Annotated in this window: 58 protein-coding genes, 4 tRNA genes and 1 pseudogene (2 of these 63 cut by a window edge); 24 read left to right on the top strand and 39 right to left on the bottom strand. The window is 60.1% G+C overall.

The genetic code is table 11. The features are described from left to right. On the top strand, positions 1-1093 hold the 3' portion of the coding sequence (locus PSH69_RS11275) for a VOC family protein (protein WP_305412030.1). Its footprint begins 299 nt before the window's first position; only the last 1093 of its 1392 coding nucleotides appear in the window; the start codon falls outside the window, past its left edge; the stop codon is at positions 1091-1093. Between the two features lie 121 nt (positions 1094-1214). On the opposite strand, the gene PSH69_RS11270 is transcribed toward PSH69_RS11275, so the two are convergent. After that, complete coding sequence (locus PSH69_RS11270; RefSeq protein ID WP_305412029.1) at positions 1215-1997, bottom strand: tellurite resistance TerB family protein; 783 nt, start codon at positions 1995-1997, stop codon at positions 1215-1217. Positions 1998-2104: 107 nt separating this feature from the next. Between PSH69_RS11270 and PSH69_RS11265 the strand changes: the two genes are divergently transcribed. From PSH69_RS11265 to PSH69_RS11255, 3 genes are all read left to right on the top strand, one after another. Next, positions 2105-2470: a VOC family protein gene (locus tag PSH69_RS11265; protein WP_305412028.1), complete on the top strand. Its 366-nt coding sequence runs from the start codon at positions 2105-2107 to the stop codon at positions 2468-2470. A gap of 197 nt (positions 2471-2667) precedes the next feature. After that, complete coding sequence (pcsA, locus tag PSH69_RS11260) at positions 2668-3390, top strand: phosphatidylcholine synthase (RefSeq protein WP_305412027.1); 723 nt, start codon at positions 2668-2670, stop codon at positions 3388-3390. Between the two features lie 11 nt (positions 3391-3401). Beyond that, entirely contained in the window at positions 3402-3788 is a 387-nt protein-coding gene (locus PSH69_RS11255; RefSeq protein WP_305412026.1) for a DUF488 domain-containing protein, read from the top strand. Here PSH69_RS11255 and PSH69_RS11250 read toward each other — a convergent pair. Continuing rightward, positions 3785-5284, bottom strand: coding sequence for an amino acid racemase (locus PSH69_RS11250; RefSeq protein ID WP_305412025.1), 1500 nt, complete (start codon positions 5282-5284; stop codon positions 3785-3787). The two genes, PSH69_RS11255 and PSH69_RS11250, sit on opposite strands and share 4 nt — an antisense overlap. Before the next feature lie 11 nt (positions 5285-5295). Beyond that, complete coding sequence (locus PSH69_RS11245; RefSeq protein ID WP_305412024.1) at positions 5296-6588, bottom strand: dicarboxylate/amino acid:cation symporter; 1293 nt, start codon at positions 6586-6588, stop codon at positions 5296-5298. A 234-nt stretch (positions 6589-6822) separates the two neighbouring features. On the opposite strand from PSH69_RS11245, the gene PSH69_RS11240 reads away from it, so the two are divergent. Continuing rightward, complete coding sequence (locus tag PSH69_RS11240; RefSeq protein WP_305412022.1) at positions 6823-7746, top strand: LysR substrate-binding domain-containing protein; 924 nt, start codon at positions 6823-6825, stop codon at positions 7744-7746. A 92-nt stretch (positions 7747-7838) separates the two neighbouring features. Further along, a complete protein-coding gene (locus PSH69_RS11235; RefSeq protein ID WP_018928050.1) occupies positions 7839-8765 on the top strand; it encodes a universal stress protein in 927 nt (308 codons plus the stop codon). A gap of 196 nt (positions 8766-8961) precedes the next feature. Here the strand turns inward: PSH69_RS11235 and PSH69_RS11230 are convergent, their stop codons facing one another. Further along, positions 8962-9774, bottom strand: a complete 813-nt coding sequence (locus tag PSH69_RS11230) for a class I SAM-dependent methyltransferase (protein ID WP_305412020.1) — start codon at positions 9772-9774, stop codon at positions 8962-8964. A 37-nt stretch (positions 9775-9811) separates the two neighbouring features. After that, complete coding sequence (locus tag PSH69_RS11225) at positions 9812-10084, bottom strand: DUF4242 domain-containing protein (protein WP_253425282.1); 273 nt, start codon at positions 10082-10084, stop codon at positions 9812-9814. A 232-nt stretch (positions 10085-10316) separates the two neighbouring features. Here PSH69_RS11225 and PSH69_RS11220 point away from each other — a divergent pair, with 232 nt between their 5' ends. After that, a complete protein-coding gene (locus PSH69_RS11220; RefSeq protein ID WP_305412019.1) occupies positions 10317-10775 on the top strand; it encodes a GNAT family N-acetyltransferase in 459 nt (152 codons plus the stop codon). A 17-nt stretch (positions 10776-10792) separates the two neighbouring features. Here the strand turns inward: PSH69_RS11220 and PSH69_RS11215 are convergent, their stop codons facing one another. The 3 genes from PSH69_RS11215 to PSH69_RS11205 all read right to left on the bottom strand — a co-directional run bounded on the left by PSH69_RS11215 (position 10793) and on the right by PSH69_RS11205 (position 12634). After that, on the bottom strand, positions 10793-12001 hold the full coding sequence (locus PSH69_RS11215; RefSeq protein WP_019649303.1) for a cytochrome c biogenesis protein DipZ: 1209 nt from the start codon (positions 11999-12001) through the stop codon (positions 10793-10795). An 88-nt stretch (positions 12002-12089) separates the two neighbouring features. Beyond that, positions 12090-12320 carry a hypothetical protein gene (locus tag PSH69_RS11210; RefSeq protein WP_258613658.1) on the bottom strand — a complete coding sequence of 77 codons (231 nt, stop codon included), beginning with the start codon at positions 12318-12320 and terminating at the stop codon, positions 12090-12092. Between the two features lie 50 nt (positions 12321-12370). Beyond that, positions 12371-12634, bottom strand: a complete 264-nt coding sequence (locus PSH69_RS11205; RefSeq protein ID WP_019649304.1) for a DUF2790 domain-containing protein — start codon at positions 12632-12634, stop codon at positions 12371-12373. 317 nt (positions 12635-12951) lie between these two features. On the opposite strand from PSH69_RS11205, the gene PSH69_RS11200 reads away from it, so the two are divergent. Both PSH69_RS11200 and PSH69_RS11195 read left to right on the top strand, forming a co-directional pair. Then, a complete protein-coding gene (locus PSH69_RS11200) occupies positions 12952-13692 on the top strand; it encodes a response regulator (protein WP_026286577.1) in 741 nt (246 codons plus the stop codon). After that, positions 13689-14999, top strand: a complete 1311-nt coding sequence (locus PSH69_RS11195) for an ATP-binding protein (RefSeq protein ID WP_138867212.1) — start codon at positions 13689-13691, stop codon at positions 14997-14999. The genes PSH69_RS11200 and PSH69_RS11195 overlap by 4 nt, the downstream gene beginning before the upstream one ends. 139 nt (positions 15000-15138) lie before the next feature. On the opposite strand, the gene PSH69_RS11190 is transcribed toward PSH69_RS11195, so the two are convergent. From PSH69_RS11190 to PSH69_RS11175, 4 genes are all read right to left on the bottom strand, one after another. Next, positions 15139-15462 carry a hypothetical protein gene (locus PSH69_RS11190; protein WP_305412017.1) on the bottom strand — a complete coding sequence of 108 codons (324 nt, stop codon included), beginning with the start codon at positions 15460-15462 and terminating at the stop codon, positions 15139-15141. Positions 15463-15810: 348 nt separating this feature from the next. Next, positions 15811-16062: a hypothetical protein gene (locus tag PSH69_RS11185; RefSeq protein ID WP_305412016.1), complete on the bottom strand. Its 252-nt coding sequence runs from the start codon at positions 16060-16062 to the stop codon at positions 15811-15813. Positions 16063-16214: 152 nt separating this feature from the next. Continuing rightward, positions 16215-16982 (bottom strand): DUF2063 domain-containing protein, encoded by a 768-nt coding sequence (locus PSH69_RS11180; RefSeq protein ID WP_305412015.1) that lies wholly within the window; start codon positions 16980-16982, stop codon positions 16215-16217. Beyond that, complete coding sequence (locus PSH69_RS11175; protein WP_305412813.1) at positions 16975-17811, bottom strand: DUF692 domain-containing protein; 837 nt, start codon at positions 17809-17811, stop codon at positions 16975-16977. The genes PSH69_RS11180 and PSH69_RS11175 overlap by 8 nt, the downstream gene beginning before the upstream one ends. A 300-nt stretch (positions 17812-18111) precedes the next feature. Between PSH69_RS11175 and PSH69_RS11170 the strand changes: the two genes are divergently transcribed. After that, on the top strand, positions 18112-19158 hold the full coding sequence (locus PSH69_RS11170; protein ID WP_305412014.1) for a class I SAM-dependent methyltransferase: 1047 nt from the start codon (positions 18112-18114) through the stop codon (positions 19156-19158). Positions 19159-19266: 108 nt separating this feature from the next. Here PSH69_RS11170 and PSH69_RS11165 read toward each other — a convergent pair whose 3' ends face one another. Further along, positions 19267-20160, bottom strand: coding sequence for a LysR family transcriptional regulator (locus PSH69_RS11165; RefSeq protein ID WP_019649313.1), 894 nt, complete (start codon positions 20158-20160; stop codon positions 19267-19269). A 148-nt stretch (positions 20161-20308) separates the two neighbouring features. On the opposite strand from PSH69_RS11165, the gene PSH69_RS11160 reads away from it, so the two are divergent. From PSH69_RS11160 to PSH69_RS11150, 3 genes are read left to right on the top strand one after another with little or no spacing between them, the layout of a single operon-like run. Beyond that, positions 20309-21007, top strand: a complete 699-nt coding sequence (locus PSH69_RS11160) for a CoA transferase subunit A (protein ID WP_018928063.1) — start codon at positions 20309-20311, stop codon at positions 21005-21007. A gap of 36 nt (positions 21008-21043) precedes the next feature. Continuing rightward, entirely contained in the window at positions 21044-21709 is a 666-nt protein-coding gene (locus PSH69_RS11155; protein ID WP_018928064.1) for a CoA transferase subunit B, read from the top strand. Between the two features lie 11 nt (positions 21710-21720). Beyond that, complete coding sequence (locus PSH69_RS11150) at positions 21721-22899, top strand: acetyl-CoA C-acetyltransferase (RefSeq protein ID WP_018928065.1); 1179 nt, start codon at positions 21721-21723, stop codon at positions 22897-22899. A gap of 192 nt (positions 22900-23091) precedes the next feature. Here PSH69_RS11150 and PSH69_RS11145 read toward each other — a convergent pair whose 3' ends face one another. Beyond that, positions 23092-23694, bottom strand: a complete 603-nt coding sequence (locus tag PSH69_RS11145) for an NADPH-dependent F420 reductase (protein ID WP_018928066.1) — start codon at positions 23692-23694, stop codon at positions 23092-23094. Between the two features lie 110 nt (positions 23695-23804). Between PSH69_RS11145 and PSH69_RS11140 the strand changes: the two genes are divergently transcribed. Then, on the top strand, positions 23805-24701 hold the full coding sequence (locus tag PSH69_RS11140) for a LysR family transcriptional regulator (protein ID WP_305412013.1): 897 nt from the start codon (positions 23805-23807) through the stop codon (positions 24699-24701). 16 nt (positions 24702-24717) lie between these two features. On the opposite strand, the gene PSH69_RS11135 is transcribed toward PSH69_RS11140, so the two are convergent. Then, entirely contained in the window at positions 24718-26037 is a 1320-nt protein-coding gene (locus tag PSH69_RS11135; RefSeq protein ID WP_019582143.1) for an Nramp family divalent metal transporter, read from the bottom strand. A 147-nt stretch (positions 26038-26184) separates the two neighbouring features. On the opposite strand from PSH69_RS11135, the gene PSH69_RS11130 reads away from it, so the two are divergent. Next, positions 26185-26967, top strand: coding sequence for a hypothetical protein (locus PSH69_RS11130; RefSeq protein WP_305412011.1), 783 nt, complete (start codon positions 26185-26187; stop codon positions 26965-26967). A gap of 71 nt (positions 26968-27038) precedes the next feature. Further along, on the top strand, positions 27039-27626 hold the full coding sequence (locus tag PSH69_RS11125; RefSeq protein WP_305412009.1) for a hypothetical protein: 588 nt from the start codon (positions 27039-27041) through the stop codon (positions 27624-27626). An 11-nt stretch (positions 27627-27637) separates the two neighbouring features. Here PSH69_RS11125 and PSH69_RS11120 read toward each other — a convergent pair whose 3' ends face one another. Both PSH69_RS11120 and PSH69_RS11115 read right to left on the bottom strand, forming a co-directional pair. After that, a complete protein-coding gene (locus PSH69_RS11120; protein WP_305412008.1) occupies positions 27638-28354 on the bottom strand; it encodes an alpha/beta hydrolase in 717 nt (238 codons plus the stop codon). Positions 28355-28510: 156 nt separating this feature from the next. Further along, positions 28511-29290, bottom strand: coding sequence for an ABC transporter substrate-binding protein (locus PSH69_RS11115; protein WP_305412007.1), 780 nt, complete (start codon positions 29288-29290; stop codon positions 28511-28513). Between the two features lie 320 nt (positions 29291-29610). Between PSH69_RS11115 and PSH69_RS11110 the strand changes: the two are divergent. Further along, positions 29611-30240: pseudogene (locus tag PSH69_RS11110) on the top strand (type 1 glutamine amidotransferase); the annotation flags it as partial. A 152-nt stretch (positions 30241-30392) separates the two neighbouring features. Here PSH69_RS11110 and PSH69_RS11105 read toward each other — a convergent pair. Then, positions 30393-30827: a rhodanese-like domain-containing protein gene (locus tag PSH69_RS11105; RefSeq protein ID WP_305412006.1), complete on the bottom strand. Its 435-nt coding sequence runs from the start codon at positions 30825-30827 to the stop codon at positions 30393-30395. 101 nt (positions 30828-30928) lie between these two features. On the opposite strand from PSH69_RS11105, the gene ftrA reads away from it, so the two are divergent. The 5 genes from ftrA to PSH69_RS11080 all read left to right on the top strand — a co-directional run bounded on the left by ftrA (position 30929) and on the right by PSH69_RS11080 (position 35294). Beyond that, complete coding sequence (ftrA, locus tag PSH69_RS11100) at positions 30929-31900, top strand: transcriptional regulator FtrA (protein WP_111453797.1); 972 nt, start codon at positions 30929-30931, stop codon at positions 31898-31900. A 258-nt stretch (positions 31901-32158) separates the two neighbouring features. After that, positions 32159-32347, top strand: coding sequence for a DUF1843 domain-containing protein (locus tag PSH69_RS11095; protein ID WP_018928077.1), 189 nt, complete (start codon positions 32159-32161; stop codon positions 32345-32347). 41 nt (positions 32348-32388) lie between these two features. Next, positions 32389-33024, top strand: coding sequence for a DUF1842 domain-containing protein (locus tag PSH69_RS11090; protein ID WP_018928078.1), 636 nt, complete (start codon positions 32389-32391; stop codon positions 33022-33024). A 54-nt stretch (positions 33025-33078) separates the two neighbouring features. After that, the gene (locus PSH69_RS11085; protein WP_018928079.1) at positions 33079-33660 is read left to right on the top strand and encodes a DUF1842 domain-containing protein; all 582 of its coding nucleotides are present in this window, start codon (positions 33079-33081) and stop codon (positions 33658-33660) included. Positions 33661-33830: 170 nt separating this feature from the next. Then, on the top strand, positions 33831-35294 hold the full coding sequence (locus PSH69_RS11080) for a GDL motif peptide-associated radical SAM/SPASM maturase (RefSeq protein WP_305412005.1): 1464 nt from the start codon (positions 33831-33833) through the stop codon (positions 35292-35294). Positions 35295-35389: 95 nt separating this feature from the next. On the opposite strand, the gene PSH69_RS11075 is transcribed toward PSH69_RS11080, so the two are convergent. After that, the gene (locus PSH69_RS11075; protein WP_007938113.1) at positions 35390-35755 is read right to left on the bottom strand and encodes an SPOR domain-containing protein; all 366 of its coding nucleotides are present in this window, start codon (positions 35753-35755) and stop codon (positions 35390-35392) included. Between the two features lie 249 nt (positions 35756-36004). On the opposite strand from PSH69_RS11075, the gene csrA reads away from it, so the two are divergent. Beyond that, a complete protein-coding gene (gene csrA, locus PSH69_RS11070) occupies positions 36005-36199 on the top strand; it encodes a carbon storage regulator CsrA (protein WP_007938114.1) in 195 nt (64 codons plus the stop codon). Between the two features lie 193 nt (positions 36200-36392). Here csrA and PSH69_RS11065 read toward each other — a convergent pair whose 3' ends face one another. The 4 genes from PSH69_RS11065 to PSH69_RS11050 all read right to left on the bottom strand — a co-directional run bounded on the left by PSH69_RS11065 (position 36393) and on the right by PSH69_RS11050 (position 38553). After that, a complete protein-coding gene (locus PSH69_RS11065) occupies positions 36393-36848 on the bottom strand; it encodes a DUF2214 family protein (RefSeq protein WP_305412004.1) in 456 nt (151 codons plus the stop codon). A 171-nt stretch (positions 36849-37019) separates the two neighbouring features. Continuing rightward, the gene (locus PSH69_RS11060) at positions 37020-37628 is read right to left on the bottom strand and encodes a hypothetical protein (protein ID WP_305412003.1); all 609 of its coding nucleotides are present in this window, start codon (positions 37626-37628) and stop codon (positions 37020-37022) included. Between the two features lie 178 nt (positions 37629-37806). After that, entirely contained in the window at positions 37807-38274 is a 468-nt protein-coding gene (locus tag PSH69_RS11055) for an anti-virulence regulator CigR family protein (RefSeq protein ID WP_305412001.1), read from the bottom strand. Between the two features lie 202 nt (positions 38275-38476). Continuing rightward, a tRNA-Val gene (locus PSH69_RS11050) sits at positions 38477-38553 on the bottom strand. A 183-nt stretch (positions 38554-38736) separates the two neighbouring features. On the opposite strand from PSH69_RS11050, the gene PSH69_RS11045 reads away from it, so the two are divergent. Continuing rightward, complete coding sequence (locus tag PSH69_RS11045) at positions 38737-40020, top strand: FAD-binding oxidoreductase (RefSeq protein ID WP_305412000.1); 1284 nt, start codon at positions 38737-38739, stop codon at positions 40018-40020. Positions 40021-40093: 73 nt separating this feature from the next. On the opposite strand, the gene PSH69_RS11040 is transcribed toward PSH69_RS11045, so the two are convergent. The 16 genes from PSH69_RS11040 to PSH69_RS10965 form a co-directional block, all read right to left on the bottom strand. Next, positions 40094-42517, bottom strand: a complete 2424-nt coding sequence (locus tag PSH69_RS11040; protein ID WP_305411999.1) for a TonB-dependent receptor — start codon at positions 42515-42517, stop codon at positions 40094-40096. A gap of 67 nt (positions 42518-42584) precedes the next feature. Next, positions 42585-43535 (bottom strand): FecR domain-containing protein, encoded by a 951-nt coding sequence (locus PSH69_RS11035; RefSeq protein WP_026331918.1) that lies wholly within the window; start codon positions 43533-43535, stop codon positions 42585-42587. Then, a complete protein-coding gene (locus PSH69_RS11030; protein ID WP_105349080.1) occupies positions 43532-44041 on the bottom strand; it encodes a sigma-70 family RNA polymerase sigma factor in 510 nt (169 codons plus the stop codon). The genes PSH69_RS11035 and PSH69_RS11030 overlap by 4 nt, the downstream gene beginning before the upstream one ends. A gap of 249 nt (positions 44042-44290) precedes the next feature. Continuing rightward, positions 44291-44367 (bottom strand) — tRNA-Asp (locus PSH69_RS11025). Between the two features lie 105 nt (positions 44368-44472). Beyond that, positions 44473-44549 (bottom strand) — tRNA-Asp (locus tag PSH69_RS11020). Positions 44550-44603: 54 nt separating this feature from the next. Next, positions 44604-44679, bottom strand: a tRNA-Val gene (locus PSH69_RS11015). 268 nt (positions 44680-44947) lie between these two features. Further along, positions 44948-45724, bottom strand: coding sequence for an SDR family oxidoreductase (locus PSH69_RS11010; protein WP_008007225.1), 777 nt, complete (start codon positions 45722-45724; stop codon positions 44948-44950). Further along, entirely contained in the window at positions 45721-46932 is a 1212-nt protein-coding gene (locus PSH69_RS11005; RefSeq protein WP_018928087.1) for an O-succinylhomoserine sulfhydrylase, read from the bottom strand. Before PSH69_RS11005 ends, PSH69_RS11010 begins: the two co-directional genes overlap by 4 nt. Positions 46933-46999: 67 nt before the next feature. After that, a complete protein-coding gene (purF, locus tag PSH69_RS11000) occupies positions 47000-48505 on the bottom strand; it encodes an amidophosphoribosyltransferase (RefSeq protein ID WP_018928088.1) in 1506 nt (501 codons plus the stop codon). 41 nt (positions 48506-48546) lie between these two features. Continuing rightward, a complete protein-coding gene (locus tag PSH69_RS10995) occupies positions 48547-49107 on the bottom strand; it encodes a CvpA family protein (RefSeq protein WP_018928089.1) in 561 nt (186 codons plus the stop codon). 98 nt (positions 49108-49205) lie between these two features. After that, positions 49206-49868 (bottom strand): SPOR domain-containing protein, encoded by a 663-nt coding sequence (locus PSH69_RS10990; RefSeq protein ID WP_305411998.1) that lies wholly within the window; start codon positions 49866-49868, stop codon positions 49206-49208. Then, positions 49852-51159: a bifunctional tetrahydrofolate synthase/dihydrofolate synthase gene (folC, locus tag PSH69_RS10985; RefSeq protein ID WP_305411997.1), complete on the bottom strand. Its 1308-nt coding sequence runs from the start codon at positions 51157-51159 to the stop codon at positions 49852-49854. Before folC ends, PSH69_RS10990 begins: the two co-directional genes overlap by 17 nt. Further along, positions 51156-52076 carry an acetyl-CoA carboxylase, carboxyltransferase subunit beta gene (gene accD, locus PSH69_RS10980; RefSeq protein ID WP_007935172.1) on the bottom strand — a complete coding sequence of 307 codons (921 nt, stop codon included), beginning with the start codon at positions 52074-52076 and terminating at the stop codon, positions 51156-51158. Before accD ends, folC begins: the two co-directional genes overlap by 4 nt. 212 nt (positions 52077-52288) lie before the next feature. Further along, positions 52289-52921, bottom strand: coding sequence for a phosphoribosylanthranilate isomerase (locus PSH69_RS10975; RefSeq protein ID WP_018928092.1), 633 nt, complete (start codon positions 52919-52921; stop codon positions 52289-52291). A 62-nt stretch (positions 52922-52983) separates the two neighbouring features. Continuing rightward, a complete protein-coding gene (gene truA / locus PSH69_RS10970; protein ID WP_018928093.1) occupies positions 52984-53808 on the bottom strand; it encodes a tRNA pseudouridine(38-40) synthase TruA in 825 nt (274 codons plus the stop codon). 195 nt (positions 53809-54003) lie between these two features. Beyond that, a protein-coding gene (locus PSH69_RS10965) for a FimV/HubP family polar landmark protein (protein ID WP_305411996.1) crosses the window boundary here: on the bottom strand, positions 54004-55779 show its 3' portion. It continues 882 nt past the right edge of the window; only the last 1776 of its 2658 coding nucleotides appear in the window; the start codon falls outside the window, past its right edge; the stop codon is at positions 54004-54006.

Here is a 55779-nt window from a genome sequence, read left to right as displayed (position 1 = left end):
CCTGACCCCGGCCGGCGTGCCGGTGCATTCCACTGCATTCCGCGCCGTGCATGAGGCGGCATTGCAGGTCAGCCCGTTCCGGGTGTTCACCTCGCTACTGCGCCTGGAACTGATCGAAGACGCCGAACTGCGGGCCTTTGCCCAGTCGGTACTCGACCAGCGCTCAATCTTCACCCCGGCCGCGCTGACGCTCATCGAGCGCGCCGAAATCCAGGGAGGGCTGACCGAATACGAGGCGCAAGACTTCGTCGCACAAGCCCTGGAAACCTTCCGCTGGCACCATAGCGCCACCGTCACCGCCGAGCAGTACCAGCAACTCAGCGCCCAGCATCGACTGATCGCCGACGTGGTGGCGTTCAAAGGCCCGCACATTAACCACTTGACGCCGCGCACCCTGGACATCGACATCGTCCAGGCACAAATGCCCGCCCATGGCATTACCCCCAAAGCGGTGATCGAAGGCCCGCCCCGCCGCCAATGCCCGATTCTGCTGCGTCAAACCAGCTTCAAGGCGCTGGACGAGCCGATTGCTTTTACCGATCAAGCCGAGATGCGTGGCAGCCACAGCGCCCGCTTCGGTGAAATCGAACAGCGCGGCGCAGCGCTCACACCTAAGGGCCGGGCGCTTTACGACCGCTTGCTCAACGCTGCCCGGGATGAGCTCAAGGAGTTCCCCAACGAAGCCAATGCCGCACGCTACAACGCGCTAATGACGCAGCATTTTGGCGAATTCCCTGACACCGTAGAAGAAATGCGCCAACAGGAACTGGCGTACTTTCGCTACTTCGTGACGGAAAAAGACCTGTCTGCGGATGGGCTGAAAGACGCGTCGCTGGAGGATTTGCTCCGTGACGGGTATGTGCGGGTAGAACCGCTGGTGTACGAAGATTTCCTGCCGGTCAGCGCGGCGGGGATTTTTCAGTCGAACCTGGGGGACGCGGCGCAAACCCACTATGGTGTGCACTCGAACCAACAGGCGTTCGAAAAGGCGCTGGGGCGGTCGACGATTGATGAGTTGGGCTTGTATGCCGAGACGCAGCGGCGATCGATCGAAGAGTGTTTCGCAGCAATGGGCTTGAAGGTTACCGATTAGGCGTTATGGCCGCGAAAAGATCGCAGCCCTGCGGCAGCTCCTGCAGGAATACGAATTTCATGCAGGAGGGGCCGCCCCGTCGTTCGTCGCGTCGTTGCAGGCACGGCACGTTTTCGACCTTTTAAGCCGCACCGCCCTTGGCCTGTTGCTCCAGGTGCAGTTGCAGCTCTGGATCGATCTTCAGCGCAGCGGCCAGTTCGTCCAGATAATTGCGCTCGGCGTCCTGCTGATCGTCCACCAGCATCACGCTGGCCAGGTACATCTCGGCGGCCATGCCCGGGTCCTGGGCGGACTGCGCCACATCGGCGGCATCCAGCGGCCGGGCGACTTCGTCATCGAGCCATTGTTGCAGTTGCGGGTCGTCGGTATGGCGGCCGATTTCAGTGCTGATCATTTGTTTCTCGGCGTCGTCGATACGGCCGTCGGCCTTGGCGGCGGCGATCAAGGCGCGAAGGATGGCGTGGCTGTGGTCTTCGATTTCCGGACCGGACAACAGATCAACGGTACGCGGCGCCTGTTGGGGTGCCGAGGCCTGGCTGCGTTGCCATGCCTGATAGGCCTGGAACGCCATCATCCCCAAAGAGGCCAACGCCGCATAGTTGGTGCCGCCCGAGCGCGTTTGGCTTGAACCACCCGAAGGGGAACCGCCGCCCAACAGACCACCGAGCAAACCTCCCAGACCTCCGCCGCCAGCACCTCCACTCGCGCTGCCACCCAACAGGCCACCGAGCAAGCCACCCAAATCGCCCAAGCCGCCTTGAGTCGACGCCGCACCACCACCTTGTTGCGACAACGAGCCTTGGCCGGCCCGCAGTAATTGCTCAAGCAAATCGCTGGTGTTCATGACGACGTCCTCATTGATGGGCGGAAACCAAGTCAGGCAACGATAGTCCTCGCCGGACATTCCGCCAACTCCGTCTGGCTGACATCAAAAGGTGCCCCTTCACACTCCTGACAGAAACTGACAGCGCCTCCTTTTATGCTGCGTCCACCTTCTAATGGAGCAACCCCATGATCACTCCCCGTTTCATTTTGCTTTTCGTGGACAACCCCGCCGTCAGTGCACGGTTTTATGAGTTTCTGCTGGAGCGCAAGCCCGTGGAAGAGTCGCCGACCTTCGCCCTGTTTGTCCTGGACGACGGCTATAAACTGGGGCTCTGGTCGCGGCATGCCGCCGAACCTGCAACGGCTGTAACGGGCGGCGGGACCGAGCTGGCGTTCCCGGTGGAGTCTGCCGAACAGGTCGATGCACTGTTTACCAAGTGGAGCGCTCTCGGGCTGACCATGCTGCAAACACCGACCGAACTAGATTTCGGTCGCACCTTCGTCGCCCTTGACCCGGATAGCCATCGGCTGCGTGTGTTCTTTCCTCATTAAGCTGACAACACTGGCATACAACGCTCATGACGTACCCCGGATATTTCCGGGGTATTTTTTTGCGCGGCGTCTAAGATTCAAAGGTGGTGAACCTTATCCCCGAAAATCCGGTCGATACCTGCAACCCGATCCGGTTTGCCGACGCCCTCAATAGCAGGGTGATAACTGGCTTGCTTCATTTTCTGGAGAACGCCCCCGTGATATCCACCGTACACATCGCCAGGCTCAAAGCATGGGGCGCCCATGGTTTTACCGCCACCGGCGTGGTCACTGCTTTCCTCGCGACCCTCGCCCTGCTGGAGAACCAGCCCACCCATTGCCTGCTGTGGCTGGGCGTGGCGCTGATTGTCGACGGGCTGGACGGTGCGCTGGCGCGCAAGGTCAATGTACAGTCGGTGCTGCCGAGTTTCGATGGTTCGATCCTTGACCTGGTGATCGATTACCTGACGTATGTGTTCATTCCGGCGCTGTTCATCTATCGCTACATTCCGTTGCCGGACTACACCCTGCTGCTGACCGTGTCGCTGATTCTGGTGTCGTCGCTGTTTTGCTTCTGCAACGTCAATATGAAAAGCACAGACAATTATTTTCAGGGCTTCCCCGCCGCGTGGAACGTAGTCGCGCTGTGCCTGTACATCATCGATCCGTCGCCGTGGATCACCTTGCTCACCGTCATCGGCCTGGCGCTGTTGACCGTGACCCGGATGAAATTCCTGCACCCGTTCCGCGTGCGGCGGTTCATGCCGATCAACATTGCCGTGACGGCCATCTGGTTGCTGTGCAGCTTGTCGCTGGTGCTCAACCATCCGGTCATCAATCCACTGGTGATGGGCCTGTGGCTGCTGATGTCGGCGTACTTCCTGGGGATCTGCATCTGGCGCACGGCGCTGGAGTGGTTCGACGGCTCGCGGCTCAAATAGGCACTGCATTCATGCCCATCCATATCGTGCAACTCGGTTCACCCCGCACTGCAAATGAAGGCCTGCGCCTGGGCACGGTACGCCGCCCGCCCCGTGGCGTACCGAAGGCCGAATTCGCCAGCCGTGATTTCTATGATGTGTGGCAACCGCTGCTGTCCCCCAGCCCCGAACTGGTGGCCGAAGCCAAAGCGGCAGAAGATGCCAAAGCCTGGGAGAACTTCAAGCGCAAGTTCAAGGCCGAGATGAACCATCCCGCGCCCAGTCAGCTGCTGGACCTGCTGGCTGCCCTCTCCCATCAAACCTCGCTGGCCGTGGGGTGTTATTGCGAAGACGAAGAGCATTGCCACCGTTCTGTATTACGGGAGCTACTGGAGGCTCGTGGCGCAAAAATTGTTTAGCCAAGATGCAAATTTGATCGCTCGCCCGAGTGTTCACGGGCAAGCTGAATACACTTCATAGCCAAAATGGTCGTCGGGTCGATCAACGCCACTTGATGCCCCTTGATCATGAAGGCCTCGCCGTGCTGCAACACCAGCGGCAACTCCGTACATCCCAGGATAAGCACATCGGCGCCCAGTTCACACAAGTGCTCGGCGGCGATCAGGAGTTGGTCCCTGCAAAGGCCCTCGGTGAACCCGGCCTTGATCCCGAGCGACCCATAAATCGCATCCATGACCAACGCCTGGTAATCCACACCGGGGGCGACTATGTGCAACCCGACTCGCCGGGCCGCCTCGTGGTAGACCTGACTCTTGATCGTGCCCGACGTCGCCAGCAGCCCCACTGTTTTCCCGGCGCCATACCGCTGAACGATGGCCTCTACCGTCTCGGCAAGCATGTTCACAATAGGTACGCGCAAGTGTGCCTGGATGCGCTCGACAAACGCGTGAGCGGTGTTGCATGGGATCGCAATGGCATTGGCTCCAGCGCTTTCAAGCCGCTTGCAGGTGGCATACATCGCCATCGTCGGATCAGTTTCGTCATTCAACAAATTGGCGGTGCGATCAGGAATCTGGGGGTTTTGTTCGACCACCATCTTGATGTGCTCCTGGTCACGGCCGGCCGGTGTATGCGCAACCACCTTGCCCATGAAATCGACCGTTGCCGCAGGCCCCACCCCGCCTACGATCCCAAGCTTGAAGGGTGGGCGATTCGACTGACCTTTCTGCTGGGTCGCGAAGCCGGCATAAATCTCATTGATATCCAGCACCGTGATGCCCCGACGCTGCAGGTCGCCGCAGACCAACGAGAGCTCGGTCATGCCCGGCAAGACCATCGTGGCCCCCTGCTCCTGAAGCGACAGACAGGCCTGATACACACATTCCAGCGGCACACCGTCAAGGTAGCCATCCTTGATGCCGTCGACGCCATACATCGCTTCCATCAACCCCGATTGTTCGTCAGCACCTGGATAAACGAGTTTGAAGTCGGAGCCGAAGTAGCGTTCGAACAAACCGGCGTGGCGAACATAGTCTGAGGCGAGAATGCCCAAAGCCGTGCCGGGTTCAACAACATGGTCGATGTGCCTGCGCAACGCGGCCATCATGTCCAGAACCGGTATGCCTATCTCCTCCTGGATCTCTCCGCGGAAAGTGTGACTGGCAAAACAAGGCAGTACGATCGCGCTGACCCCGCTGGCCTCGAAAGTCTGACAGACCTGGAAAACATAGAACTTTCTGGAGGTCATGCTCGCGCCTCGATCCAACGGCATCAGCACATCTTTGAACGGGTGTTGCTCGAACAGGAAGTGATAGCGGCCTTGATCCTCCAGCACCGCCCTGGACTTCACCAACTTATAGAAAAGATCGCCGCCGGCCAGTGAGCCAAGCCCGCCGACGATGCCCAGTTTGTGTACCAATGAAGACTCACGGGATGGCTTCGATTTCGTTTTCATGGTGATAGCGCTCAGACGGTGGCTACAGAGCGAACAGGCAGTGGGGACACCTCGGTTTGCGGCACGTCGTCCGGCTCTTCGAGAGGCTCGGATTTAGCGATCACGGCCGTAGCGATGCTATTGCCCACCACATTGGTGGCCGTCCTGGCCATATCGAGGAACTGATCAATACCGATAATCAGCAAAATGCCAGCCTCTGGCAGATTGAACATGGGCAACGTCGCCGCCACGACCACCACCGAAGCCCGGGCAACACCCGCCATGCCCTTGCTGGTAATCATCAGTGTCAGCAAGATCAGCAACTGCTGCGTAAAGCTCAAATCAATGTTGTAGGCCTGGGCGATGAACATAATGGCGAAGGCTTGATACATCATCGAACCGTCGAGGTTGAATGAGTACCCCAGTGGCAGTACGAAGCTGGATACCCGCTTGGGTGCGCCGAACTTCTCCAGCGCTTCCATGGTTTTTGGATACGCGGACTCACTACTGGCTGTCGAGAATGCCAGCAGAATGGGTTCGCGGATCAACTTGCCCAGGGTAAAGACTGAACGCCCCAGAAACAGGTAGCCGGCAGCGAACAGCACGCCCCATAGAATCACAATGCCCAGGTAGAACTCGGCAATCAGTTTTCCATAATCGACCAGCAAGCCGAGACCTTGGGTGGTGATGGCCGAAGCGATGGCGGCAAAGACACCGACCGGCGCAAAGGCCATGACATAGTCGGTGATCTTGAACATCACCTTGCCCAACTCTTCAATGCTGTCGGTAATCTTCGTGTAACCAGCGCGCTTGATGCCTGCCAGCGCAAAGCCGAAGAACAACGAGAACACTACAATTTGCAGAATCTCATTGTTGGCCATGGCTTCAGCGATGCTTCGAGGGAACACGTGACTGATGAACACCTTGAGGCTGAAGTCACCCGTGCTGACAACGGCCGGCGCCGCTGCGCTTTGAGTCAGGTGCAGATCCAGGCCCGCGCCCGGCTGGAATACGTTCACCAGCAACATGCCAATGAATAGCGAAATGATTGAGGCCGACACGAACCAGATCATGGCCCTGGCGCCGATCCGTCCTACGGATCGGGAATTACCCATGCTGGCAATACCACCGACCAGTGTGGCGAACACCAAAGGCGCGATGATCATCTTGATCAACCGCAGGAAAATGTCCGTCACCATCGAGAAGTAGGAGGCGATCTCCCGGGCGGCTTTCTCATCCGCTGCGAAATGATGGCAGGCCCAACCTGCAAGAACGCCCAAGGCGATCGCTATCGCAATCTGGCGGGGTAGTCTGTTTCTTTTCACGGTGCATTTCCTCAAGTGGTTTTGTAGGTCTTTTTACTTGGCAGGAGACAAGATTGAAGTGCCCCGATGTTCTGCGGCAGCGGGGTTGTGGCACCGATTCTAAGGAGGCCACTCACGCCGGATGATGAGTAATCACCATAGGCTGATGCGTTTTTGGAATAGTTTGCGAAATTCCCTCAATGGCGCCATTGCACCGCAGTAAACTCTTCGCCAGAGACGCAATGAGGTGCCAGCATGCAAACCAAATGGTTGGACGATCTTCTGGCGATTGCCGAATGGAAGAACTTTTCCCGAGCGGCGGAAGTGCGTTGCGTCACGCAGTCCGCGTTGTCTCGGCGGATTCGTTCACTTGAAGAATGGGTAGGCGCCGAACTGGTGGATCGCGGCACTTATCCTGTCCAGCTGACTCAAGCGGGCCGCAGCTTCTGTGAAGAGGGGCGCGAGGCACTGTCGGCGTTGTTGCAATTGCGCCTGGCCCTTCGCGAAGGCGAACGAATGCCGGGGCGCTCGATTCAGGTCACCGCCGGGCACAGTCTTTCAATGACCTTCCTGCCTAAATGGCTCACCCAGTTTCAACAGCAGAATGAGCCCTTCAATGCTCGCGTGGTGGCCGCGAACATCCACGATGCGGTCATTGCGCTGGAGGAAGGTAGCTGCGATTTGATGATCGTCTACCACCATCCCCTCGCCCCGATCCAGCTCGACCCCGAGAAGTTCGGCAGCTTGACCCTGGGGCATGATTCGTTCGTTCCACTGTGCGCGCCGGACAATAACGGCAAACCGTTGCATCGGCTGCCGGGGACGGCCGCCAAACCAGTGCCGCACCTGGCCTATACCGCGACCACTTTTTTGGGCCGCGTGGCCGATATCGTCATCAAGAATGCACCGACTGCTTGCGTGCTTGATCGTTGCTTTGAGGCGGACATGGCCATGTTGCTGATGAGAATGGCGATCGAGGGCTACGGCGTTGCCTGGCTGCCCCTGAGCGCCGTGACCGATGAGCTGGCGCGAGGGCAATTGGTGCTGGCCGGCGGCGATGAGTGGAAGACCCGGCTGGAGATACGTTCGTATTGTTCGATCGCCAATCAGAACCCGACGATGCGCGAGCTTTGGAAGACGCTTGAGACTGCATCGCGAGCAGGCTCGCTCCCACATTAGAAGCGGACGAGGGGTTGATCATGGTCAATAATGTAAAGATCGAGATGTATTGAACGACCACCGTCTGCTCGTTTACCCACGGGAGGTTTGTCATGTCTGGTGAATCACGCTTCATGCTGGTCGCCTCACCGCTGATGGAACACAGCCCCGCCTTCGACCGGGCCGCGATGCTGGCCAAGGCCGAGGGGGCGGCCCTGCACATCGTGGCCTTCGACTATCTGGAAGGTCTGGCGACCGCCAGCCTGGTCAACGAAAAAGCCCTGGAACAGATGCGCCTGGGCTACATCGAGCGTCATCGCCAGTGGCTTGAGGAACAGGCCCATCCCTTGCGCAAGATCGGTGTGCACGTCACCACCGAGGTGGCCTGGGTCGAGCATCCGCTGGAGGAAATCCTGATTCACCTCAAAGAGCAGCCGATGGACGTGCTGATCAAGGCGCTGGAGCATCAATCGCGGCTGTCGCGACTGGTATTTACGCCCCTCGACGTGCATTTGCTGCGCGAATGCCCGGTGCCGCTGCATTTCGTCAGCCATGCCACTCGCGCGTTGCCGCGCAAGATCGTCGCCGCGGTCGACCCGCTTCATCGCGATGATCACTACAAAAGTTTCAACGACCGAATCCTTCACGAAGCATCGAAACTGGCGAGCGCCTGCAATGCCGAGCTCGACGTGGTCTACGCCTGTGACCTTTCAGCCATCAGCGCGGATGAGTTCAACTTCTATAACGGTTCGGCGCTTTTCTCTTCAGGCCAGATCAAGACCCTGTTCGACCTCCAGGAGGATGCGTTCAACGAACTGGCCGCGCGCAACGGCATCGCGCCGGAGCAGCGGCACATGATCATGGGCAACCCCACCAAGGTACTGACCCACTACACCGAGACCCATGATGTGGATGTGATCGTCATGGGCCGGATCGGCCATCGCGGCATGGGCCGGTTGATCGGCAGCACGGTAGAGCACGTGCTGTACAAAATGCCATGCAGCGTGTGGGTGGTATACACCGAATCACTGGATGAGTGACTGCAACGGCTGAATACCAAATTGTGCACATACCTTTGTGGACGCGACCCCTGTGGCGAGGGGGCTTGTCGGAACGCCGCACCGCCCCGTTCGGCTGCGAAGCAGTCGCAAAGCTTTTGGGGCCGCTTCGCGACCCAACGGGGGCAAGCCCCCTCGCCACAGGAGGTAGCGCCCACAGGGATTTTGCGTTCTCGGTTCAACGTCGGGTGATCACCACCTCCAGGTATTCACCGGGCACCACCAGCGACCGCTCCCCCGCTCGGTTCAGGCGCTTGAGCAGTTCCGTCAGGTCGTTTTCCAGGGCGGCGGCCCCTTCAGGTGGCAGGGTCGCAAAGGCCTTGTGAACCGGGCCGTACCAGGTGCGGAAGGTGTCGATGAAATGGGCGGCCGAACGATAGCGGAAGTTGAATAAGCGTCGTGTCACCTGAAGCACGAAGTCGCGCTGATCGAAATGCGAGTGCAACCACGCTTCGGAGCCCCAGTTTGAAGGTGGTTGAGCCCCTACGGGTGGCGGCATGTGGCGCCCCAGGACCTTGAACATCTGGCCGACAAAGCCCTCGGGCGTCCAGTTGGCAAGGCCAATCCGGCCTCCCGGACGACACACCCGCGCCAGTTCCGCAGCCGCCTTGGGTTGATCCGGAGTAAACATCACCCCAAAGGTCGAGAGCACGGCATCGAAACTGGCATCCTCGAAAGGCAGCGCCTCGGCATCGGCCACCTGAAAGGTCACGTTCAGGTGTTCCGCCCGTGCCCGGTCTTCGCCACGCTCAAGCAACTTGGCCACATAGTCGGTGGACGTGACCTTACAACCCCGACGCGCAGCGGCAAGCGTTGCATTACCGTTGCCCGCGGCGACGTCCAGCACCCGCTCATCACAGAGCAAGTCACAGGCTTCGGCCAATAGCTCGCCGACGATCTGTAGGGTGGTGCCGATCACGGCGTAGTCGCCGCTGGCCCACGCAGTCATCTGACGGTTTTTCAGGGCGGTGAGATCAATGGGTGTGCTCATGACGTCTGCTCCGCTGCGGGTTGGAACGCGTCCCGGCTTACTCCGCCGTGGTGGGATCGATGATGTTCACAACTCGGGAAACGCTGTTGATCGGAAAACCACCTTGTTTGGCATGCTCCCTGATGAGTTCCTCACTCGGCGCGATATACACGCAGTAAATCTTGTCGCCCGTGACGTAACTCTGCTGCCATTGCACTTGCGGCCCCAATCCGCGCAACACATCGCAGGATTTTTGCGAGATCGCTTTGAGTTCCTGTTGCGCCAGTGCGCCGGCTCCCGGAAGCTCGCGTTCAATAATGAACTTAGGCATAACCCTCTCCCTTTCATGATGGTGATGGCAGGGTCGCAAGTGACCCCGTCCACAAACTAAAGCTCCCGGACAGGTATCCGTCCTGCCCGGTCGTCCGGCAGACTCACGAAATACACCGATCTCCGATACATGGTCATGCGTTTGTAACGCAGGATTAACACCCGGCCCCCGGGATTGCCGATGCGCCCTGATTCAGCTCTTATGGGCCACCGTTTTTTGAAAGGATTCCCCCATGCCTCGCCTGGACTGGCTCGCTCAGCACATGCACCACAGCGACATCTTTGCTTCATGGATTCACCAACAATTCCACTATGAATACGCCGACCAGCCCTTGCCTCAGTGGCAACGGGAATTCGCTGACGGCCAATTCGACGGCACATGGCAATGTTTGATCGCCCTGGATGAAAACCGCCTGCTGGGCGGTGCAGCGCTGGCTGCCGCCGATCTGACTCAACGGCCTGACCTCGGTCCTTGGCTGGCCTGCGTGTTCGTCACCCCCCAAGCGAGAGGAAAAGGATTGGCGGAGCGTTTGATTGAAGGGATATGCGCGCAGGCCAGGGAACGTGGCGTGGCGAAGATCTATTTGCACACCCGGGACCAAAGCGATTACTACGCCAGACGCGGATGGACAGTGCTGGAGCGTTTTCAGGCCTGGGAAAACGACCAATGGCTCATGGTGCGCAACCTGTGAGCCATTGATTGGAAAGGTTACGCAGCAGGCGCCTTGGCCTCTTCCAACAGCTGCCGGATCATCTGCTCCTGAGTCTCGTAGCGACCCTCGCCAAAGTGGCTGTAACGCACCTGCCCCTTGGCATCGATCAGGTAGTGAGCCGGCCAGTATTGGTTGTCGAAGGCGCGCCAGATCGCGTAGTTATTGTCGATCGCCACCGGGTAGGTGATACCGAGTTTTTTCACCTGATCGCGAACGTTGTCGAGGATGCGTTCGTAACCGTATTCCGGGGTGTGCACGCCGATCACCACCAGGCCGTCCTTTTCATATTTTTTCGCCCAGTCCTTCACGTAGGGCAAGGTGTGCTGGCAGTTGATGCAGTCATAGGTCCAGAAATCCACCAGCACCACCTTGCCGCGCAGGGAGTCGTTGCTCAGCGCTGGCGAGTTGAGCCATTCGACCGCGCCGGAGAGTGACGGCATCGCACCTTTGGCCGCATCCATCGGGTCGGCCTTGACCTTGCTGACCAGGTAATCGACCACTTTCGGCACGGTTTCCAGCACCTGCTGTTCCACCGAGGTAACACCTTCGGAGGAGGTGCCGGCGAGCAGTCTGTTATCGGTGCCGGTGGCGATGACCGCCGCCGCGACCAACACCCCGGCACCCGCGCCGCGACGCAGCCAACCGGTGACCGGAATCGACGGTTTCAAGCGATTGACCAGGCCGCGACCGGCGAAGATCAAGGTGCCCAGTGACAACGCGCTGCCCAGGCCATACGCCACCAGCAGCAGACTGGTCTGCGCGTTGGCGCCTTGCAGCATGGCGCCGGTGAGGATCACCCCGAGGATCGGCCCGGCACACGGTGCCCAGAGCAGGCCGGTGGCGACGCCGATCATCACCGAGCCCAGCGGGCCGGACATTTTGCGAGTGTTGGGGTCGAGGCGATTGCCCAGCAACACGAACGGCCGCGCCAGCCAGCCGCCGATGCGGGCGGAGATCAGCGACAGCGCAAACAGCACCATCACGATCAGCGCCACATGGCGGCCGGTGTTGTTGGCTTGTATCACCCAATCGCTGCTGACCACGGCCAGGCTGGAGATCAGGGCGAAGGTCAGGGCCATGCCACCGAGGGTGAGCAGGATCGAGGTGCGTGTGCGTTTAACACCGGCAAACAGAAACGGCACGACCGGGAGGATGCAGGGGCTGAGGACGGTCAAAATGCCGCCCAGGAATGCGATGAGAAACATGGGGATCACCTTGAAAATACAAGTCCGATGTGGGAGCGAGCCTGCTCCCACACTGGGAATATTGAGTTCATCAGAACAGTGCCTGGCTTCAAGCCATCTGGTTTTCCAACTGCTGGCCCTGTGGCGTCCGGCTGTAACCGTTCTCTGCAACCAATTGCCCCTGCGGTGTGCGGCTGGAACCATCCTCAGCCACCAGCGGCGTCAGTTGGAAGCAGGTGCTGCTGCCACAGCTGCTCTGTTCAACAGCCGCGTTGGCATGGGCGGCGACGCCGGCTACGGAAAAGACGATGGCGGTCAAAAAGCGGGTGACGTTGTTCATGGAGTTCTTCCTGTTTCAAAAAAGGGATTGATAACGGGTGAGCAAAAGACTCAGTTGTCTTCGTTGCAGTTGTCAGCGAATTTGCGGTAATCAAGGGCCTGGGTTTTGCCTTGGGAATCCAGGTAGGTCATCCGCGCATTCACAATCCCGCAGGAAGGCGTGGCGTCCTCTTTCATCGACAGCACCTTCTGGATGTCCAGGTGCGTGCCATAGGTGTAGGTTTGCGGGGTGACATTGGCTTCGGCCCGGGCCGACAAGGTGCAGATGTTCAGAGCGGCAAACAGGCAGGCGGCGTAGACGGCTTTGGTATTCATGGTGGTTTCCTCGGGGCTTCAATGGGTCAATCGTTGCCAAATCGTTGATGGGGCCGAGGCGGTTTGGGTTTGCCTCGATGGAAGCCATTAGAAGCCCGCGAGGTATCCCGTCTGTGTCCGGAACAGGCGCGAGTAAATTGCTATGTATCAACACCGGCCGGCGATACACAGCGATACAAAACCCCTGAAACCGGCTGTTTTTGCGTCCCCGTGTATCCGCCGACAGGCCAGATACACTGCAATACAAACCGCTGCGGGCGAGCGAGCCTTGACTCGGTAGACTGCGCGAAAACTCCTACTCAAGAGGCATGGCGACCATGGAACACGTCGATCACATTCTCATCGTGGACGATGACCGCGAGATCCGGGAACTGGTAGGCAATTACCTGAAGAAGAACGGCCTGCGCACCACCGTGGTAGCGGATGGACGGCAGATGCGTGCGTTTCTGGAGACCACGCCGGTGGACCTGATCGTGCTCGACATCATGATGCCGGGCGACGATGGCCTGCTGCTCTGCCGTGAGCTGCGCGCCGGCAAACACAAGGCCACGCCGGTGCTGATGCTCACCGCGCGCAACGATGAAACCGACCGCATCATCGGCCTGGAAATGGGCGCCGACGACTACCTGGTCAAACCGTTCGCCGCCCGTGAACTGCTCGCCCGTATAAACGCCGTGCTGCGCCGTACGCGGATGCTGCCGCCGAATCTGGTGATCACTGAAAGCGGTCGCCTGCTGGCGTTCGGTCGCTGGCGCCTGGACACCTCGGCACGGCATCTGCTGGATCAGGACGGCACCATGGTCGCCCTCAGCGGCGCGGAATATCGTTTGCTGCGGGTGTTCCTCGATCATCCTCAGCGGGTGCTCAATCGCGACCAGTTGCTCAACCTGACTCAAGGTCGCGACGCCGACCTGTTTGACCGCTCCATCGATTTGCTGGTCAGCCGCTTGCGTCAGCGCCTGCTCGACGATGCCCGGGAGCCGGCCTACATCAAGACCGTACGCAGCGAAGGCTATGTGTTTTCCCTGCCGGTGGAAGTGCTCGGTGCGCCGTCATGAACCTTGCGCTGCACTGGCCCCGCACGCTGGCCTCGCGGCTGTCGCTGATTTTCCTGATCGGCCTGATCCTCGCCCAGGCGCTGTCCTTTGGCGCGCAGTACTACGAGCGTTATGAAAGTGCGAAAAATACGATGTTGGGCAATCTGGAAACCGACGTTTCGACCTCCCTCGCCATCCTCGACCGCTTGCCTGCCAACGAACGAGCGAGCTGGCTGCAGCGCCTGGAACGCACCAACTATGGTTATCTGCTGAATGAAGGTTCGCCCGGCACACCGATGGCGCCCAGCGATGTGCCGATTGCCGTCCCCTCGATTCAGGACGCCATCGGCCATGAATATCCGCTGACTTTTACCGACATCCCCGGCCCGAAGAAACACTTCCAGGCCCATCTGAAACTGAAGGACGGCAGCCCCGTCACCATCGACGTGCGACCCGCGATGGTGCCTTTGTCCCCGTGGTTACCGGCGGTATTACTGGGGCAACTGGCGCTGCTGATCGCCTGCACCTGGCTGGCCGTGAGAATCGCCATCCGCCCGCTCACCCGCCTCGCCCAAGCCGTGGAAACCCTCGACCCCAACACCCACGCCGTGCACCTGGATGAAAAAGGCCCGACTGAAGTCGCCTACGCCGCCAGGGCATTCAATGCCATGCAGGCGCGCATCGCGGCGTATCTCAAGGAGCGCATGCAACTGTTGGCGGCGATTTCCCACGACCTGCAAACCCCGATCACTCGCATGAAACTGCGTGCCGAATTCATGGACGACTCCAGCGAAAAGGACAAACTGTGGAATGACCTCGGCGAGATGGAACACCTGGTGCGCGAAGGCGTGGCCTATGCCCGCAGCATCCATGGCGCCACCGAGGAAAGTCGCCGCACCGATCTGGATTCGTTCCTCGACAGCCTGGTGTTCGACTATCAGGACATGGGCAAAGACGTGCAGCTGGGCGGCAAAAGCGCCGCAGTCATCGACACCCGGCCCCATGCCTTGCGGCGGGTGCTGGTGAACCTGGTGGACAACGCGCTGAAATTCGCCGGCGCGGCTGAGTTGTGGGTGGAAACGAAGGCCGACGGCAGCTTGTCGGTGAAGGTCATGGACCGAGGGCCGGGGATTGCCGAAGAGCAATTGGCCCAGGTGATGCAGCCGTTCTACCGCGTGGAGAATTCGCGTAATCGCAGCACCGGCGGGACCGGCTTGGGGTTGGCGATTGCCCAGCAATTGGCGCTGGCGATTGGCGGGTCACTGACCTTGAGCAATCGCGTGGACGGTGGGTTGTGTGCGGAGCTCAGGTTACCGAAGCCCCAATAAACACCGCCCATCCCAGTGGGAGCAGGCGATTGATCGTTCCCACGCTCCGCGTGGGAATGCCTCAAGGGACGCTCCGCGTTCCAACTCCACCGCCGCTGTCGAGCCCCACGCAGAGCGTGGGAACGATCATTCAGCAACGTTATTCCGCAGGCCGAGCCCGCAACCGCCGTCCAATTACATCCAGCACATCGCACCCATCCCGTAACGGAATAGCGCAGAGCAAGGCAAAGTCACTGAGAATGAAGGATTCGCACTCGACCGAACCGCGCATCGACATGTTCTCCAGCACCTGAGTAACTGCGCGAATTCGATAGCTGGCAGTGTCATACAAAACATCGATCGGCGCGTGGGTATCGACGAACAGGGTGGGCATGTCGGTGCAGTTGCCGGTGAGGGCCATGAAGCGGTTTTCGGGGTGGGGGATTGGTTTTTCGTAGGGTGGATCGGGTGTAAGCGTCTTCATCGATTTAAGTCCTAACGTATGGATTGAAGCCGCCAGAAATCACTTCCACGCGAATAGGTGGCGGCTGTACGCAGGTGTGGAAGACCGGGACGTTAGGCACCCGGCGCACTCGAAAGCGCCCCGCGCACAGCCACCATGAAACACAGACGATAAAAAACGCCGAACTGGTGGCGCTTGATGCGCCTAACGATAGAAGGGCTTCCACGCCCTGTCACTGAATTTGCAGTGACCTCCCAAAGACTATCGATGAGGCGCGCTGCGCACCAGTTCATGGAAACCGCTACAACCTGAAGAAAACTTCCGATGACTTTGCCCAGAAATTTCGCACCTCCGTAAAAAATGATCTATTTAGACACCGGTGGGAAATAAGGTAATTTTCTTAAATTCCAGATCTAGAAAGTCATCGTCGCTGCTGCCGACAACGGTGCTGGCATTGCCGAACCTGATGATTCGTTCCATGTCCATCAGCGAAGGCAAATCAGTAGCGCGGCTGGCCGTGTCCGCCGCCTGGTTGAACCAACGCTTGAGTTGTTTGCGATAGAGCCTCAGGGTCTCCGTAAAACCGTCGAGCTCCTGCTCAATGCGGGCGATATGCTCCATCAACGCACCGAACGGTATGGAGTGGAATGAAAAATCGGGTCAAACATGTGCAATCCCTCGCGCAGGAAATTCGGCGCGCGAGACTTTGCGGGGAATCGATCAGGAAAGAAGTCGGGAAAGGTGGAAATGGATGTAGGGTGATTCGCTGATTGTCAGCGACTAAAGGCCGCTATACCGATTACCCCTTCCCTGTGCATCTGCCGCAACAACGCCATTCCACTGTCGATAAAGGCCTGCGACCCCGCCATCCCTGCCTCCACCGCCAGCCCTTCCAGTTGCGACCGGCCATCGAGCTGAGGAAATCCCCCAATCCGCTGCAACAACCGCCACGCCAACGGGCTCAGCTCGGAGAAGCGCACACTCCAGTCTTCAGCCCGACGCACCAACAGCAACGTCGGCTGAGTCGGTGGCACTTGCGGCCGATAATCCGGCCCCACTTTTTGCACCGGCCAGCCATAGGCCAACGGCCAGGCCAGCGGCGAAACCTGCAACGGTTGATCCAGCAGCAGCCCTGCATCGCTGGCGGGTAGCGGCTCGGCGTCGGATTGTTGCAAGGCCATTTCGACCCATTCGTAATGCGCCAGCTCGACCATGAACGGTGGCCACGGCCCATCGTTCAGCGCCAGCGGCATCGATGCGAGGAACTCGACAAACTCCCGGGCGATCTCGCCGAATTTTGGCGTGTGAGCGCGGTAGTCCCGCAGGAAGATTCGCACCAGAGAACGCCAGTCACTGTCCCCCAGTATTCTCACCAACACCGGAAAGGTGCCGCTGAGCAACGACGACAGGTTCGAGAACACCAGGTCGCGATAAACCTGCGCCCGTGCCACGTCCATCCCGGCGGGCGGTGCACAGTGGTCGGGGTCGCGCAGGTAGCGAGTCAAGGTGTCTTGCTGCTGATACAGCGTCGGTTTATCCACGGTCCGCCTCCTCCTGCAGTCGGCGAATGGTCTGCAACTCGCTCACCAGTTCAGAGAACGCCGGGTAATTGAAGTCCCGTTCAAGCAGCGTCGGCTGTACGCCGAACCGCGCATACGCTTCGGCCAGCAAAGCCCAGACCACCGGTTTGACCGAGGCGCCGTGGGTGTCGATTTTCAGCGTGTCGGATTCGTCGAAATGCCCCGCCACGTGCATTGCGACTACCCGCCCCGTGTCGATGCCCGCCAGAAACGTCTGCGGATCGAAACCGTGATTGATCGAGTTGACGTAGACATTGTTGACGTCCAGCAGCAGGTCGCAATCGGCTTCGCGCAGCACTGCGTTGGTGAACGTCAATTCGTCCATGTCCTGCTGCGGCGCGGCGTAGTAGGAGACGTTTTCCACCGCCAGGCGCCGACCGAGAATGTCCTGTGCCTGACGAATTCGGGCAGCAACGTGATGCACCGCTTCCTCGGTAAACGGCAACGGCAGCAGATCGTAAAGATGCCCGTCATCGCTGCAGTAGCTCAGGTGTTCGCTGTACAGCGGCACCTTGTAATGATCGAGAAAAACCCGCATTTCCCGCAGAAACCCGATGTCCAGCGGCGCCGACCCGCCCAGCGACAAGGACAAGCCGTGACAGGACAACGGATAACGCTCGGCCAGGGCACGAAACGCCGCGCCATGCGCGCCGCCGATGCCGATCCAGTTTTCCGGCGCGACTTCCAGAAAGTCGAAAGCGCCCTTCGGGGCCGCTTGCAGGTCGTTCATCAAACCACGGCGCAAGCCTAGCCCGACGGTCGCCTGCGCTGATGTGAGGGGAATTTGCATGGTGTCGATCTCATCCTGGGATCCGGTCTCCAGCGCCTGAACACTCAGTGCCGGCCGGCAGGCCCAGTCAAACGCCTCGGTGTGTCGGGTCTGTGTGCGCAAACACCCCTCTTCTCAGCGCACTGTATCGGACAGGCAGCCAGATACAGAGGGATACACGAACTAGACTTGTTGATTACCCCCGCAGGGGGGAGCCAGGACGCGGTTATCGTCCTGTTCATTCCCACGATCACCGCCCACAGGCGCATGCCTCGACAAACAATGCCTGCGGGCTGTGATCCTGCTGAAGGAGCACACAAGATGGACGAGGCCAGACTCAATGATTTCATGGGCAAACTGGTGAGCGACATGGGTGGCGCGGCGATGCTCGCCAACGTCATCCTCGGCGAAGAACTCGGCCTGTACCGGGCCATGGCCGACAGTCAGCCCGTCACCCCCGAAGCACTCGCCGAGAAGACCGGCTGCAACACCCGCCTGCTGCGTGAATGGCTCAGCGCCCACGCCGCCTCCGGTTACATGGAACACCGCGACGGCCAGTTCCGCCTGCCCGAAGAGCAAGCCCTGGCGCTGGCAATCGAAGACTCACCGGTCTATGTAGCCGGCGGTATGGCGGTGGTTGCGTCGTTTTTCCATGACAAGGACAAACTGGTCAACGCCATGCGCGGCAACGGCGCCCTGCCCTGGGGCGACCACCATCCGTGCATGTTCAGCGGCACCGAGCGGTTCTTCCGCCCAGGCTACAAGGCGCATCTGGTCAGCGAGTGGCTGCCGGCGCTCGACGGGGTGGTCGCCAAACTGGAAGCCGGCGCGAAAGTGGCGGACATCGGCTGCGGCCACGGCGCCTCGACCGTGATCATGGCCCAGGCTTTCCCCGAGTCGCGGTTCGTCGGTTTCGATTACCACGCGCCCTCGATCACCGTCGCCACCCAGCGCGCCGAAGAAGGTGGCGTGTCCGGTCGGGCGCGGTTCTTCCAGGGCAACGCCAAGAGCTATCCGGGCGACGACTATGACCTGATCTGCTATTTCGACTGCCTGCACGACATGGGTGACCCGGTGGGCGCCGCACGGCATGCCTATGAATCGCTCAAACCCGACGGCACTGTGCTGTTGGTTGAGCCCTTCGCCAACGACACGCTAGACGAGAACGCCAACCCGGTGGGACGGCTGTTCTACGCCGCCTCGACCTTTATCTGCACACCCAACTCGCTGTCCCAGGAGGTCGGCCTCGGGCTCGGTGCTCAAGCGGGCGAGGCTCGGTTGCGCAAGGTCTTCACCGAAGCGGGGTTCACCCAGTTCCGGCGAGCCACGGAAACGCCGTTCAACCTGATTCTGGAGGCGCGTAAATAAGGGCAGGCGCATCACCCAGGCAGGCTAAACCCAATCCCTGTCGGGGTGGGCTTGTGTGGCAAGGGGGCTTGCCCCCTCGCCGCAGTCCATTTCCACAGGCGACCGTGATCAGCTCAGACGCTCACCCAAGTTTTCAGCCTTGAGAATATCGAACAACGCCTGCGCCGCCGCCGACAGTTCTTGCCCCGTCGTCAGCACCCCGATCGCCCGTTCCACCACCGGGTCGCGCAGGGTGATGCAACGCGCGCCCAGCTCGCGCATCTGCCCGGCGCACAACGCTGGCACCGCGCTCACGCCCAGTCCGCTGGCCACCATCCGCCCGACCGTTGCCAACTGATGACTTTCAAACTCCACCGGCAATTTCATGCCCCGCGCTTGCAAGTGCTCTTCGAGCATTACCCGCACCGTGGACGGTCGCTGCAAGGTAATGAACGGTTCCTTGAGCAGGGTCTGCCAATCGATATCGCCCAGGTCCGCCAGCGGTGAATCAAGCGGCACCACCGCCACAAACCGGTCGATGTACAACGGGGTAAACTGCAGCGACGAACTCTGGGTCGGCTCAAACGCCACGCCCAGCTCCACCTGGCGGTCGCGGACCATTTCCAATACCTGCTCGTTGATCACGTCGTTCACCGTGACGTTGACCTTGGGATAACGCGCGCGAAAGGTCTTGAGGATCGGCGGCAGCAGGTTGCCGGCAAACGACGGCATCGCCGCCAGCGTCACGCGGCCGCGCTGAAGGGTGAAACGTTGGCGCAGTTCATCCTCGGCGTTGTCCCAATCCGCAATCAACCGACGGGCCAGTGGCAGCAGTGATTCACCCTCGGCGGTCAGAGCGACGTTGCGGGTATTGCGGGTGAACAGGCGCCCACCCAGGCCCTCCTCCAGCGCCTTGATGGTCAGGCTCAACGCCGACTGGGACAGGTGCAGCCGTTCGCAAGCCACGGCAAAGCTCAAACTCTGGGCCACGGCCAGGAAGGCGCGGATCTGTTTAACGGTCATGGCCACTGTCTCCAACGTAGCGCGCACTCATTGGTGAGTTTTATCTATCAATCAACCTTAAAAATCAACTTAACAAATAAATCCTGCGGCGAGACACTCCCTCCCCATCCGGCTAGCCAGCCGCCCACAAAGAATAAAAGAGGTGCATATGGCAGGGTTCGACAAGCGCGTGTATTCCTATGAGGAAGCGATGGCCGGTCTTGAAGACGGCATGACCGTGATCTCCGGCGGCTTTGGCCTGTGCGGGATTCCGGAAAACCTCATCGCCGAGATCCAGCACCGGGGCACCCGTGATCTCACCGTGGTCTCCAACAACTGCGGCGTCGATGGGTTCGGTCTCGGCGTGCTGCTGGTGGACCGGCAGATCCGCAAAGTGGTGGCCTCCTACGTCGGCGAGAACAAACTGTTCGAAGACCAACTACTTAAAGGCGAAATAGAAGTCGTCCTGACCCCCCAAGGCACCCTCGCCGAGAAAATGCGCGCAGGCGGTGCCGGCATCCCGGCGTTCTTCACCGCCACCGGCGTCGGCACTCCAGTCGCTGAAGGCAAGGAAGTGCGCGAATTCAAGGGCCGCCAGTACCTGATGGAAGAATCCATCACCGGTGACTTCGCCATCGTCAAAGGTTGGAAAGCCGACCATTTCGGTAACGTGGTCTATCGCCACACCGCCCAGAACTTCAACCCGCTGGCCGCCACCGCAGGCAAGATCACCGTGGTCGAAGTCGAAGAAATCGTCGAACCCGGCGAGCTGGACCCGTCGCAGATCCACACCCCTGGCATCTACGTCGACCGGGTCATTTGCGGCACGTTCGAAAAGCGCATCGAACAGCGCACCGTGCGTAAGTGATCCCCTGCCCCCGGACCGAATGAAGGAATAACAACAATGGCACTTTCCCGCGAACAAATGGCTCAGCGCGTCGCCCGCGAAATGCAGGACGGCTACTACGTGAACCTCGGCATCGGCATTCCGACCCTGGTCGCCAACTACATCCCCGAAGGCATGGAAGTCATGCTGCAATCGGAAAACGGCCTGCTCGGCATGGGCGCCTTTCCGACCGACGCCGAAGTCGACGCCGACATGATCAACGCCGGCAAGCAAACCGTGACTGCGCGTATCGGCGCGTCGATTTTCTCCTCCGCCGAATCGTTCGCGATGATCCGTGGTGGCCACATCGACTTGACCGTACTCGGCGCGTTCGAAGTGGACGTCGAAGGCAACATCGCCTCCTGGATGATCCCCGGCAAACTGGTCAAGGGCATGGGCGGCGCGATGGACCTGGTGGCCGGTGCGGACAACATCATCGTCACCATGACCCACGCCTCCAAGGACGGTGAGTCGAAACTGCTGCCCCGCTGCAGCCTGCCGCTGACCGGCGCCGGTTGCATCAAACGCGTACTGACTGACCTGGCCTACTTGGAAATCCACAACGGCGCGTTCATTCTCAAGGAACGCGCACCAGGCGTGAGCGTTGAAGAAATCGTCGCCAAGACCGCCGGCAAACTGATCGTGCCTGACCACGTCCCGGAAATGCAGTTCGCTGCCCAGTGAGGAATCCGTCCATGCAAGACGTTGTGATTGTTGCTGCCACTCGCACTGCCATCGGCAGTTTCCAGGGCGCGTTGGCCAATGTGTCCGCGGTGGACCTCGGTGCTGCGGTGATCCGCCAGTTGCTGGCGCAAACCGATCTGGACCCGGCGCAGGTCGATGAAGTGATCATGGGCCAGGTATTGACCGCCGGCGCCGGGCAAAACCCTGCGCGTCAGGCTGCGATCAAGGCCGGCCTGCCCCACGCCGTACCGGCCATGACCCTGAACAAGGTCTGCGGCTCGGGCCTCAAAGCGCTGCACCTGGCGGCGCAGGCGATTCGCTGCGGCGATGCCGAGGTGATCATCGCCGGTGGCCAGGAAAACATGAGCCTGGCCAATTACGTGCTGCCGGGCGCCCGCACCGGTCTGCGCATGGGCCACAGCCAGATCGTCGACACGATGATCAGCGACGGTTTGTGGGATGCGTTCAACGATTACCACATGGGCATCACCGCCGAGAACCTGGTGGACAAGTACGGCATCAGCCGTGAAGCCCAGGACGCCTTCGCTGCCGCCTCGCAACAAAAAGCCGTGGCCGCCATCGAAGCCGGGCGTTTCGTCGATGAAATCACCCCGATCCTGATCCCCCAGCGCAAGGGCGATCCACTGGCCTTCGCCACCGATGAACAACCGCGTGCCGGCACCACCGCCGAGTCCCTGGGCAAGCTGAAACCGGCCTTCAAGAAGGACGGCTCGGTGACCGCCGGCAACGCCTCTTCGCTGAACGACGGCGCCGCCGCGGTGATCCTGATGAGTGCCGAGAAAGCCAAGGCCCTCGGCCTGCCGGTGCTGGCGAAAATCGCCGCCTACGCCAACGCGGGCGTCGACCCGGCGATCATGGGCATCGGCCCGGTCAGCGCCACCCGTCGTTGCCTGGACAAGGCCGGCTGGTCCATCGATCAACTGGAGCTGATCGAGGCCAACGAAGCCTTCGCCGCGCAATCCCTGGCGGTGGCCAAGGACCTGGAATGGGACCTGAGCAAGGTCAACGTCAACGGTGGCGCGATTGCCCTGGGCCATCCGATTGGAGCCTCGGGTTGCCGGGTGCTGGTGACCTTGCTGCACGAGATGATCAAGCGTGACGCCAAAAAAGGCCTGGCCACCCTGTGCATTGGTGGTGGTCAGGGCGTGGCATTGGCGATCGAGCGCTAGCCCGAGACCGCGTTGTCGTTCATCGCGAGCAGGCTCGCTCCCACAGGTGACCGCATTCTCCCGAGAGCACTCGGTTACCTGTGGGAGCGTGGCTTGCCCGCGACGACGGCGGCACAGTCAACATTGATGTCGCCTGACACACCGCTTTCGCGGGCAAGTCCCCTCACCACAACGGCTGGAAACCTCTGGCCCTCAGGCAAATTTCACCAGGTTCAAGACCGGCAACGGACCGCCCGGGAACTGCACCAGCCGCGCCCCGACACTCAGTTCGCCCAGATCGATTCCAAAGAAGCCCAATCGCTCGATCAGCGCTGCCACTTGAGCCTTGGCCTCGGCATCGTCACCAGAAAGAAACAACACTCGCCGCCCACCCTCCGCCGCCGGATCACTCTCAAGCAGATGCGCTTGAAGGTGATTGAAGGCCTTGACCACCCGCGCGCCAGGTACCCATTCGGCAAACACTTCACTGGACGGACGGCCCTGCAAATCCACCGCTTTGAACGATGGCGCCTCGATCGAATTGTTCGCGTCGATGACAATCCGCCCGCCGAAATCCGGCAATCCGGCCAGTGCCGTTGGCAATTTCGACCAGTTCACCGCGACCAGAACGATCGGCTGCGCGGCCGCTTCTTCACGGGTGCCGGCCCGCGCCGTCGGCCCGAGTTCTTCCACCAGTGAGGCCAGGGTTTCCGGGCCGCGGCTGTTGGCGATGACGACTTCAATGCCCTGACGGGACAATGCTTTGGCGAAGGCTGTGCCGATGGCGCCGGCGCCGATGATTCCGATAGTGCTCATGGTGTTCACTCCGTAGTGGGTTGGTGGAGTGAATACTGCGCTTGCCATTACTACTTTATTAGACGGTAATGAGTTGAATGATCTTCAAGTATTAATATCAGGTGTCTGAGATGGAAACACTCGCCAACCTCGAATCTTTCGTGCGCAGCGCTGAAACCGGCAGCTTCTCCGCCGCCGCACGGTTGCTCGCACTGACGCCCGCCGCCGTCAGCCGCAACGTGGCGATGCTTGAACGCAATATCGGTGTGCGGCTGTTCCAGCGCTCGACCCGCAAGCTGTCACTGACCGAAGCCGGCGAACGCTTTCTGGCCAGCATCGGCGGCAATCTGCAGGCGCTGCAGACGGCGATCAGTGCGGTGTCCAGTGATCGCGGGGAGCCGGCGGGGGTGCTCAAGGTCAGCTTGGCGCCGACGTTCGGCATTGACCACGTGTTGCCGCTGTTACCGGAATTTCTGGCGCGCTACCCGCTGATTCGCTTGGAATGGCACTTTGAAAACCGCCAGGTCGATCTGATCGCCGAAGGGTATGACGCCGCCATCGGCGGCGGTTTCGAGCTGACACCCGGGGTCGTCTCGCGGACGTTGGCAGCGGCGGATGTGGTGGCGGTGGCCTCACCGGCGTACCTGGCCGGACGCACCCTGCCCAGCAGCCCGGCGGACCTGGCTCAGTACAACGGCATTGTGATGCGCGGCATTCGCACCGGGCGGGTGCGCCAATGGGTGATGCGGGATAGCGTGGGCAATGAAGCCAGCGCCGAGCTGAGTGAAAACATCGTGCTCAATGACCCTGCCGCCATGCGTGAAGCGGCCCTGCTCGGCCTTGGTGTGACGCTGCTGGTATCGCCCGATGTCATCGCCCATATCCAGCACGGCGAACTGCTGCGCTTGTTGCCGGACTGGCATGCCGACGCGGGATCGATCTCGCTGTATTACCCGAGCCGCACGTTGATGCCGGCCAAGACCCGGGTGTTTATCGATTATCTGGTTGAGGCGTTTGAGCGGGGGTGAAGATCAAAAGAATGACTCAGCCCACAAACTGCAAAATCAACCAGCTGTTGGCCGCACTGATTACCGTAAACAATCCCCACGCCAACACCCGAGTTGGCAGCCGATTCACAAACGGCCCCATGAGCGTCTGATCGTTGGTCATGCGAATCAACGGGTACAACGCGAACGGCAGTTGCAGGCTGAGTACCACCTGACTCAACACCAGCAGCTTGCCGATTGCCCCGTCGCCCATCAGCCACACGCCGATAAACGCCGGGATCAGCGCCAGCCCGCGAGTGATCAAGCGCCGTTGCCAGCAGGGCAAGCGCAGGTTCAGGTAGCCCTCCATGATCACCTGGCCCGCGATGGTGCCGGTGAAGGTCGAGCTCTGCCCCGACGCCAGCAACGCCACACCAAACAACACGCTGGCCAACGCCCCGCCCACCAATGGATCGAGCAAGTGATAGGCATCCTGGATGTCCACCACGTCGGTGTGCCCGGTCTTGTGGAAGGCCGCGGAAGCAAGAATCAGGATCGCCGCGTTGACCAGCAGTGCCAGCGCCAGGGAGCCGATGGTGTCGATGCGCGCCAGTTTGACCGCGTCCTGCTTGCTGGCCAGGTCTTTGCCGATCATCCGCGTCTGCACGATCGAGGTATGCAGGAACAAGTTATGCGGCATCACCGTGGCCCCGAGAATGCCGATGGACAGGTACAACGGCGCCGCATCGCCGATCACCGAAAGTGACGGTGTGAAACCCCGAGCGACATCCGGCCAATAGGGTTTGATCAGCAGCAGTTCGACGAAGAAACACACGCCGATCGTGCCCACCAGCACCAGCATGATCGCCTCCAGCCGACGAAAGCCGCGATTTTGCAGGGCCAATACCAGCAACGTGTCGAACGCGGTGAGCGCGATGCCAAACGTCAGCGAACAACCCAGCAGCAAGTGGAACGCCAAGGCGCAGCCAAGCACTTCAGCAAGGTCGGTGGCGATGATCGAAATTTCCGCCAGCAGCCACTGGGTCCGTGCGGTCCGCGTGCTGTAGCGCTCCCGACACAACTGCGCCAGGTCGCGCCCGGTGGCGATGCCCAGACGCGAGCACAAACACTGCACCACCATCCCCGCCAGGCTCGCCAGCAACACCACGAACAACAGGCTGTAGCCAAACCGCGAACCGGCCTCGATGGCCGTAGCCCAGTTGCCCGGGTCCATGTAGCCGATGGACACCAGCAAACCGGGGCCGGCAAAACGCAGAACGCGCTTGTAGAACGAAGCACCAGGGTCAACGGCAACCGTGCCGGCCACTTCCGGTGGGCAAAACGGCGCGGTGCCGACTTTGGGCAAACTGAATTTCACGCAAGCATCCGTCAACAGGTGGGAGCGCGCAGCTTAGACGTTTCGCGTACGCGGGTGTAGGCGCTCAACGCTTGCGCAGAGACCGCCTTAAGCAATCCATCGCCCGCAATGCTAACGTGACCGGCTCACACAGATGGAGATGCGTGCGTGCTGATGCTCAAGCTGCTGGTGATTCCGGGGTTTCTGTTGCTGATTTCCCTGGCCGGAAAGCGCTGGGGGCCGAGCGTGGCCGGTTGGTTGTCGGGGTTGCCGGTGGTGGTCGGGCCAATTCTGTTGTTCCTCGCCATCGAGCAAGGCCAGGTGTTCGCCGCTCAGGCAGCAACGGCGGCGCTGTCAGCCATGTTCGCGATGATTGCCTTCTGCGTGACGTATGCCCAGGTCGCACAACGCTTGAGCTGGCCGTGGGCGCTAACGATGGCGGTGCTGGTCTGGGCGTCGGTAGCTGTTGTGCTGTCGCTGATCCCGCCATCGCTGGCGCTCTCAATGATCGCCGCCGCCACCGCGTTGCTGGCCGCGCCGTACCTGTTTCCCTCGGTACAACCCGTCATTTCAGGCCCGGCGCCCAAATCCGACAAACTGCTGCTGCGCATGATGGCTGGCGCCCTGCTTACGTTGGCCGTGACGGTGCTGGCCAGCACCGTCGGCGAGCGCTGGAGCGGATTGCTCGCAGTGTTCCCGGTGCTGGGCAGTGTGATGGCTGTGTTTTCCCAGCAGACTCGCGGTCCGTCGTTTACGGCGGCGTTGCTGCGGGCTACAGCTACCGGGATGTATTCGTTCGCGGCGTTTTGTCTAGTGCTGGCGTTGGCGTTGCCGAGGTTCGGCTGGACGGGATTTGCATTGGGGATAGGCGCCTCGCTCGGGATGCTGTTGGTGACTAAACAACGGGCATTGCGCCCAGCGCCTTATCGTTTCAACGAACGGCAACGATGATCACCCTGCACCCTGTTCGAGATCCATGGGATGATCGCCGTCAAAGCGCGACCACCCTACGGAGAGTTTGAATGTCATTGTTGAGTAAAAAAGCCGTTGTTCTAGTACTGACAGCGGCTGCCAGCCTGGGGGCCTTGAATGCGCAGGCGGCCAAGGCCACTTCCAGCGACAAAGCGCCGACCCAGAGGGTCTCGATGCTTGGCGGCAAGTTCACCTTCACCCTGCCCAAGGGTTTCATCGCCAACCCGCTGCCGGCCGGCGACGCGGCCACCGGCACCGCCGGGGCGACAGGCACGATGTACACCAACCAGACCAGCAAAACCGTGGTGATCGCCGCCGAAAACACCATTCCCGGCGGCGCCAACGTCAAGGACAACGACGGTGAGTTCCTCGACGCCACTGTGTCCGCTTTCGCCACCGAGCAACGCAACGCCTTGCCGGACTTCAACAAGCTGAGCGAAAAAAGCCTGACCCAGAAAGGCACGGGGCTGGGCCTGCGACAGATCGACAGCACCGCCACCCAGGGCGGCGGCATGACCCTCGACACCTCGCTGATGGCCGCTTCCGGCACTCGCATTGCCATCATTCAGGTCATCTCCCGCCCCAACGACAAAACCGGCCACGAAACGCTGGTGAACCAGATCATTTCCGGCAAATAAACCCGACCGGCTCAGGGATTGAGGCGCTGCAACCAGGCGCTCAAATCCTCCATCTCGGCCGCACTGATGCTGTGGCCGACACCTTCGTAGGCATGAAACTCAGGCTTGAGTGACAGGCGTTGCAACAGGCTGTCGGCCTCGGTGCCGTCGTTGTAGGGCAGGCGTTTGTCGGCGGTGCCATGACCGATGAAAATCGCCAGCGGCTGGCGTTTTTCATCCGGTTTGAGTTCGGACTTGAGCACCGGCAGAATGCGCCCGCTCAACGCCGCAATGCCGCCCACCGCCTCGGGATGACGCAACGCGACTTCATAGGACATGATCGCGCCCTGGCTGAAGCCCACCAGGAAAACCTTGTCCGCTTCGGTGTGATATTTTTTTGCCGCTTGTGCGACGAAATCCAGCAGCACCTGGCCGCTGGCCTTCAGGTCGTCCGTCTCGCCGTTATAGGCACCCTCGCCCTTTTTGCGAAACCACTGATAACTGCCCTCTTCCAACGTCATCGGCGCCCGCACCGACAGGTAGGTGTACTGCGGCGGCAATTCATCCTTGATGCCGAACAGGTCCTGCTCGTTGCTGCCATAACCGTGCAGGAAAATCACCAAGGGCTGGTTACGGGATTCAACGTTGGCCTGTTCCAGGTACTTGAGCGGCAGATCGGTGTGTAGCGGAATTTCAGCGTGGACGGCGGTGGACGCCAGGAGCGTGAGCAGAGCGAGAAACTTCAACATAAACCTTCCTTCACAGCGCGCAGGATTCGGGACAGAGCCTAACATCTCTTCCCGCCGATGCACCGTCTCCCACCGAGGCTCCTATGGGGGATGTGTTTCACAAGCTAAAAAAATGGCCACCGCGTCAACGGGTGGCCATTTTTGTAAACGACGTGATTAATGGCCGTAAACGTCAAAGTTGAAGTACTTGTCTTGCACTTGCTTGTACTTGCCGTTGGCGCGGATTTCCGTGATGGCAGTGTTGAATTTGTCTGCCAGCTCTTTATCGCCCTTGCGCACGGCAATACCGGCACCACCGCCGAAGTACTTGGCGTCTTCGTAGGTCGGGCCGACAAACGCGAAGCCTTTACCGGCATCGGTTTTCAGGAAACCGTCGTCCAGGTTGACCGAGTCGGCCAGCATCGCGTCAAGGCGACCGGCAACGATGTCCAGGTTGGCCTCCTGCTGGGAACCGTAACGCACCAGGTCGATGCCGGCCGGCACCAGCACTTCGGTGGCGAAGCGGTCGTGGGTACTGGCGCGCAGTACACCCACTTTCTTGCCCTTGAGCTCGGTCAGCGGATCCTTGACGTCGGTGCCTTCCTTCATCACGAAACGCGCCGGGGTGTGGTAGTACTTGATGGTGAAATCGACGTTCTTCTTGCGGTCGTCGGTGATGGTCATGGACGACAGGATCGCGTCGATTTTCTTGACCTTCAGGGCGGGGATCAGGCCATCGAACTCTTGCTCGACCCAAGTGCACTTCACTTTCATCTGTTCACACAGCGCGTCACCGATGTCCACGTCGAAACCGGTGAGTTTGCCGTCAGGGGTTTTCATCGAGAATGGTGGGTAACCGGCTTCGATCCCGAGGCGAATCGGTTTGGCGTCTTCGGCCACGGCGGTCAGGGACAACATCGACAGTGCCAGGGCACCGAACATTACTCGCTTCTTCATTTATAACTCCTGTGTGCGGAGGCTTTTATTGGCAGCTTTCGATTGGCAACTTTCGGTTGGTGAAGACCGAAGTGGCCGGCAGTCTAGAGCGGCTACAGGAGGGCAAATTGTGTTTAGGCGACAAATACTTATAAAAAAGAAGCCGAGGGATTCGAGGCACTTGAAGTGTGCTCCGAGGTGGTGCAAGGACTGTAGGACAATCCTTTGCTTCAGACAAAACCTACAAGATTTCGGGTGCTGATCCGACTGAAGAATCGCACTGGCGATGAACATTTTTTTGCGTCACATTGACCCGTCAACCGCCCCACAAGAGAAACGTGATGCCCGCGCTGAACCTGATCCAGCACCATCCTGCCGAAGGCCCCGGCGTCATTGCCGAATGGGCCCGGTCCCGAGGCATTACGCTCAACGTATTTCGCGCCGACCTCGGACAGCTGCCGCCGATGAGTGCGGAACCGGTGATTCTGTTGGGCGGGCCTTATGAATCCGGTGCCGGGCCCGCGTGGCTGGAAACAGAGCGTCAGTGGCTGGCGGGCAGTCTGGATCAGGGCGCGGCGGTGTTCGCGATTTGCCTGGGGGCGCAGTTGCTGGCGCTGAGCCTGGGCGGCAATGTGCGGCGGATGGCTCACACCGAAACCGGCTGGACTACCGTGACCTTTGCCGATGGCCAGACGCTGAAGGTGCTGGAGTGGCATGAAGACGCGATCGATCTGCCGCCCGCTGCGCAGTTGCTGGCCAGCAGTGACGTTTGTGAGCAGCAAATGTATCGCGTCGGGGCGACGCGGGTGGGGTTGCAGTTCCACCCGGAATGGAATGCTGAATCGGTGGCGATCCTCAATGAGCACTTTGGCGAGGAATCACCGCTGCCCCGGGAGCCGCAAGACAGCGCCGCTTATGCAACGGTGTTTGACTGGTTGCGGGTGACGCTGGATGGATGGTGGACAGTATCCTGTGGCGAGGGGGCTTGTCGGAACGCCGCACCGCCCCGTTGGGTCGCGAAGCGGCCCCAAACCAGTCACTGCGATCCCCAAGGATTTACGACTGCTTCGCAGCCGAACGGGGGCAAGCCCCCTCGCCACATTTGATCACCTGTATCTGAACGTCAGCATTCGCAACCGATGACCGTCTTGGCGGTGCGAGCAACCACGACACTCAGCTCAAAGCCTTCATCCAGCCACCCGATCACCCCGCCGATCATCTCCTTGACCGGATAACCCAGCGCCGCCAGTTTCACCGCAGCCTTATTGGCGCCGTTGCAGTGAGGGCCGGCGCAATAGACCACAAACAGCGTGGACTTCGGATAGGCCGCCAGGCTATCAGCTGTGATCAATCGACTCGGGATGTTGATCGCGCCTGGCACATGTCCGCGTTCGAACGCCAACGGTCCGCGCACGTCCACCAGAACAAAATCCACCTCGCCGGCCTCTTGGCTGCTGTAGACATCGGAACAATCGGTTTCGAAGGTCAGACGATTGCTGAAGTGCATCAGGGCGATGGCGGACGGGGCTGCGGGAATCTCGCGAACCAGGCTAGGCATGGGCTGTACTCCAAAGTCTCAGTGGGTGTGAGAAAACTTTATCTGCTCCGGCCTTGCCGCTACAGTGGCGCACAAGACACTCACCGGGAATTTTCCGCCAAATGCAGCCCACCCCAGGTTTAGTCGCGATTCTGGCCTACGACGGCCTCTGCACCTTCGAATTCGGCATTGCCGTGGAGATCTTCGGCCTGGCGCGGCCAGAGTTCGATTTCCCTTGGTACGAGCACCGCATCGTCGCCGTCGACCAAGGGCCGATGCGCGCCATGGGCGGCATTCAGGTGCTGGCCGACGGCGGGATGGAACTGCTTGAGCGCGCCCGAACCATCATCATCCCCGGCTGGCGCGACCGCAGCGCGCCGGTGCCGGAGCCCTTGCTCGCAGCCCTGCGTCAGGCTCATGCCCGAGGCGCGCGGTTGCTGTCGATCTGTTCCGGGGTATTCGTACTGGCGGCCACCGGTTTGCTGGACGGTCACGGCGCCACCACCCATTGGCGCTACACCGCTGAACTGGCCGAACGCTTCCCGAACATTCTGGTGGATCCGGACGTGCTGTATGTCGATTCGGGTCAGTTGATCACTTCCGCCGGCAGTGCCGCCGGCATCGATGCCTGCCTGCATCTGGTCGCGCGGGATTTCGGCACGCAGGTGGCCAACTCGGTGGCCCGGCGGTTGGTGATGTCGCCGCAACGCACCGGCGGCCAGGCGCAGTTCATTCCGTCACCGGTCAGCCCGACGCCGCGCAGCGATCTGTCGCGGGTCATGCAGTGGGCGCGGGAACGTCTGCATGAACCGCTGGAAGTTCGCGACCTCGCCAGCGAGGCGGCCATGAGTGAGCGCACGTTTCTGCGGCGGTTCACCGAAGCCAGCGGTATGCCGCCCAAAGCGTGGCTGCAGCATGAACGCCTGGCCCGGGCCCGCGAGCTGCTGGAGAGCACGAATCAAAACACCGACCAGATTGCCCAGCGCTGCGGTTATCGCTCGGTGGAGAGTTTCCGGGTGGCATTTCGCAGCGTGGTCGGCGTGCCGCCTTCGGTGTATAGGGAACGGTTCGGGCGCAAGGTCAGTGCTGTTTGAATCATCTCAGTCCAGGGGCGTTACAGACCGCCCCATCACTCTTTATCAATGGCGATAAAAACAATAAGGACTCATGAGAAATCGCACTAACTTATCGCCAATCTTAATATCAAATATCTTGATTGCTCACCCACCGCGATAAATAAAACAATATTAAAAATTACTCTTGCGCAGCCCATTGCATATTTATCGGCGCCTGCTTAACTGCAAAAACTGCTGATAACAGCAGTGCCCGCAAACACCACGGAAGGAATCGTTATGAGCACTTCAACTCGCCATAGCATGCCCCCCTATGGGGTGGCCATCCAAGGCGCGATCAAGGCAGGCGACCTGCCGCAAATGAAGACGCTGTTGAAACAACGCGATGCATCCACACCAGAAAATAAAGAGCTAAAAACTGCTTACGAGCAGTTGGTTAAGGAAATCGCACGCCTGGAAAAGCACTAATAGCTATTTCCGCTCCCCTTATTGCAACGGAGGCAATAATTATGTCTGGTTCTAATCAGCAACCTGTCGGCTTGTTCCCGCTCTGCTACCGAATTGGTACTTCGGCCGCGGGCGCACAAAACCTGGCACTCAATCTTCTGGTTTTTACCCCAGATCAAACGGTAAGCGGCACTGCCGAAATTACTCAGGCCACTAACCCGCCACTGGATGTGCACTCCGATGTCTGGGGCGAATACACCTACCTGACGGTCATGAGCCCTGGCGTCAGCAAGATCCTGATCACCGCTCAAGGCAATAACGGCGGCCCAGGCTCGAACTCCATCGTGAATTTCAAGCTGCACTTGGTGGTCGGTAGCGACTGGAGAGAAGGCGTCGCCAATTACGAGTACTTCAATGGTGAACGGTGGGTCCAGGTCACCGCTCCCGCTCATCTTGTCGAGGCGGTACCCTCCAACGCTTATAAATCGGTGCCTTTGGAGCCCGGCCCGGTCATTCCAGCCTATCCACCGATCATGCCGCTGTACGCCGCGCCGATTCAAAGTGCCATTGCCAGCGGTGACCTGGCCCAGATGAAAAACCTGGCCCGCCTGGCCCAACAACAACTGGATCAGCAACCCCAACTGCAGAGCGCGCTTGAAACGGCCAAGGGCGAAATCAGCCGGCAGGAACGCCGCTGACCCGCTCACGAAACATGCCCGAGTTGTCCAGAATACAAATAAGGGAGTAGCACCATGTCAATCGGACTTTTTCATACCCGCCTGAATGTCAGCAGTCATCTACTGGGCGCACCGGTTTTAACCCTGGATCTGCTGGTAGATACCGTAAAGAAAAAAGTCAGCGGGGTTGCCAGCATTTTCCAAAGCACCTATCCGCCTCTCAACTTCCGTGCCCGTGTATGGGGTGAGTACTCCGAGGCCAAACTGGTGCCGACGGCCGAAAACCACATCATCCTCACCTTGGCGGGCAGCCCGAGCGGCCCTCTCAGCCAGATCGCCCAGACTTTCGGCTTGAAAGGCATTTTAGGCGCCGATTGGGCGAGCGGTTATGTCGACTACAAGTACCAGGACCAGGGTATCTGGCATTACGTGAAACACGCAGCTGTCAGCCAGGCCCCAGTGATTGAGCGCCCAGAGCATCCGCACCATGCGGTGCCGCTCTATGCCGTCGCGGTACAGCAAGCGCAAACCAGCGGTGACCTGGCGCAACTGAAGTCAGTGGTGAGCCAGGGTGAACAGCAATTGGCCAACAGCGGTGCCCTGCGCAGCGCTCTGGAGCAGCTGAATGCTGAAATCGCCCGACTGGAGGCCCGATAACCCCAGTCAGGTAAGCGCAAACCCATGTGGAAGCGGGCTTGCTCGCTCCCACAGGGTCCGCGTTATTGACCAACAACAAAAGGTAAATCCGGTCGCGCCATTGTCTCAAGGAAGGCGCGAACACTTCGATGGATTCGTGCCGCGCACGCGTTGGTGCGCAAGGATTTCCCATGTCAGACAGTCGCCCTGCCCGCTACCTCAGTGAAACCGACCTCAAACGCTACGTGCCGGTGCATGTGGTCTGGGAAATCACTCTGGCCTGCGACCTCAAATGCCTGCACTGCGGCTCACGCGCCGGCCATCGACGCCCCGATGAACTGAACACCCGGGAGTGCCTCGACGTCATCGATTCCCTGGCGGCACTCGGCACCCGCGAGATCACCCTGATCGGCGGTGAAGCCTATTTGCGCAAGGACTGGACCCAACTGATCCAGGCTATCCACGATCACGGCATGTATTGCGCGATACAAACCGGTGGGCGCAACCTGACGCCCGCGAAAATGCAGGCAGCGGTGGACGCCGGGCTCAATGGCGTCGGTGTGTCACTGGATGGACTGGCCCCACTGCATGACGCAGTGCGCAATGTTCCGGGCTCGTTCGACAAGGCGGTGGACACCCTGCGACGCGCCAAACAGTCCGGGCTGGCGGTGAGCGTCAACACACAAATCGGCGCGGCCACGTTGCCAGACTTGCCCGAGCTGATGGACCTGATCATCGACCTCGGCGCCACTCATTGGCAGATCCAGCTGACGGTCGCCATGGGCAATGCCGTCGATCACCCGGAGCTGCTGTTGCAACCCTACCAACTGCTGGAAGTGATGCCGTTGCTGGCGCGTCTCTACCGCGAAGGGGTCGATCGCGGCCTGCTGATGAACGTGGGCAACAATATCGGTTACTACGGCCCCTACGAGCACATGTGGCGTGGTTTCGGCGATGAGCGCGTGCACTGGAGCGGCTGCGCCGCCGGCCAGACCGTGCTGGCGCTGGAAGCCGACGGCACGGTAAAGGGTTGCCCGTCATTGGCCACGGTGGGGTTTTCGGGCGGCAACGTACGCAACATGAGCCTGCACGATATCTGGCATTACAGCGAAGGCATGCACTTTGGCCGTCTGCGGTCGGTCGACGACCTGTGGGGCTACTGCCGAGGCTGTTACTACAACGACGTCTGCCGTGGCGGCTGCACCTGGACCTCGCACTCCCTGCTTGGCAAACCCGGCAATAATCCCTACTGCCATTACCGCGCGCTGGACCTGCAAAAACGCGGGCTACGCGAGCGCATCGTCAAGCTCGAGGATGCGGCAAAAACCTCCTTCGCCGTCGGACGTTTTGATCTGATTACCGAGCGTATCGATACCGGCGAGAAGGTGAACAGCGTCAGCGACAGCGGCCAGGTGATCAAACTGGCCTGGGCGAACCAGGGCCAGAAATCGCCTGACGAAGGACGTATTCCACCGCAACTGGCGCTGTGTCGTGGCTGCTTGCAGTACATCCATGCACACGAAGTGACGTGCCCCCACTGCGATGCTGATGTCGCCGCCGCGGAAGCCGTGCACCAGACAGACCGTGCCCGGCAACAAGCGATCATCAACACTCTGACCAGTCTGCTGGGATTGCCGCAAAATAATTTGATGTAACGTTTATGCCGACGCATCATCAGGGAAGCGACCTCGCAGATCGCTTCCCTGGCACATCACCCGGCATGCGGGTCTGCGCGTTGCGAAAAGGACGGTTACTGAGCCGTTGGGTGTTCGACGATCAGCGATTCGATGTTCATTTTTTTCGCCCGGGTCAGCGCCGCCGTTATTTCAGCTTGCCTCGCCTGCGCTTCGGCTTGCGAGCCGAACGGCCCGACCAGAATACGAACCTTTCCATTTTCCTTCACGACGTTGGGAACGAAGCTGTGTTCAATCAACCAACCGCTCAGGTCACTGACCGCCTGGGGGGTCTCGCCACGCACTTCGACGTCCCACTGCGGGCCCGTTACCGCCGCGGGGACGGAGGCGACTGCCGGTTGCGGCTTTTGAGCGTCAACCCCTTTATCCTCACCGCATCCGGCCAGCGTCAGCACCGCGATTACCAAGACCATTTTGCGCACAACGCTTTCCTCGAATGCTTAAAGCGGCGATTTTAACATCCATGGATCCATCCCGAGTGCCGCAAAATGGGCTCAAAACAACGAGAATGATGGTGGCGGCCTCTGTATAGTTACACCTTGGGAATTAATGCAGCATCTGCGCGTCAGAAAGAGGCACCCAAACCGTGAAACTTCGCACTAATCTATATCTAATACCGACCTCTGCACTGTCCGAATCAGGTGCCCTACAAAGCAATCAAGGAGAAAACCATGCTGATACTCACCCGCAAAGTCGGTGAAAGCATAAACATCGGTGATGACATTACGATCACCATTCTGGGCGTTAGCGGCCAGCAAGTCAGGATCGGCATCAACGCCCCGAAAGACGTTGCGGTGCATCGCGAAGAAATTTATCAACGCATCCAGGCTGGCCTGACCGCCCCGGACAAGCCGCAAACGCCCTGAATCCTGCTGCAGTCAGTAGCCAGCCCATCCTGCCTCGAGTAACGGCTGGCTAAGATTCAAGTGCCGCATCGTTCTACGCTCCGTCTCTCTTTGCGATGCCATCGCAACACGGAGCCGATACTACTGCCCTGGCTCCTGCCATGACTGTCAGACGTTTCGCATTTGCAGCGAGAAAGAGCGCTCCCCTGCCCGGTTAGCCAAACGTCACACCACGCGCCATGCCCGTGGCCGCCACGACCATCAGCACCAGCAACAGCGCCTCGATATGACTGATACGGGCAAACAGCGTTGCGCGCCCGGTATCGATAGCCGCGCCGCGCCCCAGCGCAATCCGCCATTTGATCAGCGTCACCATCGGTGCAATCTCAAGCAACAGGATGAACACGAAGAGCGTCATCTTGAGATGAAACAGGGGTTGGTGAAGATAGTAATCAGTGCCTTTTTCGTACCCGCCAAAGGCTCGCATCCCACCCGTGATCAGGAGAGTGACTGCAGAGATCCCCCATAGATTATCTGCAATCAAAACACGGCGAGCGTCCCCTGCCCCGGCACTCAGACGACGTAACGCCGTACCGCGGGTCAGTACAGCCCAAAAACCCAGACCAAAGGCCAAGAGGTGAACCGCCGCCAGAAACCAGTGAGCCAGCATCGACATACTCCCATCAGGACAAAGTTGAATCAGCCTTACAGTAGTAGTCCATCGTGTGGGATTTGCTCACGCCTGTAGCTGGGCTGATCTCCCGCACCTCGCCATCGGGCAAATTGCAGGCGAAAAAAAACCGGGTTCCTGATGGATACCCGGTTTTTGAGAGTGCTGGACTTAATCCAGTCGTTTTGAAATCGAAGTGCGAGCGTTGCTCAACCCTTTCGTGTTGTGATCGCCAGGCGTAGTGGCCGAAATGGCAGAAGCCTTGGCAACTCCTCGCGTGTCCCTGGAATGCGCAATGCCCGAAGTGACTGCGCCATGGCCGCGATCACTGTTACGTTCGCTGCCATAGTGGTTGCCTTTGAGGCCATGATCCCGGACGGCTTTGCCCGCGTGATCGCTACTCAAGCCTGCACCACGGCCAACGTGGTCGCTACTCAAGCCTGCGCCACGGCCGACGTGGTCGCTACTCAAGCCTGCGCCACGGCCGACGTGGTCGTTACTCAAGCCTGCGCCACGGCCGACATGGGTGCCACTCAAGCCTGCGCCACGGCCATTGCTACTGACGCCGCCGGAATGGCCGGAACCGCCGTTGCCACCATGACCACCGCCGTTACCGCCGCCATTGCCACCACCGTTACCACCGCCGCCACCACCTCCATTGCCACCATCCTTCGCGTAGGCGGAGCTCATGATGGACAGTTCAGCGGGCAATAACGGGGCGGCTGCAAGCATCATCACGCAGGACATGACGGCAACAAAACTCTTGTTTTTTAATAGCATGGTGAGGTTCCGTGGAGGTTGATATTGCACGGAATAATTGACCGTCTCCCTCCCACACAGTTCAAAGGCCGGCGACCAGCGGGCAAGCAATGTGCAGTGATCGAACCGGCACACTGCTTCCCGTGATGTTGCTGGTCGTTATGCGGCAAGGGCGCAATTGAAATTTATCGCCCTCACATCAATCGAATGCGCCATTGAGCACCTCGTAGATGATCCCGGTAGCGATAGCCACCAATATCAAGTCAGTACCAGCCTGCTGCCACTCATAGCCATCGTAGTGGGGAAGCTGGCCGAGCAGCCGGCCATCGAGTTTTTTGGCGATCCCCGGCGGCAGAGGTTTACCGCGCGCGAGGTTTTTCTGAATACCGGGTGGCAAGGCGGGCCCGGGGCTCCAGTAGTCGCGATAACCACCCACGATACCAAGGACGCTACCGTGGTTGATGCTCGGGCCATGACTCCAATCGCCCCCCCCTGAACCTTTCCCCTTGTTGCCATGACCGGAGTTGCCATGGTCCTGGTTGTATTGTGGATTTCCCTTGCCACCTCCCTGGCCTTTCCCGTTTCCCGGGTCGGCCAATGCAGTCACTGAACCAGACACCAAGGCAAGACACGTCATAGCGGCGATCAACGAGCGAGATCTAAACATATCCGTTCTCTCCGAAAGGGGATGTCCCCTGAAGAATGTAGACGGCTATGGCGGTATTAGTTCAGCAACAGTGTTTACTGGAAGTGAGGCGCCGAGTTGGCGTTTTTGAGGATTTTGCAAAAGCCAGGTAAATCGCAGACAACAAAAAAGGGCCCACCTTTCGGTGAGCCCTTCCAGACCGCCCAGCAGAGCGGATTTTGTTTGGTAGGCGCGATTGGACTCGAACCAACGACCCCCACCATGTCAAGGTGGTGCTCTAACCAACTGAGCTACGTGCCTGCTGTGAGGCGGCATTCTACGGAATTCCGGAGGGGTGTCAACACCTTTTTTTCACCTAACCCTATGAATATGCAAAATATTTAATTTCGCTGTGGCAAAGAAGATTTTCCGGTGGCTGGCGGTCGATTTTTAACTCGGGTAGGATCAATGCACTCGTAAAATATATTAAACAGAGGCTGCAGGATGGCGAACACTCCCTACCCAGAGTCCTATTACGCCGCGTCGGCCAATGCGGCGCCAGCGCGCCCGGCCTTGCAGGATGATGTAGAGACTGATGTCTGTGTAATCGGCGCCGGTTACACCGGCCTGTCCTCTGCCCTGTTCCTGCTGGAAAACGGTTTCAAGGTTACGGTGCTGGAAGCCGCCAAGGTCGGTTTCGGTGCGTCGGGACGCAACGGTGGCCAGATCGTTAACAGCTACAGCCGTGATATCGATGTGATCGAGCGCAGCGTCGGCCCCAAACAAGCTCAGTTGCTGGGGCAGATGGCGTTCGAAGGTGGGCGGATCATTCGTGAGCGAGTGGCCAAATATAATATCCAGTGCGACCTGAAGGATGGCGGTGTGTTCGCCGCCATTACCGACAAGCAAATGGGCCATCTGGAGTCTCAGAAGCGCCTGTGGGAGCGTTTCGGTCACACGCAGCTTGAGCTGTTGGATCAGCGTCGCATCCGCGAGGTAGTGGCTTGCGATCAATATGTCGGCGGCATGCTCGACATGAGCGGTGGGCATATTCATCCACTCAATCTTGCCTTGGGCGAAGCAGCAGCCGTGGAGTCGTTGGGCGGCACCATTTACGAGCAATCGCCGGCAGTGCGCATCGAGCGCAGTGCCAACCCGGTGGTGCATACGCCTCAGGGCAAGATCAGGGCCAAATTCATCATCGTCGCCGGCAACGCGTACATCGGTAATCTGGTGCCGGAGCTGGCGGCCAAGTCGATGCCCTGCGGGACTCAAGTGATCACCACCGAACCCTTGGGCGATGAATTGGCCAAGCGCCTGCTGCCTCAGGACTACTGCGTCGAAGACTGTAACTACCTGCTCGACTACTACCGCCTGAGCGCCGACAAACGCCTGATATTTGGTGGCGGCGTGGTGTATGGCGCGCGGGACCCGGCGAACATCGAGGCGATCATTCGACCGAAGATGCTCAAGGCCTTCCCGCAACTCAAGGACGTGAAGATCGATTACGCCTGGACCGGCAATTTCCTGCTGACCCTGTCGCGTCTTCCTCAGGTCGGGCGACTGGGCGACAACATCTACTACTCCCAGGGTTGCAGTGGCCACGGCGTGACGTATACGCACCTGGCGGGCAAGGTACTGGCTGAAGCATTGCGCGGACAGGCTGAACGCTTCGACGCCTTCGCCGACCTGCCCCACTATCCGTTCCCTGGCGGGCAATTGCTGCGCACACCGTTCGCTGCGTTGGGCGCCTGGTATTACGGATTGCGGGACAAGCTCGGATACTGACCGATAGAGGTGAAAAAGGGGCCGCTGAACGCAGCCCCTTTTTTGTATCCGCCGGGGGAAGTCAAACCCTGATTCAGAAGTCGACCGTCGCCGAAACGAGATAGGTTCGTGGGGTCGAGAGCGTCAAGCCCGGCTCACTGTCATCCGAAGCCCCAGCCGAGCTCCAGTAGCGCTTGTCCGCCACGTTCTCGACATTGGCACGCAGGGTGATGTTCTTCTCGTCGATCTTGAACGCGTAACGTGCGCCCACGTCGAAACGCTCCCAAGAGTCGATTTCCTTGTCGTTGGACTGGTCCAGATACTGTGAACTGGAATAGATACCACGGCTGGTCAGGATCAGGCCCTGTACGGTCGGCACGTCCCACTCGGCGCCCAGGTTGACGTTGTATTTCGGCGTCGCAGGCGCCCGGTTGCCGTCAAAGGTGCCATTGGTGGTATTGGTCAACTCGCTGTCGATGTACATGACACCACCAAGCAGGCGGAAACCCTTGAGTGGCTCACCGAACACACTCAGTTCCACACCGTCGTTTTGACGCTTGCCGTTCGGGCCGAAGACTCGCGTCGTGGCGTTGGTCTCATAGGCCGGCTGCTTGATCCGGAACACCGCAGCGGTCACGGCGAACGCACCCGCGTCATACTTGGCGCCGACCTCGACCTGCCGGCTGATGAACGGCGGAAATATCTCGTCTTCATTCACCGAAGTCGACGGCGCGATCTTGCCTTGGCTCAAGCCCTCCATGTAGTTGGCATACAGCGACAATTTGTCGGTCGCCTTGAACAGGATGCCGCCCGACGGCGAAACCTTTTCCTCGTCGTAGGCTGTGTCGCCTTTGACGTTATCCGTCCAGTCATCAACCTTCACGCGCTGCCAGCGAGCGCCGAGGGTCAGCAGTAGCCGATCATCGAAGAAACCCAGTGTGTCGGACAACGCCACGCCGCTGAAGCGGTTCTCGGTGTAGACCTTCGAATCGAATCGAGTGGGCCTGACAGGTGTTGGTGTTTCCACCGGTTCGTAGAGGTTGCTGCGGGCGGCGGCATAACGGGCACCGCCATTTTCGAAGTCCATGTAGAAATAACTGGCGGCCAAGTTAACTTCATGGCTCACCGGACCAGTATGAAACCAATTGCGCACCCCTGCCGTGGCCGTCCGGACATTTTCGTCGCGGGTGAAATCACGTGGCTGAACGCTGAAATCACCTGCGTTGTTGGTGACCGCAACGGCATGTCGGAGAAAGTCATGGTTGCTTTTACGCGCGCCCACACCGCCGTACAGCATGACGGAATCGCTGACATCGAATTCACCGTTCACCGCGCCGAAAGTGTCGTTGGTACTCGCCTTGCTCCAAGGCTGCGCATAGTTGCGGCGGACATCGCTGGCATGCGGAACCTGGGCGTTGGCGCCGACCTGCACGCGCTCCTGCGGCGCGTCGGTATCGCGCTCGGTGCGTCCGATATCCGTCGACAGTCGCAGGCGCTCACCGCGAAAATCCAGGCCCAGCACGGCCATCTCGCGGTCGACACTCTGATGGTCCCATTCGGTGTCGCCGGACTGCTTCACGCCGTTGAAACGAATACCGAACTTGTTGTCTTCACCAAAACGCCGGCCGACATCCACGGCGCCTCCCACCTGACTGTCGGAAGCGTAGCTACCGGTGAGAGAAGTGATGGGTTTGTCGGTCGCGCGCTTGGGCACCACGTTGATCCCGCCACCCACGGCGCCTCGCGGCGAGATGCCGTTGATAAGCTGGCTCGGGCCTTTGAGGATGTCGACGCGGTCGGCCATCTCCATGTCGACCGTATAGGTCGGCAAGACACCGTATAGACCGTTGTAGGCGACATCGCTGTTGAACAGACTAAGCCCGCGAATGGTGAACTGCTCATAACGCCCACCCGCCGGGTTGGTGGCGCGAACCGAAGGATCGTTGGCGATTAGGTCGCCCAAGGTACGAGCCTGCTGGTTTTTGACCACCTCGCTGGTGTAGGAGGTCATGCTGAATGGCGTTTCCATAAAGTCTTTTGAGCCCAGCAAGCCTTGCGAACCATGGCGCGCAACCTGGCCGCCGGCATACGGATCGCCGCCAGCCGAGTCGGTGGCACCGAGAATCGAGGTGGGAGCCAGTTGCAGGCTGCTGCCTTCTGGCGCCGGAGTCAGGATGTACGCTTGTTCGCCCACTGGCTGCAGTTGCAGACCGGAACCCTGCAACAGTCGGGTAAAGCCCTCCTCGACCGCATATTCACCGGATAAGCCGGCGCTGCTGCGCCCCCCTACCAACGCCGGGTCCACCGAGAGGTTGACCCCGGCCAGCCCGGCAAACCTGGTCAGCGCATCGCTCAGGCTCCCGGCAGGCACTTGATAACTGCGCCGGGTGGCGTCTTCGGCCCAACTGGAAGTGATGAACAACGGACTGGCACTCAGGCTCAGCAACAGGCTCAGGTGCAACAACGGACGCAGACCGGAAGCAGCCGGACGCGGACAGCAAGGCATTACTGTGGGCATTGAAGAAGCTCTCTTGATTCGCTCAGTTGCCTTGAATGACAAGCGAGTCGAAAAAAGGGGACAGGCTTCACACACTATTTTTACGCGGCAGCAACGTCACCCAGTAACGCGTACGCGAATGCACCTCCAGTGGCAGACTGGCCGCGAGCAGCGTCAGCACGCGATCGGTGTCGTCCAGACGGAAACTACCGGTGACGCGCAGCGCCTCGAGCGCAGGCTCCCAGCGCAGGACACCCGGTCGATAACTGCTAAGCTCACGCAGGAAATCCCCCAGCGGCCGATTTTTTGCCATCAGCACGCCTTCGCGCCAGCCCGGCGCGAGCACATCGAATGCAGTTGTCGACCCGGCACCGCCCGCTTGAAGGTCAACCTGCTGACCACCGCGCAATGACAAGACTGGCCCCTGCAACGGCTGCAATTGCAGGAAGCCGCTGTATACCGACACTCGGCATCCGAGTGCATCCTGCCGCACACAGACCTCGCTTTGACTGACTATGACTTGCCCAAATCGTGTCTGGATCGTCAATGGCGAGGCGTCAGGCACCTTCAGTGATATTTCACCCTCTACCAACTTCAAGCGCCGCCCCTGCACATCCACATCAACGGCGCTAGCTGTGTTGAGCTGCAGGAAGCTGCCATCGGCAAGCTGCACCTGCTTGCGCTCCCCAGTGGACGTATGCAAGTCGGCCCGCCAGACCTCCAGCGGTAATTGCCGGCTGATCAGCCATGCCGCCGGCACCAACACCACTGCACCCAATGCGCGCTTGAGCACCACGCGCCTACCCGGCTCAGGGCGATCCAGACTTTGCAGCGCCAACGCCGAAGGCAGATCGGCAAAACGCTGACGCAAGGCTTGAGCTTTCTGCCAGGCCTGCTCGTGACTGGCGCAACTGTCACGCCACCGTTGCAGGCCGGCGTGATCCTGCTCATTCGCACTGCCGGACTCCAGCAAGGCGAGCCACTGCGCGGCGGCGCGCACTATCTGGCGAGCCTCCACCGAGGGCGACGGACTACTCACATCTCCACCAACAGGCAATGCTCGTAGGCTTGCGCCATGTAGCGCTTGATCGTGCGTTCCGACACCCGCAGGCGCTCGGCGATTTGCTGATAATTCAAGCCTTCCAGCTGACTCCAGAGAAACGCCCGTCGCACCGCCGTCGGCAGTCCGTCGAGCAATTCGTCCAGGGTTTGCAGGGTTTCCAGCAGCAGCCAGCGCTGCTCGGGTGACGGCACACTGCCTTCAGGCAGCGAGGCCAGGGCATTCAAATAGGCTTGCTCAAGGCTACGACGCTGATAGAAGTTGCTCAGCAGTCGTTTGCCCACAGTCAGCAGATAGGCGCGGGGCTCCTGCAGGTCGGAAATCCGTTGAGAGCTGGCAAGCAAGCGCAGGAACGTATCTTGACTGAGGTCCGCCGCGTCGAACGCGTTGCCCATGCGCCGCCTCAACCAGCCTTCAAGCCAGCCACGGTGATCGCGGTACAGGTCGTGGAGGGTTTGCTCCTTCGGCATCGCTGCATCACTCATCTCAAGAAGCCCTGCGCCAAGGAGTCATCGTAAATGAGAGTGATTCTAATTAATATCGATGCCGTGAACCAAGTTCTTTGTGCATCGGGCGTGCAGAAAGCTAATGTCGGGAAGGCGCGAAAGAAGAAAAAGCCAAATCGCAGACACAAAAAACCCCGGTCTTTCGACCAGGGTCTTTGCTATCGACTCGAAGATTGCCAACGGCCTTCTTCGTAGCTCCAAGGCGTTCAGTGGGCCTTGAGGCAGATATGGCGCAGCGGACGGGACTCGAACCCGCGACCCCCGGCGTGACAGGCCGGTATTCTAACCGACTGAACTACCGCTGCGTATCGCTTTGAGTTGACGCTCAAGTAACTCGTCTGATTGAAACTTCGAGACTTTTCGATCTCGCTTTTCAATCTCGAACCAGGGTAAACCTGATTCGGAAAATATGGCGCAGCGGACGGGACTCGAACCCGCGACCCCCGGCGTGACAGGCCGGTATTCTAACCGACTGAACTACCGCTGCGCGTCGGTGGAGGCTTTTCAGCTTCCCTCTTGCTTACACAAGAGTCTCAAGAGTTGGTGGGTGATGACGGGATCGAACCGCCGACATTCTGCTTGTAAGGCAGACGCTCTCCCAGCTGAGCTAATCACCCTTTGCATCTCTGAGGCCGCGAAATTTACGCAGGTGCCGAAGCTAAGTCAATACCCCGCTTGAAGTTTTTCTAAAAAAGACAAAATCGTGTCATTCCGGACGAGGTCGACAACCGTCAGACCGCTTTCGCGAGCAGGTTCGCCCCCACAGTGGACCGCGCTTCTTCAGACAACAGGTTTTCTAATGTGGGAGCGACCCGACTCTAGGCGGCGAGCCGACGATGATGGCAACACATTCAACATCAATGCCGGGGCAGCGCACCTGCCCCGTTACTCGCTGTAAATCATCTTCTTGGTCATGCCACCATCGACCACAAACTCCTGGCCCGTGACGAAACCAGCGTTCTTCGACAGCAACCAGGCCACCATTGCCGCCACGTCTTCGACGGTCCCTACCCTGCCCGCCGGATGCTGCGCATGATCAGCGTCAGTCAGCGGTTCGGCGCGCCGTGCCGCTGGATCCCGTGCATCGATCCAGCCGGGACTAACCGCATTGACACGAATCTCTGGCCCCAAACTGATGGCCAGGGCGTGAGTCAGGGCCAACAGACCGCCCTTGCTCGCCGCATAAGCCTCTGTGTCGGGTTCTGACTGCGCGGCGCGGGTCGAGGCCAGGTTGACGATGGCGCCGCTGTGAGCGCGCAAATACGGTGCACAGTGCTTGGCCAGCAGCATTGGCCCACTGAGGTTCACCGCCAGCACCCGGTTCCAGTAGGCCAGGTCGAGGCTTTCCAGGGTGATGTTGTGCGGATCGGCCACCGCCGCATTGCACACCAATGCATCCAGACGCCCGAACTGCCCCAGCACCTCGGCCACACCCAGCGCCACCTGCGCTTCATTCGCGACGTCCATGGCGATGAACCAGGCGTTTTCGCCGAGCACCTTCGCCACTTTCGAACCACGCTCGCGATCCAGATCGGTCAGCACCACCTGCCAGCCTTCGCTGATCAGCCAAGCCGCAATGCCCAGACCAATGCCGCGCGCGGCACCGGTGACCAGCGCGACGCGGCCATGGGTCCCCGTGGTCGGCGTCGACAACTCGATCACAAGGCAGCCAACCCGCGCGCCAGATCGGCTTGCAGGTCTGCCACGTCTTCCAGACCGACCGCAATGCGAATCAGGCTGTCACGGATCCCCGCAGCTTCACGCTCTTGCGGCGCCAGACGGCCGTGAGAGGTGGTGCTCGGGTGCGTGATGGTGGTTTTGCTGTCGCCCAGGTTGGCGGTGATGGAGATCAGGCGAGTCGCATCGATAAAGCGCCAGGCGCCCTCTTTGCCGCCTTTGACCTCGAAGCTCACGACCGCACCGAAACCCTTCTGCTGACGCTGGGCCAGTTCGTGCTGCGGATGGCTCTTGAGGCCGGCGTAATGGACTTTCTCGATGCCGTCCTGCTGCTCCAGCCACTCAGCCAGTTGCTGGGCATTGGCGCAATGCGCCTTCATGCGCAGGCTCAGCGTTTCCAGACCCTTGAGGAAAATCCAGGCATTGAACGGACTCAGGGTCGGCCCGGCAGTGCGCAGGAAACCGACGACTTCTTTCATCTGCTCGCTGCGACCCGCCACGACACCGCCCATGCAACGACCCTGGCCGTCGATGAACTTGGTCGCCGAATGCACGACAATGTCCGCGCCCAGCTTCAGTGGCTGCTGCAGTGCAGGCGTGCAGAAGCAGTTGTCGACCACCAGCATCGCGCCCTTGGCGTGAGCGATTTCCGACAGCGCGGTGATATCCACCAGCTCGGCCAGCGGGTTGGACGGCGATTCTACAAAGAGCAGTTTGGTGTTGGCCTTGATCGCCGCATCCCAGCCGGACAAGTCCGCCAGCGCTACGTAATCGACTTCGATGCCAAAGCGCTTGAAGTATTTCTCGAACAGACTGATGGTCGAACCGAACACGCTGCGCGACACCAGCACGTGATCGCCGGCACTGCACAGACTCATCACCACCGCCATGATCGCGGCCATGCCAGTCGCCGTAGCCACGGCTTGCTCGGCGCTTTCCAGCGCGGCAATGCGCTCTTCGAACGCGCGCACGGTCGGGTTGGTGTAGCGCGAGTAAACGTTACCCGGCACTTCACCGGCAAAACGCGCAGCCGCGTCGGCGGCGGTACGGAATACGTAGCTGGAAGTGAAGAACATCGGATCACCGTGTTCGCCTTCCGGCGTGCGGTGCTGACCGGCGCGTACGGCCAGGGTATCGAACGCTACGCCTTCGAGGTCGCTGTCCAGCCGACCGGCATCCCAATCCTGACTCATGCTGTCACTCCTTGCCTTGCTCTTTATTTAGTAGATACAAAACCGGCCCCTCAGGGCCGGTAGTTACTCAGTTGTTGTACAGATCAATGATCGCACTGACTGCCTGGGTCTTGACCTTGGAGGCATCGTTACGTGCCTGCTCGATCTTGTTCAGGTAAGCCTCGTCGACGTCGCCGGTGACGTAATGGCCATCGAACACCGCGCAATCGAACTTGTCGATCTTGATCTTGCCGCCACCGACCGCTTCGATCAAGTCAGGCAGATCCTGATAGATCAACCAGTCAGCACCGATCAGGTCGGCCACGTCCTGAGTCGAACGGTTGTGGGCGATCAGCTCGTGAGCGCTCGGCATGTCGATGCCGTAGACGTTCGGGTAACGCACGGCTGGTGCCGCCGAACAGAAATAGACGTTCTTGGCGCCGGCTTCGCGAGCCATCTGGATGATCTGCTTGCAGGTGGTGCCACGAACGATGGAGTCGTCCACCAGCATCACGTTCTTGCCGCGGAATTCCAGTTCGATGGCGTTGAGCTTCTGGCGTACGGATTTTTTCCGCGCAGCCTGACCCGGCATGATGAAGGTCCGACCGATGTAGCGGTTCTTCACGAAGCCTTCGCGGAACTTGACGCCCAAGTGGTTCGCCAGCTCCAGGGCCGCGGTGCGGCTGGTGTCCGGAATCGGGATGACCACGTCGATGTCGTGGTCCGGACGCTCGCGCAGGATTTTCTCGGCGAGCTTCTCACCCATGCGCAGGCGGGCTTTGTAAACCGAGACGCCGTCGATGATCGAGTCCGGACGCGCCAGGTAGACGTGTTCGAAGATGCATGGAGTCAGCGACGGGTTGGTCGCGCACTGACGGGTGTGCAGCTTGCCGTCTTCAGTGATGTAGACCGCTTCACCCGGAGCCAGGTCGCGAATCAGGGTGAAACCGAGCACGTCCAGGGAGACGCTTTCGGAGGCGATCATGTACTCGACGCCTTCGTCGGTGTGACGCTGACCGAAAACGATCGGGCGGATACCGTGTGGATCGCGGAAACCGACGATGCCGTAACCGGTCACCATCGCCACGACCGCGTAACCACCGACGCAACGGTTGTGCACGTCGGTGACGGCCGCGAACACGTCTTCTTCAGTCGGCTGCAACTTGCCACGCTGGGCCAGCTCGTGTGCGAACACGTTGAGCAGCACTTCCGAATCGGAGTTGGTGTTGACGTGGCGCAGGTCAGATTCGTAAATCTCCTTGGCCAATTGTTCAACGTTGGTCAGGTTACCGTTGTGCGCCAGGGTGATGCCGTACGGCGAGTTGACGTAAAACGGTTGAGCTTCGGCCGAGGTCGAGCTGCCCGCGGTCGGATAACGCACATGGCCAATGCCCATGTGGCCGACCAGGCGCTGCATGTGACGCTGATGGAACACGTCACGCACCAGGCCATTGTCCTTGCGCAGGAATAACCGGCCATCGTGGCTGGTCACGATACCGGCAGCGTCCTGGCCGCGGTGCTGGAGGACGGTTAGCGCGTCATACAGCGCCTGATTGACGTTCGACTTACCGACGATACCGACGATGCCACACATGCGACGCAACCCCTACTTAATGGATCTGAACTGAACACAACTCACTGAGGCGTTTTGGCCGTCGGCAAGAGGTGCTCCTTGAACGGAATATCAGCGGGTACGCTGATTCCGCTGGCAAGCCACTGACTGCTCCACCCGAGGATCAGGTTTTTGGACCAGTCTGCGACCAATAGAAATTTTGGCACGAGCTGTGACTCTTTCCACCACTCGTCCTGCTGTACCGGCCCCAGGCTCAACAGCCCGACCGCCACGACCACCAGCAACACGCCACGCGCCCCGCCGAAAGCCATGCCGAGGAATCGATCGGTCCCGGATAGCCCGGTGACGCGAACCAACTCGCCGATAAGATAATTGATCATTGCGCCTACGATTAAAGTGGCGACAAACATGATGGCACAGCCCGTGATCACACGAGCCGACGGCGTAGCAATATATCCGCCCAGGTACTCGGACAATGAACCACCGAACATCCAGGCAACGACTCCTGCGATGATCCAGGTCAGCAGCGAGAGTGCTTCCTTGACGAAGCCGCGGCTCAGACTGATCAAAGCGGAGATGGCGATGATTGCAACGATCGCCCAGTCAACCCAGGTAAATGGCACAGTGCAGCCTACAGACAGATGAGGCGGCGCATTTTAGCAGAGCCCATGGCTGTCGGTAAGCTGAGATTGTCAGTGCTTTTCAAATCGGGGTGATAGATTTAGCCGCGCTCAGGCTGGAAACGCACCACAAAACCCTTGAGGTTCTGCTGGCGACTCAACAAATCACGCAGACGATCGGCTTCCGCACGCTCGATCAGCGGCCCGACGAACACCCGATTTTTGCCATCGGAGGAACGGATATAGGCGTTATAGCCCTGGCTGCGCAGGGTTTTCTGCAGACTTTCAGCGCTCTCACGGCTCGCCAGGCTGGCCAGTTGCACCGACCAGCTGACCGACAGGCCATTGGCATCGACGCGACTTGGAGTAGCGACCGGCTTGGTCGGTGCAACCGCGATTGGCTGGGCAGGTGCAGGCACAGGCTTGGCAACTGGCGCTGCTGGCGGCGCGACTGGTTTGGCAGCCGGCGGCGCTGGCACTACGGGAGCCACTGGCGCAATCGGTGCCGACGGCGCTTGCTGCTCGGCAATTTCTTCGTCGCTTGGCACAGGCTCTTGCGGCAATGCCTGCGGTTCAGGCACCGCCACCGGCTCGATCTGCACTTGCGGTATCGAGGGGGCATGCGGTGCGGCAGGCGCGTCGACCCTTACCTGGCGCTGTTCGTCCTGACGGGAAAACAGCATCGGCAAGAAAATCACCGCCAGCGCCACCAGCACCAGGGCACCGACCATGCGCTGCTTGTACGCCTTATCCAGCAAAGCCATTTGCCGCTTCCTCCGTGGAGCGCCGGGCCAGCCACTCAAGGGCCTCGGCGACACAATAAAATGATCCGAACAACAGAATCTCGTCGTCGCTCGTTGCCTGCGCGCACTGCCCCTCCAGAGCCGCGGCCACGCTGTCATAGGACGTAACCGAGGCGCCAAGGTTCTGCAACGCTGCGTGCAACTGAGCTACCGGCCGTGCCCGCGGCGAATCCAGCGGCGCGACAGCCCAATGCTGGACACTAGCATTCAATTCACCGACAACACCATCCAGATCCTTGTCCGCCAACAACCCGAACACCGCCAGACGCTTGCCGGCCAGCGGTCGACCGGCCAGACGCCGAGCCAGATATTCTGCCGCGTGAGGGTTGTGCCCCACGTCCAGCAGCAGATTCAGACGCTTGCCCTGCCAGTCGAACTGCCGACGATCAAGACGACCGACGATCCGCGTCGCTTTCAACGCTTCAATAATCTGCGCATCCACCCAAGGCAAACCGAGCAGAAGGTAAGCCTGCAACGCCAGTGCAGCGTTTTCCATCGGCAGATCGAGCAATGGCAGATCGTGCAATTCGACCGCACGCCCTTGGGCATCAACGCCGCGCCATTGCCAGTTGTGATCGGTGATACCGAGGTCAAAATCGCGCCCACGCAGGAAAAACGGGCAATTGAGCTCGCGCGCTTTATCCAGCAGAGGTTGAGGAGGATTCAGATCGCCGCACAGTGCCGGCGCGCCCTGGCGGAAGATTCCGGCCTTTTCGAAGGCCACGGATTCGCGGGTATCACCCAGGTAATCCGCATGGTCGACACCAATGCTGGTGACCAGCGCGATATCGGCATCCACCACGTTGACCGTGTCCAGGCGCCCGCCCAGGCCGACTTCCAGCACCACCGCATCGAGACCGGCCTGTTGAAACAGCCAGAACGCCGCCAGGGTGCCCATTTCGAAGTAAGTCAGGGAGGTTTCGCCGCGACCCGCCTCGACCGCGGCAAAGGCTTCGCACAGCTGCGCGTCAGTGGCTTCGACACCATTGACCTGCACCCGCTCGTTGTAACGTAGCAGGTGCGGAGAATTGTAGACACCCACGTTCAGGCCCTGCGCCCGCAGCAATGAAGCCACGAATGCGCAGGTAGACCCTTTGCCGTTGGTGCCGGTGACCGTGATCACCCGAGGCGCCGGCTTGCCCAGCCCCATGCGGGACGCTACCTGTTGCGAACGCTCCAACCCCATGTCGATGGCCGAAGGATGCAACTGTTCAAGGTAGGCGAGCCACTCGCCAAGGGTACGCTCGATCATAGGTTCGCAGGTACCGGTGGGACCACGATCGGCTCGACTGGTGCGGCGACGAATTTAGGCGTCGGCTTGCCGGTCAGTTGTGCCAGCAGGTTGCCCAGACGCGGACGCAGCTCCTGACGAGGGATGATCATGTCGATCGCGCCGTGCTCCAGCAGGAACTCGCTGCGCTGGAAGCCTTCCGGCAGTTTTTCGCGAACGGTTTGTTCGATCACGCGCGGGCCGGCGAAACCGATCAGGGCTTTCGGCTCACCGACGATCACGTCGCCGAGCATCGCCAGACTGGCGGAAACACCGCCGTAGACCGGGTCGGTCAGCACCGAGATGAACGGAATACCTTCTTCGCGCAGACGTGCCAGCACCGCGGAGGTCTTGGCCATTTGCATCAGGGAGATCAGCGCTTCCTGCATCCGCGCACCGCCGGAAGCGGAGAAGCAGATCATCGGGCAACGGTTTTCCAGGGCGTAGTTGGCGGCGCGCACAAAGCGCTCACCGACGATGGCACCCATCGAGCCACCCATGAAGGAGAATTCGAAAGCCGACACCACGACCGGCATGCCCAGCAAGGTGCCGCTCATGGAGATCAGTGCGTCTTTTTCGCCGGTCTGCTTTTGCGCAGCGGTCAGGCGATCCTTGTACTTCTTGCCGTCACGGAATTTCAGACGGTCAACCGGCTCCAGGTCCGCGCCCAGTTCGGCACGGCCTTCAGCGTCGAGGAAGATGTCGATGCGCGCGCGTGCTCCGATACGCATGTGGTGGTTGCACTTGGGGCAAACGTCCAGGGTCTTTTCCAGCTCCGGACGATACAGCACCGCCTCGCAAGACGGGCATTTGTGCCACAGACCTTCAGGCACCGAGCTCTTCTTGACCTCGGAACGCATGATCGAAGGGATCAGTTTGTCTACTAACCAGTTGCTCATGCTTTCTTTCTCCAGTACCGGCGGCCCGAACGCTCTGGTTCGCAGCCCCGCGTATGCCCTTGAGCTAAATTCATATGTGTAGCGATGATCGATGGATTGCCGGGTCAGCGAAACGCTGACCTGCGTACAACCCAAAAATTCTCAGCCATGCCTGCTTTGTGCAGGTGCACCTCTTTTGTACAGAGCAGTGGACGGCGGCAGTCTGCCAGCCGTCACATCAACGACGTGCTACCGCGTACCGCTTTGATGAATGCCTGAATCTTTGCGTGATCCTTGATGCCCTTGCTCGCCTCTACCCCTCCGCTGACGTCCACCGCGTAAGGCCGAACCCGGGCGATCGCCTCGGCGACGTTATCTGGCGTCAAGCCACCCGCCAGGATGATCGGCTTGCTCAAGCCTTGCGGTATCAGTGACCAGTCGAAGGCTTCACCGGTTCCACCGGGAACACCTTCGACATAGGCGTCGAGCAAAATACCGCTGGCACTTGGGTATGCGTCACAAGCCGCCGCGATGTCATCACCGGCCTTGACCCGCAATGCCTTGATGTACGGTCGGTGCCAGCCTTCGCAATCAGCGGCGGTTTCGTCGCCATGGAACTGCAACAGGTCCAGTGGCACGGCGTCGAGGATTTCCCCCAACTCGCAACGGCTGGCGTTGACGAACAAACCCACGGTGGTCACGAACGGCGGCAAGGCCTTGATGATCGCCCTCGCCTGCTGGAACGTCACGGCCCGCGGGCTTTTGGCGTAGAACACAAATCCGATGGCATCGGCCCCGGCCTCGACCGCCGCCAACGCATCCTCTATGCGGGTAATCCCACAAATTTTGCTGCGAACGGCCGACATGTCGATAGAACCTCAGGCAATTGCGGGAAAGTCCCGGATGGTATCAAAAGCGTTCGAAGGCGTCAGCCGTCAAGTTCCGAGAAGCCGGTGAGGAAGTGTGGGCCGATGTAACGCTCGGGCAATTCGAACTCGTCGCGATACTCGACTTGCACCAGATACAGGCCAAACGGATGAGCCGTCACCCCACCGGAACGGCGAATGCGACTCTCCAGCACCTCTTTCATCCACTCCACCGGACGCTCGCCAGCACCGATAGTCATCAAGACGCCTGCGATGTTGCGCACCATGTGGTGCAGGAACGCGCTGGCACGGATATCCAGCACGATCATTTTGCCATGGCGGGTAACGCGCAGGTGATGCAGCTCCTTGATCGGCGACTTGGCCTGGCACTGGCCGGCGCGGAAAGCACTGAAGTCGTGGGTGCCGACCAGATACTGAGCGGCCTCGGACATGCGCTCGACGTCCAGCGGGCGGTGGTTCCAGGTGATTTCCTCGTTCAGGTGCGCCGGGCGGATCTGATCGTTGTAGATCACGTAGCGATAGCGCCGGGCGATGGCTTTGAACCGCGCATGGAAATGCGCCGGCATGACCTTGGCCCAGCTGACGCTGATGTCGTGCGGCAAGTTGATGTTGGCACCCATGACCCAGGCCTTCATCGAGCGCTCTACCTGGGTGTCGAAATGCACCACTTGGCCGCAAGCATGCACACCGGCGTCGGTGCGCCCGGCACAATGCAGCGACACGGGTGAGTCGGCGACTTTGGACAAGGCCTTTTCAAGAAGCTCCTGCACCGTGTCCACACCGGAGGCCTGACGTTGCCAGCCGCGATAACGCGAACCTTTGTATTCAACGCCCAACGCGATCCGGAAAAAGCCGTCGGCCGCCATTTCGGCGGCCGGATTATCTATATTTGCCAAGGGGTGACAGCCTGCTGATCTACGCAAAGGCAGGCATTATAAGGCCGTCGGACCGGGATGCCAGCGTAACTGTGACACGGCGTTGAATGTACCAACCCCATCGCACCCCCCAAACAAAACGGCAGCCTTGATGGGCTGCCGTTTTGTTTACGCCTTACCGACGATTCACGCCAGACGCGAGAGCATTTCCTTGGCTTCGCTCTTCTGCCCCGCATCGCCCTCGGTCATCACCTCATTGAGGATGTCCCGAGCGCCGTCATTGTCGCCCATGTCGATGTAGGCCTGGGCCAGGTCGAGTTTGGTGGCGACTTCGTCAGCGCCAGAGAGGAAATCGAGCTCGTCATCTGACGAGGCCAACGCATCTTCCTCGGTGAAGCTTGGCTCGCCGAGGCTCTGGGACAAACGATCCAGCTCGGCATTGACGTCGTTGAGTTCGTTTTCAAAGGCGTCAGGCTTATCCGGGGTGGCGTCCATTTCATCGGCCAGCGACAGATCGAAATCAGCCGGCAACTCCAGGTCGTCGAGCGGCGCCTCAGTCACCTTTGGCGCCTCAGTGACGGTCGGCGCTTCAGCAACAGGCAAGTCCTTGAGGTCGTCATCCAGGCTCAGCAGGAAGTCGTCTTCAGCCAAAGTCTCTGGGGAAGCATCGCCGCCCAGATCCATGTCCAGGTCGAAGTCCGACAGATCGTCGAGGCTTTCCTTGATTTCAGTCTGTTGTTGCAACACCGACTCAAAGCTCAGGTCGTCGTCCAGCGGAAACTCGTCCAGCTCAGCCAGAGACTCTGGTTCTGGTTCAGGCTGTGGTTGCGGTGCTGGCTCGACTGCAACCGCAGGCGTGATCGGAGTAGCCGCTTCCAGATCGTCGAGACTCAGATCGAAAGCACTGTCAAAGTCAGCCAATGCCGGTTCCGGGGCTTGCGGCTCGTCCAGCAGCAGGTCCTTGACGTACTGTGCGTCCAGCTCGGCGGCGACAGCTGCGGCGGCCAGACCACCCACCGCCGCGACCACCATGGCCGGGAAGCGGCTTTTCAGCTGTTCGACCCGGGCGAAGTTGTCGCCGTTGGCCACCAGTTGACGCTCCTGAGCGACGAACGCATCGCGATCGCCCTGCTGACCGTAGACTTCCATCAGCTTCAGGCGCAGGTCGCTGCGTTGCGGCTCTTGCTTGATAGCGTCTTCCAGCAACGCGGCAGCCTGATTCAGGCGACCGGCCGCGATGTGCGACTGAGCCTGGGCCAAGACGTCGTCAGAGCGTTCGGCGGCAGGCGCAACCAACGGTGCAGCGATCGGTGGCGTCACCACAACCGGGGCAATCACCGGGGCCGGTGCAGGTGCAGGCGTTGGTGCAGTCGCGAGTTTCACGCTTGGCGGCGGAACTTCCAGACCTTCGAAGCTGCTTTCCGGCAGGTCGAGGTCGGCGGAGAACGCTTGCTCCTCAGCCAAGGCACGGGCCATGCGCAGATGTTTTTCCGCTTCTTGCTGAGCTTTGCGGCGACGGGCCAGCAACAGCAGCAAGAGCAGCAGAACCACCGCACCGCCGCCCACCAGACCGAGCAGGATCGGGTTGGTCAGCAGTTCATTGAATTTCTGCTCGTCGGACGCCGCTGGCGTCGGCTCGACGGGCGGCGCCGGAACGGCTTCCGGTGCGCCAGCCTCCGGTGCCGGAGCTGTCGGAGCCACGTCCGCAGGCGTTGCCGCAGGATTGCCCGCCAGTTGGGCCGACATCACCGGAGCCGTCGCGGCAGCCGCCGGTGCGCCCGCATCGCCTTCGGCCTGCAGCTTGGCCAGCTGATTGTTCTTCAACTCGATCAGGCGTTGCAGCTTGTCCACCTGACTTTGCAGGTCGTTCATGCGGCTTTTCAGTTCAGCGTTGTCACGGCGAGCCGTGTCGAGGCTTTCCTGAGTCACGGCCAGCTTGCTGCTCAAGGCTTTCGCATCACC

This window comes from Pseudomonas sp. FP1740 (genome assembly GCF_030687165.1).
Taxonomy (GTDB): Bacteria; Pseudomonadota; Gammaproteobacteria; order Pseudomonadales; family Pseudomonadaceae; genus Aquipseudomonas.
Note: the sequence above shows the minus strand (reverse complement) of the source record. Positions and strands in the feature narration are given on the sequence as shown.

Excerpts from the sequence above, each read along its gene's own strand:
- PSH69_RS11270 (WP_305412029.1), bottom strand. The coding sequence starts at position 1,997 with ATGTCCGGCGAGGACTATCGTTGCCTGACTTGGTTTCCGCCCATCAAT.
- PSH69_RS11265 (WP_305412028.1), top strand. The coding sequence starts at position 2,105 with ATGATCACTCCCCGTTTCATTTTGCTTTTCGTGGACAACCCCGCCGTC.
- PSH69_RS11255 (WP_305412026.1), top strand. The coding sequence starts at position 3,402 with ATGCCCATCCATATCGTGCAACTCGGTTCACCCCGCACTGCAAATGAA.
- PSH69_RS11250 (WP_305412025.1), bottom strand. The coding sequence starts at position 5,284 with ATGAAAACGAAATCGAAGCCATCCCGTGAGTCTTCATTGGTACACAAA.
- PSH69_RS11240 (WP_305412022.1), top strand. The coding sequence starts at position 6,823 with ATGCAAACCAAATGGTTGGACGATCTTCTGGCGATTGCCGAATGGAAG.
- PSH69_RS11235 (WP_018928050.1), top strand. The coding sequence starts at position 7,839 with ATGTCTGGTGAATCACGCTTCATGCTGGTCGCCTCACCGCTGATGGAA.
- PSH69_RS11230 (WP_305412020.1), bottom strand. The coding sequence starts at position 9,774 with ATGAGCACACCCATTGATCTCACCGCCCTGAAAAACCGTCAGATGACT.
- PSH69_RS11225 (WP_253425282.1), bottom strand. The coding sequence starts at position 10,084 with ATGCCTAAGTTCATTATTGAACGCGAGCTTCCGGGAGCCGGCGCACTG.
- PSH69_RS11220 (WP_305412019.1), top strand. The coding sequence starts at position 10,317 with ATGCCTCGCCTGGACTGGCTCGCTCAGCACATGCACCACAGCGACATC.
- PSH69_RS11215 (WP_019649303.1), bottom strand. The coding sequence starts at position 12,001 with ATGTTTCTCATCGCATTCCTGGGCGGCATTTTGACCGTCCTCAGCCCC.
- PSH69_RS11210 (WP_258613658.1), bottom strand. The coding sequence starts at position 12,320 with ATGAACAACGTCACCCGCTTTTTGACCGCCATCGTCTTTTCCGTAGCC.
- PSH69_RS11205 (WP_019649304.1), bottom strand. The coding sequence starts at position 12,634 with ATGAATACCAAAGCCGTCTACGCCGCCTGCCTGTTTGCCGCTCTGAAC.
- PSH69_RS11200 (WP_026286577.1), top strand. The coding sequence starts at position 12,952 with ATGGAACACGTCGATCACATTCTCATCGTGGACGATGACCGCGAGATC.
- PSH69_RS11195 (WP_138867212.1), top strand. The coding sequence starts at position 13,689 with ATGAACCTTGCGCTGCACTGGCCCCGCACGCTGGCCTCGCGGCTGTCG.
- PSH69_RS11190 (WP_305412017.1), bottom strand. The coding sequence starts at position 15,462 with ATGAAGACGCTTACACCCGATCCACCCTACGAAAAACCAATCCCCCAC.
- PSH69_RS11185 (WP_305412016.1), bottom strand. The coding sequence starts at position 16,062 with ATGGAGCATATCGCCCGCATTGAGCAGGAGCTCGACGGTTTTACGGAG.
- PSH69_RS11175 (WP_305412813.1), bottom strand. The coding sequence starts at position 17,811 with ATGCAAATTCCCCTCACATCAGCGCAGGCGACCGTCGGGCTAGGCTTG.
- PSH69_RS11170 (WP_305412014.1), top strand. The coding sequence starts at position 18,112 with ATGGACGAGGCCAGACTCAATGATTTCATGGGCAAACTGGTGAGCGAC.
- PSH69_RS11165 (WP_019649313.1), bottom strand. The coding sequence starts at position 20,160 with ATGACCGTTAAACAGATCCGCGCCTTCCTGGCCGTGGCCCAGAGTTTG.
- PSH69_RS11160 (WP_018928063.1), top strand. The coding sequence starts at position 20,309 with ATGGCAGGGTTCGACAAGCGCGTGTATTCCTATGAGGAAGCGATGGCC.
- PSH69_RS11155 (WP_018928064.1), top strand. The coding sequence starts at position 21,044 with ATGGCACTTTCCCGCGAACAAATGGCTCAGCGCGTCGCCCGCGAAATG.
- PSH69_RS11150 (WP_018928065.1), top strand. The coding sequence starts at position 21,721 with ATGCAAGACGTTGTGATTGTTGCTGCCACTCGCACTGCCATCGGCAGT.
- PSH69_RS11145 (WP_018928066.1), bottom strand. The coding sequence starts at position 23,694 with ATGAGCACTATCGGAATCATCGGCGCCGGCGCCATCGGCACAGCCTTC.
- PSH69_RS11140 (WP_305412013.1), top strand. The coding sequence starts at position 23,805 with ATGGAAACACTCGCCAACCTCGAATCTTTCGTGCGCAGCGCTGAAACC.
- PSH69_RS11125 (WP_305412009.1), top strand. The coding sequence starts at position 27,039 with ATGTCATTGTTGAGTAAAAAAGCCGTTGTTCTAGTACTGACAGCGGCT.
- PSH69_RS11120 (WP_305412008.1), bottom strand. The coding sequence starts at position 28,354 with ATGTTGAAGTTTCTCGCTCTGCTCACGCTCCTGGCGTCCACCGCCGTC.
- PSH69_RS11115 (WP_305412007.1), bottom strand. The coding sequence starts at position 29,290 with ATGAAGAAGCGAGTAATGTTCGGTGCCCTGGCACTGTCGATGTTGTCC.
- PSH69_RS11105 (WP_305412006.1), bottom strand. The coding sequence starts at position 30,827 with ATGCCTAGCCTGGTTCGCGAGATTCCCGCAGCCCCGTCCGCCATCGCC.
- ftrA (WP_111453797.1), top strand. The coding sequence starts at position 30,929 with ATGCAGCCCACCCCAGGTTTAGTCGCGATTCTGGCCTACGACGGCCTC.
- PSH69_RS11095 (WP_018928077.1), top strand. The coding sequence starts at position 32,159 with ATGAGCACTTCAACTCGCCATAGCATGCCCCCCTATGGGGTGGCCATC.
- PSH69_RS11090 (WP_018928078.1), top strand. The coding sequence starts at position 32,389 with ATGTCTGGTTCTAATCAGCAACCTGTCGGCTTGTTCCCGCTCTGCTAC.
- PSH69_RS11085 (WP_018928079.1), top strand. The coding sequence starts at position 33,079 with ATGTCAATCGGACTTTTTCATACCCGCCTGAATGTCAGCAGTCATCTA.
- PSH69_RS11080 (WP_305412005.1), top strand. The coding sequence starts at position 33,831 with ATGTCAGACAGTCGCCCTGCCCGCTACCTCAGTGAAACCGACCTCAAA.
- csrA (WP_007938114.1), top strand. The coding sequence starts at position 36,005 with ATGCTGATACTCACCCGCAAAGTCGGTGAAAGCATAAACATCGGTGAT.
- PSH69_RS11065 (WP_305412004.1), bottom strand. The coding sequence starts at position 36,848 with ATGCTGGCTCACTGGTTTCTGGCGGCGGTTCACCTCTTGGCCTTTGGT.
- PSH69_RS11060 (WP_305412003.1), bottom strand. The coding sequence starts at position 37,628 with ATGCTATTAAAAAACAAGAGTTTTGTTGCCGTCATGTCCTGCGTGATG.
- PSH69_RS11055 (WP_305412001.1), bottom strand. The coding sequence starts at position 38,274 with ATGTTTAGATCTCGCTCGTTGATCGCCGCTATGACGTGTCTTGCCTTG.
- PSH69_RS11045 (WP_305412000.1), top strand. The coding sequence starts at position 38,737 with ATGGCGAACACTCCCTACCCAGAGTCCTATTACGCCGCGTCGGCCAAT.
- PSH69_RS11040 (WP_305411999.1), bottom strand. The coding sequence starts at position 42,517 with ATGCCCACAGTAATGCCTTGCTGTCCGCGTCCGGCTGCTTCCGGTCTG.
- PSH69_RS11030 (WP_105349080.1), bottom strand. The coding sequence starts at position 44,041 with ATGAGTGATGCAGCGATGCCGAAGGAGCAAACCCTCCACGACCTGTAC.
- PSH69_RS11005 (WP_018928087.1), bottom strand. The coding sequence starts at position 46,932 with ATGAGTCAGGATTGGGATGCCGGTCGGCTGGACAGCGACCTCGAAGGC.
- purF (WP_018928088.1), bottom strand. The coding sequence starts at position 48,505 with ATGTGTGGCATCGTCGGTATCGTCGGTAAGTCGAACGTCAATCAGGCG.
- PSH69_RS10990 (WP_305411998.1), bottom strand. The coding sequence starts at position 49,868 with ATGGCTTTGCTGGATAAGGCGTACAAGCAGCGCATGGTCGGTGCCCTG.
- folC (WP_305411997.1), bottom strand. The coding sequence starts at position 51,159 with ATGATCGAGCGTACCCTTGGCGAGTGGCTCGCCTACCTTGAACAGTTG.
- accD (WP_007935172.1), bottom strand. The coding sequence starts at position 52,076 with ATGAGCAACTGGTTAGTAGACAAACTGATCCCTTCGATCATGCGTTCC.
- PSH69_RS10975 (WP_018928092.1), bottom strand. The coding sequence starts at position 52,921 with ATGTCGGCCGTTCGCAGCAAAATTTGTGGGATTACCCGCATAGAGGAT.
- truA (WP_018928093.1), bottom strand. The coding sequence starts at position 53,808 with ATGGCGGCCGACGGCTTTTTCCGGATCGCGTTGGGCGTTGAATACAAA.